This window comes from Brevibacterium sp. UMB1308A (assembly GCF_030230605.1).
Classification (GTDB): Bacteria; Actinomycetota; Actinomycetes; order Actinomycetales; family Brevibacteriaceae; genus Brevibacterium.
The window spans coordinates 1-56343 of the sequence record NZ_JASPDO010000007.1 but is presented as its reverse complement, the minus strand read 5'-3'; the positions used below and the strand labels follow the sequence as shown (position 1 = coordinate 56343).

Genomic DNA, 56343 nt, shown 5'->3' with positions numbered 1-56343 from the left:
CCGAGGTGGGAGTCGCTAACGCGCTAGCAATTCGCGTCTATGACATGTGATTAGTTCAGAGCGCTCAAAGCAGCGTCGTAGTCTGGTTCTTCCCCGATTTCTTCGACTTGCTGTGAGTACACGATTTTGCCGTTCTCATCGATCACAACAACAGCGCGCGAGTACAGACCCTTGAGCGGCCCGTCGGTCATTTCAACGCCATAGTCGTCGCCAAACGGTGAACGGAAACCAGAACCGGACACCACGTTGTCGATTCCTTCTGCACCGCAGAATCGACCCAGAGCAAACGGCAGGTCCTTCGAAGCGCAGATTACGACAGTGTTCTCAAGCTCTGTAGCTTTTTCATTAAAAGTGCGCACAGACTTTGCACACACCCCGGTGTCAACTGACGGGAAGATGTTCAGAACAACACGCTTGCCCTTGTAGTCCGACAGTGCAACTGGTTCGAGATCGGTTCCGGTCAGTTCAAATTCGGGCGCTGAACCGGTAGGCAGGTTTCCGTTGGTTGTAACTGGGTTTCCTTGAAACGTGATAGTAGCCATGCCCCCAGTCTTACGGTGATCCCCGCTCCGCGCAAGGGGGTAAAGTGAACTCGTCACGAACACACTTTACATTCACAGAAGGAGCCCCAATGAGTGGTGGGCTTGTAGCTCTACTCGACGACATCGCAGCAATCGCACGTATGGCGGCAGCTAGCGTCGACGACGTTGCGGTGGGTGCTGCCAAGACCAGCGCTAAAGCGGCAGGTGTGGTGGTCGACGATGCCGCGGTGACTCCTCAGTATGTCTCTGGGGTGGAGCCAGCTCGTGAACTGCCGATCATCCGAAAAATCGCGACGGGTTCGATCGTCAACAAGCTGGTCATTATTTTGCCACTGGCTCTTTTGCTCAGCGCGTTTGCTCCGTTCCTGCTCACCCCGCTTCTCATGATTGGTGGAACGTACCTGTGTTTTGAAGGTGCCGAAAAGATTTGGCACAAACTCACTCATAGAACTGGCCACGACGACAACTCCACTCAGGAAGAATCGAACCAGGAGAAGCAGGATGAACATCCTGTTCGCGCAGACGCTGCCGAAAAACAGCTGGTGCGTTCTGCAATCGTCACCGACTTCATTCTGTCGACTGAGATCATGGTGATCTCACTCAACGAAGTCATCTCCGAACCGCTGCTCATGCGCACGGCCATTCTGATCGCGGTCGCGCTCTTCATTACGATCGCGGTTTACGGAGTGGTGGGATTAATCGTCAAAATGGACGACATCGGTTTACGCCTCGCCCAAAAACCCGCTACCCAAAAGCTAGGAACCTTCCTGGTCAACGCAATGCCTAAGCTGTTAAGCACCCTCACAATCGTGGGAGTTTTCGCGATGCTCTGGGTCGGTGGCCACATCCTCCTCGTGGGTGCAGATGAGCTGGGACTCCACTTACCGCTTCACATCGCTCACGCTGTCGGTCATATTTTTATTGACATCCCCGTAGTGGGCGGTGTCCTTAACTGGTTGGGCGAAACCGTTGTAGCCATGGTGGTGGGACTCGTGTGGGGCCTTCTGGTTATTGCTGTTGTGGCTGCGGTGAAGGCGACTGCACGAACTTTTCGACCGCAATCATGACCACCACAATCACGCCACCCACCAGCATGAGCAAGATGGGGCCGGCGACCGGCGCATACGGCGCTACAAGCTCTCCAGGTGCTGATGGGTCTGGGGACTGTTGCCATGGCCACAGAGCACGCACAGATCCAAGCATGAGCCCGGCCATGGCCATAAGTGTGACCAGGCGGAAGCGTTTCAGCAAGAATTGCAGAAGCTGAACAAAGGACGCTAGACCGATCACCGCACCCAGCATGAAGACACCAAGGTAGCCCCAATCGCGCTGGTGAACGGCATCAAGTGTGGTGGTGTACAAGCCAACGGCCAAAAGGAAGAACGATCCGGAAACTCCCGGCACCACAAGCGCGCAAATCGCAATCGTGGCTGTCACAATAACAATCCACGCAGGCGGATGCGCTACGACTCCACCACCAGCTTGACCCACTAGGACAAATGCAACAATCGTTGCGATCACAAAAGCAACCGCGCCACCTATCCACGTTTTGGCTGTGTTGATGTTACGTTCAACCGCACTGTCATAGGCCATGGATACTGGCACATAGATAGAAACGATCACCAGGCCAAAAAAGAGGCCACGAGCATGTTCCGGGGAGTTCGTCACAAAAGAGCTCATGATTCCGGCGATCGAAAAGACAGCCGTCACCATTCCCAAGAACACCGGAATGAGTAGCCCCCACTGCACATTGCGCAGTTCATGCATAAATCCGTGAACCCGGTCCGGTCCAGTCACGAGTCGCTTACACGCATGAAGAAACGCGACTGCAGAGGCGATGAGCTCATCGTAAATCCCAGTCACCAGGGCAATCGTGCCACCGGAAACGCCGGGCACCAGTTCAACAAGGCCAATGAGAAAGCCGCGCACAAAGTCAAACGGCATGAGCTTGATCGATCGTTTTGGGTGAGTCACAGTTGAGCTTTCTCCTTCACCTGTCGCTGGATACGCGCAAGCATTCCGGTCATACCGTTTAGCCTCAGCGGGCTCACCAGCGAAGTGAGCGATAGTTGTAGTGCAAAATCTTCCGGCACGGCCTGCACTTGACGGGCCGTGGCACCGTCCAACCCTTCCGTTAAAATGCCTGCGAATCCGCGGGTTGTCGGAGCTTCAGCCGGAGCAGAAAAGAACAGTGAAACGCGCGCATCTTCTCCCGTACCATCGACTTCTGCGATAAAGAAGATCGGTGACTGGCATTCGGGAACTGGCTCTAAAAGATCCGGGTTATCTGCGTAGCGTTGCGGGAGTTCGGGGATCTCATCGGAGAACTCAAGCAACAACTCCACGCGTTGTTCCTCTGGTGTCTGTGCAAAATCACGGACAATGTCGTGCAGTTCCGACGGAACATCAGCAGATAGTGTCACTGTCACTCCTCTTCATTTCCGTTCCAACGATATGCCACCAGCCCGTGCGATCAGCGGTTTTCCGCACGTGTCAATCGTCACCCGCAAGAAGAAACGCGCGCACTGCATCGACAAACACCTGCGGTTGTTCCGAATGGATCCAGTGCCCCGCGTCGCGGATCACGAGCCGTACAGCTCGTGGGAAGTACTCACGCACAAGGGGAAGGAACTTAGGGTCACCGTATGCTGAGTTCTCCCCTACCATCCACAGCACTTTGCGGTCGTAAGTGGCGTCAATTGAGGGGAAGTCGCCGATATCTTTGAGGCTGTCGAACAGGAGGTCCAGGTTCGGTTGCCACTCAAATCCGTCACCGCTCCGACGAAGGTTCTGCAACAAGAAGCCACGCACAGACTCCTTAGGAATGTCCTCAGCGATACGCTCATGAGCTTCCGCCCGCGAGGTCAAACTGTCCACATCAAGCTTTTTGAGAGTGCCCAACAAGTGCACGAACTCCCCCATGTCGCCTCCGGCCTGGGGAGAAATGTCCTCAATAATGAGCTTGTCAACGAGTTCAGGCTCTGTGAGCGCAAGCGTCATCGCTACTTTTCCGCCCATGGAGTGCCCCAGAAGATAAACGGGTGCATCAGCCTTGATCTCATCGGCAACCGCCTGGGCCATGTCCGTGTAGCTGAACGTCTCAGTCCAATACGACTCACCGTGGTTCGGCAGGTCAATGAGGACCATTCGGAAGTCTTTACTGAGCTCTTTGGCAACACCGGTGAAGTTCTTCCCACGCCCCATGAGTCCGTGCAGAAACACCAGAGTTGGGCCTTGCTCCCCCATGCGCGTGACGTTCAGTGTGTCCATGTTTCCTCTCCATGTTTCTTTGGCCTCATGACGCTCCTCGTAGAATGACACCGTGACTGCACATCCTGCTTATGACTTGTTGCGCTGCCCTGTGTGTGCCCGCCGAGGTGAACCCGATCAGCGTCTACACGTACACGGTTCGCAGGTGGCGTGCGCTCACCGGCACTCGTTTAACATAGCGCGTCAGGGCTACCTTAGTCTGCTTTCGGGCCCCGCTCCCACAAGTGGGGACAGTACTGACATGGTGTTGGCACGTGACCGGTTTCTCGCCTCCGGCGCGTACGCGCCGTTAAAGGATTCCCTCGCCGAGGTCGTCGCAACCCTGCCTCACACGCACCTTCTGGACGTTGGTTGTGGGACCGGGTACTACCTCGGCGGTCTGATGGAAACCTTGGGGGCACCTACGGTTGGGCTGGGGTTCGACACTGCCACCCGAGCCGTGCGCTTAGCAGCCCGGGCTCACCCGGATATCACTGCCTTTACATGGGACGTGTTCCGGGATTTTCCGCTCATGGACAGCACGATCGATGTGGTGCTCGATGTTTTCTCACCCCGTAACGGGCCGGAGTTTTACCGCGTGCTGGCCCCCGGCGGCCACACAGTGGTGGTGACGCCCGAACCACAACATTTGCAGGAACTCCGCGCAAGCACGGAAATGGTGGGGATCGATCCGCGCAAAGACGAACGGTTAAACCGGGCACTGCACATGTTCGAGTCGGTGGGTGAGTCTGTCATTTCTTATGACTGCAAACTCACCCCGGACTTAGCACGCGACCTCATCTTCATGACACCGTCTGCCCGGCACTTATCAACGGAAACGGTCACGGGTTCCCAATTACCCACCTCGGCGACGGTAGCCGTAAAAATATCCGTATGGCGCAAACCTACAGAGCGGCAATGACCCGTTGAGGTTCGGTGACTGGGAACATGTGGTCGGCACCTTCAGCGATGTGAAGCTCAGCTCCGATAAGGCGCGCGAGCCGGCGCTGTTTTGCCACTGACACCGCGCGAGCGCTGCCGGAGGAACACACAATAATGGGGCGTAGCCTGCGGTCGAGCACATGATTGGACATGAGCAATGAACTTAACCGGTATTCCTGCTCCCAACTCGAAAACCACTGGTCCACAACCGTTTGGAGGCCCGGGCGACTCACAAACCTGTGCGTGGCGTGGGTGCGTGGCAGGTGATCTGCTAGACCGGCGGCGCGGGTGAATAGATGTTTGCGAATCTGCGCGCCCCACGGTGTGAGAGCCCCCGCCACCTTGTCCACGACCGGGGCTGCAAAACGTTCAAAAACAGTCCCCCGCGTCAACCAACCACCCATAAAGGTCAGTGGCGCAGAAGGATCAAGAAGAACCAATCGGGTGATGTCCTTGGGGTATTTCAATGCCCACTCCAAGGCAGTAACGCCACCAACAGAATGGCCAATCAGAGCAAACGGTTCGCTGGTATCAACCGCTTTTCGCACATCTTCGATGTCGCCCGTTGGGTCGTGTTCCCACGCGTCGATCACTTCTACAGGACCAGGAAGAAGTTCGCTCAAGCCTCTGTAGTCTTCCGGTAAGAGGCTCAACCCGGGAACGATTACCCATTTCACAGATCTATTGTAATCCTCACCGCATCTATCGCCGTTTCGCCATCCAGCCTCGTGCTGTTTTCAGTAAAGTTGCCATATGACTCAGCGCACGTCTCCACGCAAAACCGAAACCTTGGCCCGGGTATTTATCTGGCTCTACGTTTTGGCTGCTGTGTGGACCACCTTGACGATCCCGATTCGTTTAAGCAACGTCGCAGACGCGGGATACATTTTCTTCTCCCTTTTCACGGTTCCGGCTGAACCGTCCTTGGTCGCTGTGGTGTTTCTTATCGCCGTAGCGACAACGGCAGCCCGCAGGCTGCGCGTCGCTCACACTGCCATGCTGGTGGTCGCGGTGTTGAGCGTACTCGCAACGTTTCTGAACACGACGGCAGTCGTGTCTCTGGGCCCGGAATACGAGTTGCATATTTCCGTCACCAGCCCGCTCGACGCGCTTTTCTTCAGCTTCCCGTTCATGGTTGCTGCGTTTATCTGCAACCTCGTGTCGTTGGTCCTCATCATCATCATGCGACCTGCATTCCCAGGGCGGATTCGCACCACCAACTTCCTCAAAGCGCTGGGCATTTTGCTCTCTGGTTTGGCGGTGTCTTTTCTGGTCGCCCTACTCGCTTCTGCTCTGACCCCAGTTGGTTCAGGCACGTGGAGTGAGCGTGTAACATTTGCGTTCTCGGCAGCTATTGGATCCACAACAGGACTCAGCTCGATCACGGATGGGCAACACCCCACGTCGTTCATCGTGTTCTATATCTGTGGCGCTATTTCAGCTTTAGCGCTCATCTGGGCGCTCATCGTCATGTTCCGCATTAAGGCCAAACCGGCCCCCATCACGCCTGCTGAAGAACTCGAGATTCGCCGCATGGTTCTCGACTTCGGTGACCAAGATTCCTTGGCGTATTTCGCGACCCGTCGTGACAAGAGCGCAGTGTTTTCTGCCGACCGCAAAGCTGCTGTTCTGTATGGCGCGGTAGGAAATGTCTTTGTCGCAAGTGGCGACCCTGTAGGTGATCCCTCTTCCTGGCCACACGCAATTGAAGCGTGGCATGCCCACTGTCGTTCGGTAGGAGCTCGCCCTGTTGTTTTGGCGTGTTCACAAGAATCAGCACGCCTGTACAGAGGCATAGGGCTGTCAATTGTTGCGATCGGCGACGAAGCAATCATCAACACGGCAGACTTCAACGTTTCTAGCCCTGCCTTGGCCAATATTCGCAAAACCATCAGGCGTATGAACCGTGAAGGAATCACGGCAAAAGTGGCGCGCGCTCGCGACCTTCCCACCGACCTTCTGGCACAGTTAGAAAACTGCCGCAACGCGTGGCGTCACGATCAGGTTGAACGCGGCTTCTCAATGGCATTGGGACGTCTTGGCGACCCGGCCGATTCTAACTCCGTCATCGCATGGGCATGCGACAGTTCCGGCTATCCTATTGGCTTCTTAAGCTTCGTCCCGTGGGGACGCAATGGGCTCTCCCTCGACGTGATGGTGCACTCCCCCACAGCCGTCCCTGGCATCACGGACTTTCTTGTGGCACAAGCCGCCCTTCAGGGCCGCGACATGGGCATTAAGCACATTTCGCTGAACTTTGCCGTGTTCCGTGACGTGTTTGTGGCCACCGACGAACTGCGCGCCGGACCTCTGACCCGGGCAAGCGACCGGCTCCTGAAAGTCGCATCCAGGTCGTTCCAGATCGAATCGCTTTACCGGGCCAATCAAAAATACCAGCCGCAGTGGTCTCCCAGGTGGGTCGCATTCGACGACACCATGGTGGTGTTCCACGCGCTCTATTCGATGGGTGTAGCCGAAGGCTTCATTCCGCCACCCAGCCTGCGCGCCATCCTCGCCTGGGTGTGGGCGAGCCTCACCCAGTCCACGCCTACTCCGCTCTTTGGCACACAACCGACAATCACCTCGGCCGATTTCCTCACCCGTGTAAAAGAACTCGACCACGAATTCATCCGCCCGCCGTCACCCCAACACACCTGGTCATCCCAACAGCGCCACCGGATCGAACACAAACACGCGCTGGAATCTGCGGGCGTCGAAACCTACCCGGTTGAGGGCCCGGCTTCCACCACCTCGGTGCTGGCTTTGAACATGCAGAACCGCCCAGTTCCGGCGCCGGGCACCCTCACCGCCGCCGAGGTGACCGTCCGCGGCCGTGTTCGGTCACGCAGGCGCTTTGGCGGCTTGGTTTTCATGGATATTGAACAAGATGGCGCGTTCGTACAGACCGTGTGGAACCGTTCAGACGTGAGCGACTGGCACGTGAGCCTGTTCGACGTGGGCGATTTTCTGAGTGTCACCGGTCACGTGGGAACCACCGATCACGGTGAGTTGTCAGTGTTCGTTGAACAGTTCACTCTGCTGGCAAAGGCCATCCGCCCCACGCCTGCGTTGGGGCACCCAGTGGGTGAAGAAGAACGCCGCACCAACCGGTCGCTGGACCTGCTCACTGATGTGGGCGCGAGAGACGTTCTGGTGGCAAGGTCTTCTGCAATCCGGTCCTTGCGCGACACTCTGCACGCCCAGTCGTACATGGAGGTTGAGACCCCTATGCTGCACACGGTGCACGGGGGTGCGGCAGCTAGGCCGTTTACTACTCACATCAACGCTTATGACATGGATCTGTCACTGCGCATTGCACCCGAGCTGTACCTCAAACGCCTCATGGTGGGTGGAATGGACAGGATTTTTGAGATCGGCCGAAACTTCCGCAACGAAGGGGTTGACGCCACCCACAACCCGGAGTTCACATCTCTTGAAGCGTACGCTTCCGGGCTGACGTATCACGACATGGAGCGCCTCACCATCGCCCTCATTGAAAACGCGGCCCGGGCCGTCAACAGTGAACCGGTTGCCAAGTACCGGGACGCTACAGGCCAGGTGCAAGAGCTGTATCTGCCGGGTTCGTGGCGGTCCATGACGATCCACGAAGCAGTGTCACGCGCCGTGGGTCAGGAACTCACTTTGGATACCGCCCCCGAGGTGTATCGCGCAGAGTGCGCGCGTGCCGGTATCGAGATTCCCACGGACGCTTCCCAGGCGTATATGCTCATGGAGCTGTACGACGAACTGGTCGAAAAACAGACCGTTGAGCCCACGTTCTACTACGACTTCCCGGCCGAGAAGTCGCCTTTGGCCCGTCCGGGTAGGCGCGACAGTCGCGTATCCGAACAGTGGGACCTGGTGGCGTTTGGGATGGAAGTGGGCACCGCGTATTCGGAACTCATCGACCCCATGATTCAGCGTGAACGTTTGACCGAGCAGTCACTGGCGGCTGCGGCGGGTGACCCCGAAGCCATGGAGGTTGACGAAGCGTTCCTCACCGCCCTTGAAATGGGCGCCCCACCCATGGGTGGTCTTGGCCTGGGGGTGGACCGGGTGGTCATGATGCTCACGGCCACCACGATCCGCCAGACGCTCACGTTCCCGTTTTTGAAACCTACAGGAAACTGACCAAGACTGAAGCAATCACCACTGAGCCCGCGCTCACCGAGGTGAAACCTCCCACCAGCATGGCTGGCAACATCGCTTCCCTCAGGGCATCGCGTTCTTCTTCTGTACGCCCTACCGAACGCACAACTTCGTTGGTGAGGAGGTAGTCGGCGGGGAAACCGTACATGGCGGTAAGCGCCACTGACATCCCCAGTGTCGTTTTCCATTTGAGGAGCTTGGTGGCGATCGCACCACCAATCATGATGCCCACGGCACCCACTGCGAGGATGACGGCTACTGGAATGAGAGCGGCCAAAACATCTGACAGCGAAGCGGCAACCAGGGGCGCCATCACGATTGCGACAACACTGGCCATAGCAATTCCAAACGAGCTGGATTTCTCCATTGAACGTTCTGGAGTCAGACCAATCGCGGTCGAAGCAACACCCAGGACCAGGGCGATGATCGACGACGGAATGTGGGTGGGTATAGCCAGAAGCGTCGCAAGTGAACCACCCACCAGAATGAGGAACAGAATGAACAGTTCGTTGTCGACCAGCATTTGAGGAAGGTTGACTAGCTTCTTGTCACCACCGTTTTCCTTTTGGACTTTCTTGTGGTTGCGAGCAAGTTCTTCCAGGTCACCCGAATCACGGAGATGAATCGCGAACTTGCGCAACAACAGGTTGGTCAAGGGCATTGATGGAAGGGACTGAAGCATCAGCACAAGGGCTGGCAGCACCACAATCGCGGAGTCCACGTTGGCAGCTTTCAACCCATCTGTGGTCAGACCCGTTGACACGATCCCACCCGCCAGGGGACCGGCTCCGGCCACAACGTATTGGAAACCAAAGATGGGGCCAACCACTGCGGCAATCACACCTACGGCGACGATCATTCCGGCAAATGAAATCACCACACTACGCCACTGAGCGAGCATCGTTTTCAACGGGATCAGCGAACCCATGTGGAACAGAAGAGGCGCCACGAGAATCGCGTAGATCTGTGGAAGGTACGAATCGTCGATGATGGTGTCGGGAATGATGTTCAGCTGAACAGCAATGAACGTTCCCAACATGGCAATGAGAAGAGCTGGAACCCGGGCCTTTGACCACAGGGAGATCAGCTCGCCCAATGCGATGAAAGCGAGAAGAATCGTCGCGGCAAAAATAGCGGTCATGAATTGTTACCTCGCTGGTTGTACTCCCACGCGATGTGAGCAAGTGCCGCCGCTTGGTCCGCCACAACAGCGTCATCGAAGAGGACATGTGGCGAGTGGTTATAGGCTGCTGTGGCTGGGTCCACATCGGGCGGACTCGCCTGAAGTATCACGTACGCACCCGGGACTTCTTGCAAAACGAACGAAAAGTCTTCTGAACCCATGACTGGCTTTTCCGGCACTCGGAAGCGTTCCTCGCCGAACACCTCGGTCAACGTTGAACGTACAAGATCAGCTTCTTCGCGTGCATTGACAGTAACGGCGTAGAAGGTCTCCCAGTCAAAGTCGACTGTGCAATTGTGCGCCTGGGCGATGCTCTCAGCCAACTGTTTGGCGTATTGCGGGAACTTCTCGGTTGTTTCATGGGACAGCGTCCTTACTGTCCCTCCCATCGAAGCTGCCGGTGGGATCACGTTTAAGGCTTCTCCACCCTTCAGAGTTGTGATGGAGAGAACGACTGGGTCAAAAACGCTGAAACGTCTGGTGATCATAACCTGAACGGCCTGACAAAACTCCACGAGCGGTGGTACTGGGTCAGTGGCTGCGTCCGGCCTTGAACCGTGTCCACCTTCGCCGTGGAACGTCACACGCAAGTAGTTCGACCCCGCCATCGTTGTTCCCGGACGACATTCGAAGACCCCCTGTTCACCCGGGAGAACGTGCAGGGCAAACGCAGCGTCAACAGGTTCCCCCGCAACACTCAACAGGCCCTCTTCGAGCATCGGCTTTGCTCCTCCAGGTCCTTCTTCCCCCGGTTGGAACATGAAGACAACAGTTCCAGGAAGTTCGTCCTGATGGGCACTCAACAGACGAACCGCGCCAACCAAGCCAGCCGTGTGAAGGTCGTGACCACATGCGTGCATGTTGCCGTTCGTGGCAGCATAAGGCAGGCCGGTTTCTTCAACCACGGGAAGCGCGTCCATATCACCGCGCAACAACACCGTGGGCCCAGGTTTGCCACCCCGCAAAACCGCCGTGATTGAGGACAGTTCCTTACCCAAGGTGATTTCTACAGGAAGCCCTGCCAGAGCGTCGAGCACACGTTTCTGGGTACGTGGAAGATCATTTCCCAACTCCGGATCAGCGTGAAGCTCTCTGCGGAGTGCAATCAGGTCTTGTGCGAGCCCCTTTGCTTCTGCAACAAAATCGATCGTCATGGCACCTCTTAAAACTCGTTCATCGATGTGGCCCACAAATTAGCACCTCCGCTTGTACCTGGCTCTGCGGTATTGCCATATGGAACCACGTAGCGCCACATGAAACCTAGCCCACGGGGTTACCTAGGATGAAGGACTTTCGCCCGGAGTACTGTTGCTTATATGGTCGAACGTTTCACTCCTCCGCAGGGATGGGAGGCTGCTGCTGGTGAGCTACTCGGAATCGACCTTTGGCGCATTCCGTTCGTGATCATTTCGGCAGTCACCATCTACGTAGCTTTTTTGGTTCTCATCAGAATCTTTGGCATCCGCATCCTTGGCACCATGAGTTCCTTTGACGCCGTTGTCATCATCATGTTTGGGGCAGTCGCTGGACGCGTCATCCTGGGACACCCGCCCACAGTGATGGTTGGAATCATTGGCTTGGCCACGCTCATGATCATGGAAGCAATCTTTGGTGCACTCCAGCACACAGTAGGGTTCAGGAGAACGGTGAGCGCTCCCCCGCGGCTCCTCATGGCACACGGCCAAATGATCCCTCGCGCTATGCAGCGCGCCCACATCACCGAAGCCAATCTGTACGTCGCCATCCGCGAAGCCGGCATCGCGTCTCCCGGACTTGTTCAGTGCGTGATACTCGAAGCTAATGGCCGGCTTTCAGTGATCAAAGAAGGTACACCTATTGACCCGTGTCTGCTAGAAAACGTTGAGGGCCGGGAACTCTTACTGCAAGATCCCGGCCATTCAAACTCAACGCAACAATAGTGATACGTGGGACCTAGGCGTTCTCCGCGGCCTGGTCTTTAACCCACTTTCCGTAACTGCCGTCAAGCTCTGCAACATCGAATCCGGCCCTACGAAGAGCAGACGCAGCAACCGAGTTTCGCACCCCAGACTGACAGTAAGACACGATTCGTGTGTCTTGAGGTAAATTCTCAGTACGCCACAGAACACGTCCTCCGTTGATGTTGTGGGCACCCGGAATATGCCCGGCGTCGAATTCACCACGGCCACGAACATCGAGCAGATAGTCGGCATCCGTCACTTCATCAAACGGGATAACAACAGGCACATACACCGGAAGACCTTCTGTACTCGTGACATAACCGGTGACGGTGTCGATCCCCACCCTCACTAAGTGATCACGGATCTCGCCCGCTTCGTCACGGTCACTGGCCAAGATCACCAGTGGAGTCGAATCCTTCTGCGGATCGTACGCCCAGGCGCCAAAACTCGCGGCCTTGTCCGGCCCAGGAATATTGAGCGAACCAGCGACTGTCCCTTCATGTACGGCACTGTTGTGGCGCGGATCCACAACAACGACCTCGGCGCGTTCCACCAACGGCGCCAATTCTTCTGCGCTGTATTCCACCAGGTCTTTGACCTCACCAATGACGGCAGGGCCGTCCCGGTTTTCCGTTTTCATCCGAGCGAAATACGCGTGGGCGTCAGGCTGACCGTCCAACAGCTGGTTGACGAATCCGTCACGGTCACCGTTGGCGATAAACGGAGCCCACCATGCGTTGCGCTTTTCATACCCCACTGTCGATGACGGGACGGCACCCAGGGCTTTTCCGCACGGGCTCCCTGCTCCGTGCGCTGGGAACACCTGCACATAGTCGGGCAAGGTCACGAACTCACGCGCCAGACTGTCGAACTGGTCCTGTGCACCACCAAAGCGAGTGTCCTTACCGCCGGCGGCCTCATCTAAGAGGTCCGGGCGCCCCAGGTCACCGGCAAAAACAAAGTCTCCTGTAAACGCGTAACCGGGTTCGTCAGAAAACGCGCCGTCTGTAAGTAGGAACATCAGGTGTTCTGGAGTATGCCCCGGTGTGTGGCGAGCTTCGAGCGTGAGGTTACCAATGCGAATGGTGTCACCGTGGCCCAGTAGCTCCGCGTCGAATCCGTACGTCCAATCGGCTCCGCCTTCTTTGGATACGTATGCCGTTGCACCTGCGTTCTGAAGCTCGCGGGTTCCCGAAAGGTAGTCCGCGTGGATGTGTGTTTCTGTGGCGGCAACGATCGTCATTCCGTTGCGCTGGGCTAGTTCGGTGTACACGCGAATGTCACGACGCGGGTCAATAACAAGCGCTTCACCAGTGGCCTGGCATCCGATGAAATAGCTTGCTTGCGAGAGATCTTCGTCGTAAAAACGTTCCAGAAGCATGGTGTTACCTTCCAGCTTGACCAAACAGTCGAGCGAAAAAGCTTGGGGATTTAGAGGATTTTTCACGTGAGCACGTACACCACTGTTGCGGTGAGACGGTGGCTTTCACGGAATCGATGTGCTGCCCGCAGCCAGCCCACGTCGTCTTTCCACATTTTTTGCAATTTACAGGTCGGCACATGGCTCGTTCTCCACTCTAATCGATGTGTTTGCACACCACTGTGCCATATACCCCTCGGGGTATGCAAAAGTACCCCCGGGGGTATATAGTTTCGACAGTAGTTCCGTCACGAAAGGACCGCATGGACCTCGAGCCCGAGAGCATGAAGCCTGTCATCAACCGCCTCAAGCGAGCACAAGGACAGATCGCAGGAGTTATCCGTTTACTTGAAGAAGGCGCCGATTGCCGTTCTGCCGTGACACAGCTGGCAGCAGCGTCAAAAGCAGTGGACCGGGCTGGTTTTGCCATCATTGCGACCGGCTTGGAGGAGTGCATGGCCCAAGGCAATGAGCCAGAAGTTCGGAAAGACCTTGAAAAGCTGTTCATGTCGTTGAGCTGAGTGCCCTCAGCCCAACGACACTAACCGCGCTTGCTACTTGCGTGTAGGCAGGAATGAGTGGGGGCTTGCGGCATTCCATGCCGCTTCCCACGCTTGAGGAGCTTGGCTCAAAAGCTCACCGTCGCCGAGGTGGTCGAACAGTTGGTCAAAACCAAGTGTTTGCTTGTGAGAAACGCGCTTGCGCAACATCGAGTAGTCAAGCTCGCTGGGATCCTGTACACCCATGGCGGCCATCAGTCGCACCGCTTGGTTCACTGTTGCTTGGTGGTAGCGGAAGACGCGCATCGACTTATCTTCGACATCCAGTGCACGTGCACGAAGCGGGTTCTGTGTGGCCACACCCACTGGGCATTTGCCGGTGTTACACACTTGGGCCTGGATGCATCCAATCGCCATCATCATGGCGCGTGCCGACATCGTGAAGTCAGCTCCTTGGATCAGGCGTTTCACAATGTCGTTACCTGCGGCGACCTTTCCGGCGGCGCCGAGTTTGACGCGATCGCGCAATCCGGTTCCCACCAGGGCGTTGTGGAAGGTCGCCAAACCTTCAGTCAGCGGCATTCCCATGTGGTCTTCGAATTCCAGAGGCGCAGCTCCTGTTCCACCTTCTGATCCGTCGATGATGATGAAGTCAGGGGTGGTCCCAACTTCTAACATGGCTTTACATACCGCCAGCACCTGCGCACGGGACGTCACACAGAGCTTGAAACCTGCCGGTTTACCACCGGAGAGTTCCCGCATACGCGCGGTGAACTCAATCAGCTCAACTGGTGTTGAGAACACACGGTGGTACGCAGGTGAAATACAGTCCTGTCCTACCGGGATTCCGCGAATTTCGGCGATCTCGGGCGTGACCTTGGGGCCAGGGAGCATCCCTCCCAGTCCAGGTTTTGCACCCTGCGACAGCTTAAGTGACACGCACTTGACTTGTTCATCTGCAGAGCGATCGCGGAAGCGTTGCGGATCAAAGTTGCCGTTCTCGTCGCGCGCACCAAAGTACCCGGTTCCGAGCTCCCACATCAGGTCACCGTTTGCTTCTTGGTGGTAAGGCGAAATCGCACCTTCACCTGTGTCGTGAAGGAAGCCACCCAGTTCAGCACCCTTGTTGAGGGCGCGTACTGCGTTGTCAGACAGCGACCCGAAGCTCATGGCTGAAATATTCATGAGCGACATGTCATACGGTTGCGTGCATTCGTCACCACCGATGTGCACGCGCGGTGGATTTTCTGGCATGGCCACTGGAGCCATCGAGTGAACCAGGTATTCCGCGCCAACGCGCGTCACGTCGAGTTCGGTGCCGAACGCATCGTCGTCGTCTTGACCCTTTGCACGCGCGTAAATCAGGCTTCGCGTATCACGGTCAAACGGCCTACCGTCCCAATTACGTTCAATAAAGTACTGCTGGATTTGAGGTCGGATATCTTCCAGCATGTACCGGGCGTGACCCGCCACCGGGTAGTTGCGCAAAAGGGAGTGTTTCTTCTGCAGGAGGTCTCGCACTGCGAGGCCGGCTGTGGCCGTTGCCGTGACGGCGGCAGCCAGGCTAATGATTTTTGATCGGGAACCCATGAGTGACCTTCCGTGTGTGCACTACTCATTTTCAAAGATAGTCCTGCTCCGTTTTCGCATGCATTCAACACACGCACCAAGGACGCAAATGGTTCAAATTGGAGCTTTCTTTCCCATGTGTAAGGGAAGGAACAACCCCGAGGTCGTTCCACCTCGGGGTTGTCACACCAGCTTTAGTTACGACGGCTTTGGTTACAGGACTTTGGCCAGGAAGTCTTGCGTGCGTTGGTGTTCCGGCTTGTCGAAGACTTCCTCGGGTGGGCCAGACTCGACGAGCTCCCCGTCGGCCAGGAAGAACACCCGGTCGCAGACTTCGCGAGCGAAGCCCATTTCGTGAGTCACCAGGATCATGGTCATGCCCTCTTTTGCGAGGTCCCGGATCACCTGGAGTACTTCGCCGACCATTTCCGGGTCGAGCGCCGAGGTGGCCTCGTCGAAGAGCATGATCTGAGGTTCCATAGCAAGAGCACGCGCGATTGCGACGCGCTGCTTCTGCCCGCCCGACAATTTGTGGGGGCGTTCGTCAGCTTTATCTGCAAGGCCTACTCGTTCCAGGAGTCGCATCGCATAGTCGCGCGCGTCCTTGGAGCTCTTTTTCTTCAACTCAACCGGTGCCAGCATGATGTTCTCAATCACGGTCATGTTGGGAAACAGGTTGAAGTGCTGAAAAACCATGCCAATGTGTTGACGCACGGAGTTGAGGTTGGTTGCGGGGTCCGTGATGTCGGTTCCCTCGATCACAACTTTCCCCGAGGTGGGGTCCTCTAAGCGATTGAGCATCCGAAGAATCGTGGACTTACCTGAGCCAGATGGCCCAATGAGCGAGATGACTTCACCGTGTGCTACCTCGAAATCGATTCCCTTAATCACTTCGTTGTCGCCAAACGACTTACGTAGCCCGCTGACCTTGATTGCAGGTGACGTTTCCTTACTCACTTGTTGAGCCTCCTGTCGACAATGTTGGCAATCCAGGTGAGCACCGTGATGATGACGAAGTAGATCACACCCACGATGATGAGCATTTCCGTGGTGCGGAAGTTTGAGGCGTACACCTGTTGTGCTTGGTAGAGAAGTTCAGCAAATCCGATGGTCAGAAGCAGCGAGGAGTCCTTCAGCGTAATGACCAGCTGGTTGATGATGGACGGGGTAGCGATTTTCACAGCCTGAGGAACCACGACCTTCTGCATCGACTTACCCCATGGCAGACCCAGCGATCGGGCGGCTTCCATCTGTCCTACATCGACGGCTTGGATACCTCCACGCACAATCTCGGTGAGGTATGCGCCAGCGTTCAGTGCCAAGGTAGCGACACCGGCAATGAACACATCACCCTTCGTGCCCATCAACTGTGGAAGACCAAAGTAGAAGAAGAATGCCCAGACCAGTAGTGGGGTTCCACGGAAAATCGCGACGAATACTGACGCAATGCCGGCAAGCACGCGGTTCTGAGACACCTTCATGAATCCGAATACCAGTCCCAGCACCATCGCAATTGCAAAGGACACAACGGTAATCGCCAGTGTGTTCCACAGACCCTTTGCGAGCGCTGGCCATGTCTGTTGTGCAAGCGAAAAGATGTTGCCCGGTTTTGAGTCTTCTTTGCTGGCACCACCTAGGTAGGAGTCGACAATTTTGTCGTACTCCCCTGAGTCCCGCAGGTTTTTAAGTCCTGCGTTGAAAGCCTCAAGAAGCTCGGTGTTCTCGCCTTTCTTAACGGCAAATCCGTACTGAGACCCGGGAACTTTATCGGTGACGATCTTTAGGCCGTTGCCCTGTTCCACACCGTAGGCGAGGACTGGGTAGTCGTCGAAAACGGCAACGGCGGTTCCGTTCTTAACGGACTCGTACATGGTGGCTGACTGGTCGAGCCCTTTGATTTTGAAGTTATGTTCTTCTGCAAGCTCCTTGGCGACTGCTTCGCCTTCTGTCCCCGTTTTTACGACAACGGTTTTACCCTCGAGATCTTCATACCCCTGGATCTCGTCGTCGTTTTGGGAAATGGCCATCTGGATGCCGGAGTCGAAGTACGGTTCGGAGAAGTCGAACTTTTGTTTGCGTTCGTCGGTGATTCCCATTCCGGCAATCACACCATCTGCTTGACCAGCATCGACGGCAGTTACTGCAGCCTGGAAGCCCACGGACTGAATTTCGACGTCGAACCCTTGGTCTTCAGCGATGGCCCTGAGGAGGTCCATGTCGATTCCCGTAAGTTTGCCGGTAGCGGGATCGCGAAACTCAAATGGAGCGAACGTGGTGTCGGTCGCAATGGTGTATTTCTTCCCTTGAACACCGCTGGCTTGGACCGCTGGTTTCGAATTGTCCGATTGAGCGTGTGCCGGTGTGAACCCTGCGACGGTCAGCACCCCAACAAGAAGCGCCATGATGACCCATGAGAGAGCCCTCGTGAAGCGTCGTTGGATTTGAACGTACACTGTAAATCCTTCTCTGTTTACGTTTCATGAAAGATGTCTCAGAACCTCCACCATACCGAGTGTGCTGAAAGTCACTTTCACTACCCCCTGGATTGGAGTCCTCCTGCTCAGTACGGGTTGGGCTGGGTTGGGCTACGGAATGGCAAGCTTCGCAAGCGTGTGCGCGAGTTGAAGAAATAGTGCATATAGGCAGTACCCTCGAACCATGTCTGAAAAATCACACTCGATTTCCGCGACGAGCACGCGAGCGCCACAATCGCTCGGACGCTCAGTCGCGAACACCCTCAAGGGGTCCGCAGGTAACCTCGTTGAGTGGTACGACGTATATGTCTATTCAGTTTTTGCTAAAGCTTTTGAGCACCAGTTCTTTTCAGAAGAAGACTCAAACTCCACCATTTACGTGTGGGCGATTTTTGCTGTCACCTTCGTGATGCGCCCCGTTGGATCCTGGTACTTCGGTCGCTTCGCTGACCGTCACGGACGCAAGGCAGCGCTGACGTTCTCAATTCTGGTAATGGCTGGATGTTCGTTCGTCATCGCGCTGACACCCACCCGTGAGTCTATTGGTGTGTGGGCTGCCGTCATCCTGATCCTGTGCCGTTTGATCCAAGGTTTTGCTACCGGTGGTGAGTACGGAACCTCTGCAACGTACATGTCCGAAGCCGCCGTGGCTAAACACCGTGGTTTCCTTTCATCGTTCCAGTACGTGACCTTGGTAGGTGGTCACGTACTTGCACAGACCGTGTTCTTGGCCATGCTGCTTTTTGCCGACATGGAATGGATCTCAGGAATGGGTTGGCGCATCGCCTTCCTCATTGGTGGTTTGGGCGCTCTTGTTGTTCTGTGGTTGCGCCGCACCATGGATGAGTCGATGACGCAGGAGTCGATTGACGCGGCGCGCTCCGGTGGGTCAAAGCAATCGGGGTCAATGAAGGAACTGCTCACCGCGTACTGGCGTGAACTGCTTGTGTGTTTCTTGGTCACCATGGGTGGAACGCTTGCGTTCTACGGTTACTCAGTTAACGGGCCAAACGTGGTGAAGGCGTCGTTTAGCGAAGACGCCATCACCGGTTCGGTTATTTCACTCATTGCGTTGACCCTCCTCATGATCATGCAGCCCATTGGTGGAGCGATTTCGGACCGTGTGGGACGACGCACACTGTTGGTGTTCTTCGGTGTTGGCGGTGTGCTTTTCACCTGGGTCATGTTCTTGGTACTTCCTGGGGTCACCAACCCGATTTTTGCTTTCCTCATCCTTGCGGTTGGTTTCGTGATTCTCACCGGATACACGTCCATCAATGCGATTGTTAAGGCCGAACTGTTCCCCACTCACGTTCGTGCGCTGGGTGTTGGCCTGGGCTACGCACTTGCTAACTCGATTTTCGGTGGAACAGCGCCCGTGATCTGGTCGGCTGCAAAAGCGAACCATGCAGGCCTATTCGTGGTGTATGCGACCGTCACGATTGGTCTGTCGCTCATGGTGTACCTGTTCATGTTGCGTAATCGAGGCTTGAACTGGTTGGACAACCCTGAAGAGATGACGGAACGGAAGAACGGCCCGGACCACAAACACTTCCCTATGGGAGTTTGATTCGGTCCACTCAGCTGGGGCTCTTCCTGTTTTCGGGAAGGGCCCCAGTTTTGTTTGAAGCTACACAGCACGTTTCAGTTCTGTGTCATGCGCTCGAATTGCATGCGCCCCAAGCTATCTAGACTCTAAGTATGGCCCGGATCAAGCAACGCTACCTCGCCGAGCTCGAACACGAGTTCAACACAACAGGACAAGTGACACTTCGCGTCCGCCCTGTGTCCAAGATGGTTCACGGGATTGTCCTACCCTCAATTATCTTTTTTGTATGGGCCTGGTCCCTCATCGTCGTATGGCGAATCATCTCCGACGGCACTTGGGAGAACCCTCTGGCCTGGGTTCGTGTAGCCGGTTATTCCGTGATCGTCGTAGCAGTACCAGCCGTAACAACGTTTATTATGGTTTCGCTGGTTCGGTCTCGTTCTCGGGACAGATTGCGGACACATTACTGGGTCATCACACGCGAGGGCCTGTACCCACCGGATGCCACCCGCACCTCGGGCGAAATACCGCCCCTTTTCTACACATGGGACGGCATCAATGACATCGAAGTCGGGCGCTTTCCAATTAAGTTGCCGTGGCCACCAGCCACAGCAGTCATTACACCACGCCTTGAAACGATTGAAAGGGTTCAATTCGAACGCCCAGGCATCAAAGACGAGTCATTTTTCTATTATCCGAACGGAAGCGTTCGCTCTACCTACATCACTTGGACCCACACGCCAGATGCCCGCACACTGGCAAGCTTCCTGCAAACGTGTAAAAAACGTTACTCACTGTCCGCACAAGACCTCTAGGAAACCCACGATGGCCCGGATCAAGCAACGCTACCTCGACGAGCTCGAACACGAGTTCAACACAACAGGACAAGTGACGCTTCGCGTCCGTCCCATTGAGAAAATCTTTAACTGGGTTGTGATGCCCCTTGTGTGGCTGGGTTCGGTTGCCGTTTTATGGCTCAGCTACGTGGAAGAAACCTGGAAAGACCCTCGCGCGTGGTTGCTTCTTGCCTGTTTTGTCGCCTTAGCCATCATGGTTCCAGTGGCAGCCGTGAGAATGATAGTTCTGCGTCTTAGGCCTCGTCCCCAAGACAAACTGGCAACTCGGGACTGGGTCATCACACGCGAGGGCCTGTACCCGCCTGACTTCTCCCGCATCTCGGAAGAAATACCGCCCCTTTTCTACTCATGGGACGGCATCCTTCACATCGATGCCCAGCAGTTCCCGAACAGATATCTGATACCTTACACAGCGATCATTGCACCAGACGTTCACACGGTTGAAAGATTTCGAACAGAACGCCCACACATCAAAGGCAAGCTACCGTACTACTACCTCAACGGAAACATACGACCCGCTCACATCACCTGGAGACACACACGGGATGCCCGCACCCTGGCAAAGTTTTTGAACCGTTGCAGGGCGCAGTATTCGTCAAACACCAGACGATAATCACGCCCCTACAGACTCGTTACATCCAGTCGGATTTGCGGAAGAAGTAATACAGCAGAACGCCAACTCCTACCATCATCCCGATTGCCATAGGGTATCCAAACGCCCAATGCAGCTCAGGCATGTGGTCAAAGTTCATTCCATAGATCGCACCAATAAGAGTGGGAGCAAACAGGATCGCTGCCCACCCTGAAATCTTCTTCATGTCCTCGTTTTGGCGTTGCGACACCAGCGTCGCATTCACACTCAGAATCTGCGCAAGAGCATCACGGAGATCGGCCGTTTGCCTAAGCGCATGCAGCAGATCATCTTCGACGTCATCGAGATATGTACGCAAGTCTTCTGGAATTTCATACTTATCGAACCCGTCGCGCAATGAGTCGATCACTTCATTCAGAGACGCAATCGTGTGTTGCATATCGATGACCTCTTGGCTCAGACGGTAAATACGTTCAGCTACCGCCGCGTCACCGGAAAACACTTGCCGTTCGATCTGCTCGCGGTCAATCGCGATACCCCGCAACACTGGGGCATAACCCACCACAATCGCTGCGAGCAGACGATAAATGATAGCTTCTGGTCCGTATGACAACATCCCCTGGTTCGCAAGAACGGTCTTGCCGTGCTTACGAGCAACCAGCGCGTTATACACGTCCATCTGCAAGCCGTCTTCCCCATCGATCCAACGCCCGTCTTGGCACAGGACAACAACCACGCCATCCTTCATCAGGACGTGAAACTCCGAAAACCTCACTTCTTCTTGTTCGTCGATGTAGCTAGCAGCCCGGGCGACCAGGAACATGACGTCACCATAACGTTCTACTTTTGGACGTTGGTGTGCATTGAGCAGGTCATCGGTGAGCAGAGGGTGAAGGTCCCACTCGTTTTCAAGCTCACGAATCTCTTCTTTTGTGGGTGACGGGTACAGCAGAAGCACCATGTTGTCTGGCGATGAATTGGTCAAATCCATGGCCTGTTTGAGCGACATTTCGCCTTCAACACGGCACGGAACACCCTTGTCAATTTCTGTCACCACAGGAGATTTGGTACGGGCGGGAGCAGTAGAGGTCGTTGCAACGACTTTTCTACTTCGCGGAACGCGGAAACCTCTGCTTAAGCGACGACTAGGCATTGCTTCCTCCTCCCAAGTCCATGAGACGCATTGTGCGCGTGAAACACGTGCGATACGTTGCTCAATGAGAATACCAAGAGCCAGCGTATTTCAGCGCTACATGAGTAGGGGCGAACTTGGCTGGTCATGTGGGCTGAGCAAACTGCCATCATGCACGTCGCCGATACATTCCCATAGACTTTCGCATAACCAAGTGCGCAATACGGAAATTCTGCGTACATCTGGCGAAACTGGAGGGAGCACAATGACTACACCCGATTTTGAGGTCGACTTAGACTCCGCCGATTCGATCCTGGAAATTACGGGCTGGTGCCTGCGTGCAGACGAGCGACTCAACGAGGAAAAACCGTGGGACGGCTTTGTGATCCTGACCGGTTTTGAGGAAGCGCACGCGGCGATGCAGGCATGGCGCTTTGTCGGTGCAGAGACCCTGCCCACGGGGGTGGACATTGCCAATCCGGCGTTCAACCTTGACGTGATGGAGCAACTGCGTGAGCTCACTGCCGATCCCAAACGCGGTAAATGGCAGACCTGGGTCATTCTCTATGACCTCGCCAGCGACACCTTTGAACACATATTCCTGTGGCCGGGAGAAGATGCGGGGTACAACGTAATCGGCTACGACACCCCAATGTCGGCAATCGAAGCACTGAATCCCGCCCATCCTGCCGAAGAGCCTCAGTGGCTGACTGCGGCCAGGGGTAAGCCGTCCGTCTGACAAAATTGGAGTGAACGCAGTGACTACACCCGATATCGAGGTTGATTATGACTCTGCCGATTCGATCCTGGAGGCAATCGGCCGGTGCCTGCGGGTGGACAGGAAACTCAATCAGCGCAAACCGTGGGACGGTTTCGTGGTTGTGTCCGGTTACGAACCGGGGCATTCGGCGCACCAGGCGTGGCAGTTTATCGGTGGAGAAACTCGGATCACCACGGTGTCCGGGATGAATCCGGCGTTCAACGAAGCGCTCATCGCGCGGCTACGCGAGCTCACTGCCGATCCCAAGCGCGGCAACTGGCAGACCTGGATCGCCCGATACGACCTCGCCAGCGACAGCTTCGACCACACATTCCTGTGGCCCGGAGAAGACGACGGGTACAACGTGCTTGCCTATGACACCCCAATGTCGGCAATCGAAAGATTAAATCCGGCCCATCAAGCCAAATAATCTCAACCAGCGTGCTCGTTACTGTGCTTGAATACAGACATGACTTCAGCGCTTGATGCCATTCGCGACGGGTACTCCTTTTTTGAACCAGCAATTGAACTCGGCTCCGCCCTCGACGGTGACACCCCAGTCACCGACGCGCGCGTCCGCATTCCTTTAAGCATGCTCAACCGCCACGGCCTGATCGCAGGTGCGACCGGAACGGGAAAGACCGTTACTCTGCAGGTGCTCACAGAAGCGATCACGCGCGCTGGAGTCCCCGTGTTCGCTGCCGATCTCAAGGGCGACCTCTCCGGTATGGCGTCAGAAGGCCAAGCGTCAGAAAAACTCTTAGCCCGCACCAAGGCAAACGGACAGGACTGGGAGCCTGCCGCCTCGGCGGTCAACTTCTACGCGCTGGGTGGCGAGGGCACGGGCATTCCGATGCGCGCGACCGTCAGCTCTTTTGGACCGCTCCTCCTTGCCAAGGTGCTGGGACTCAACGAAACCCAGGAGTCCGTCCTGGGGCTGATCTTCCACTACGCCGACTCCAACGGCCTGGCCCTGCTGGACTTAAGCGACCTCAAAGCCGTGCTCATGTTCCTCACTTCCGATGAAGGAAAAGCGGAACTGAAGAGCATCGGTGGAGTGTCAACGGCCTCGGCGGGGGTGATTCTGCGATCCATTGCCAACCTCGAGGCGCAAGGTGCGGAAGCCTTCTTTGGCGAACCAGAATTCGACATTTCCGACCTGCTACGCACAGAGGGCCCCGCCGGTGTCGTTTCGATGCTGGAACTGCCCGCGGTGCAGAACCGGCCCGCACTGTTTTCGACGTTCCTCATGTGGCTGCTGGCTGAACTGTTCGAACAGCTCCCCGAGGTGGGCGATGCGGACAAACCTAAACTGGTGTTCTTCTTCGACGAAGCGCACTTGTTGTTCCAGGGCGCGTCGAAAGCGTTCATCGAGTCAGTGACACAAACCGTGCGCCTCATTCGTTCCAAGGGCGTAGGAATCTTCTTCGTCACCCAGCGCCCCACCGATGTGCCGGAAGAAATCCTGGCACAGCTGGGCTCGCGCGTGCAGCACCAGTTACGTGCACACACCCCCAAGGAAGCCAAGGCGCTGAAGGACACGGTCGCCACGTTCCCCGTGACGGATTTCGACCTGGGCGAGTTGCTCACCACCCTGGGTACGGGTGAAGCGATTGTCACGGTCATGGACCCTGACGGCTCCCCCACGCCCGTTGCACCCACCAAAGTGTTTGCGCCCACGTCAAAGATGGGCCCCACCCCGCCCGAGGTCGTTGCCCAGATGGTCGCAGATTCTCCCCTAAGTGCCACGTATGGCGAGCGCTTGGACCGCGAATCCGCCCGCGAAATCCTGACGCAGCGCTTGGAGGAAGGCGCTGAAGACGACGCTCAGGCGAAGGGCAAGGCGGCTGGCGCTGACTCTGACACACACGACGGCGACGAACAACCTCAGCGGATTCCGGCACCTCGGAACACGCGTGAGACGTCCCAGTCGTCCAAGCGCCAAGACAAGTCGCTACTCGAGTCAGTACTGTCGTCCTCAGAGGTTCGCACGTTCACGCGCACCGCTGCCCGTGAGATTGCGCGCGGAATCTTTGGGACCGGACGCAGGCGCCGGCGCAAATAAAACAGCACACGTCCTCCCAGCTGCCTCACTAGAAAGGAACTGATGAAACTGAACGAGTTTGGCCAACCAATCGGCCCGGAGCTCCCTCACTGGACTCCAGCACCGCTACCGCAACCGGTCACCTTGGAAGGCCAATCGTGTACGCTGGCCCCACTGGTGGCAGACCGCCACGCCAGCGACCTCTTCGACGCGTACGCACTGGCACCCGACGACAGCGCGTGGACGTACATGAAAGACGGGCCGTTTGCCACCTCGGCGGACTACCTCACCTGGGCACGCACAGCTGAAGCCAGCACCGACCCACGCCACTACGTGGTGCTCCTCACCCCGTCGGCAGACCAGCCAGTCGCAAAGCCCGCGGGCACTATGGCGCTTTTGCGCCAGGACCCCAACAACGGCGTGGTTGAGGTGGGCACTGTGCAGTTTTCGCCCCTGCTCCAGCGCACCCGCGCAGCAACCGAAGCTCAGTTCCTGCTCATGCGCTACGTGTTCGACGACCTGAGCTACCGCAGGTACGAATGGAAGTGCGATGACCTCCACAGCGTGTCACGCAGGGCCGCCGCACGTTTAGGCTTCACTTACGAAGGCACGTTCCGCAACGCTGTTGTGTACAAGGGTCGCAGCCGAGACACTGCCTGGTTCGCCATCACGGACGCGGAGTGGCCCGCAATCCGCGCGGGGTTTGAACGGTGGCTGGACCCCGCAAACTTCAACGCCGATGGCACGCAGATCCGGTCCCTTGCGCAGTGCCGCGAGGAACCTCGCTGGGTGTGAGTAGGCCAGCCCTCATAGACTTAAAATATGATCCGTCGCCTTGTCGCCCGCGTGTTCTGGTTTTTCTCCAGCTGGAAACTCCGCACGGCCCCCGCACCTAAACAGCCCACGATCCTCATTGGTGCTCCGCACACGTCAAACTGGGACTTTGTGCTCATGTTGGGAATCGCGTGGCGCTTGGGTATCCACATGCGCTGGATGGGCAAGCAGGAACTGTTCACCGGCTGGAAGGGCCCGGTGATGCGCAAGCTGGGTGGGATTCCCGTGGACCGGGCTAATTCTGCTGGGATGGTCGCCGAGGTCGTTGACACCTTGCGCAGTGGTGACAACCTGAGCCTGGTGATTACTCCCGACGGGACCCGCAAAGGGCATTCGTACTGGAAGTCGGGTTTTTACCGGATTGCTCGTGAAACTGGTCTGCCGTTGGTGTTGGGGTATGTAGACCGGACCACCATGACCACTGGGCTTGGCCCCACGGTTGTGCTCACTGGTGATGTGAAAACGGACATGGGCCGGATTCGTGAGTTCTACTCAGACAAAGCCGGTTTCTATCCTCAGCACAAAGTGGAGCCCCGGCTCAGGGATGAAGACGCGTTTCAGGGCTGGGTCACGCGTCGCTGTCTGAAGCGACATCAAATGTGACGGGTGTCCCGTGCTCTACGGTGCGAGATACGGTGCAGTACTTGTCGTGAGACAGTTTCACCAGCCGTTCGATCATTGCGGTCGCTCGTTGTCCTGCTTCGTCATTCGGGAAAGTGATGTCGAAGTTTAAACTGATGGGGCCCAAACGCGAGGCGTCACCGTCCTCAGTGACTTTCTCCGAACGCGCGGTGACCGTGAAGTCTTGAGGTTCGGTTCGACGTGAGGTCACTGTATCCACGTCAATCGATGAACACCCAGCGATCGCGGCGAGCAGAAGTTCAACCGGTGACATGAGGTCTTCGCCCCGCCCAAATTCAATGTGTCCGCCTTTTCCGTTGGTGGCGACGTAGCGGTTTTCAGCAGTCCGAGTCAGTTCGATTGCAAAAGGTTTGGGTGCTTCACTGTTCGTCATGTTCACCACTTTAGATCGTTAACATGGGTGCATGAGCCCTGAGCCTGACACAAATTCTCCGAGTACTACCACCTCGGCGCGCGCAAACACCCCGTATCACGTGGTTGACGACACTGCCCTCATTTTTGAAGGCGGCGGCATGCGGGCGGCTTTGACGTCAGCGGTGGTTGTCACTCTCATCAAACAGGGCATCCACTTCAATTGGGTAGCAGGAGTTAGTGCGGGAGCCACCAACACGGCCAACTATGTATCCCAGGACACTGTTCGCGCCCGGCGCTGTTTTGTGGACTTTGCCGCCGACCCTCAGTTTGGCAATCTGCGCACCATACTCGCAGGCAAGGGTCTGTTCAACGCTGAGTACATTTATGAGAACACAAGCCTGCCGCACCAAGCACTCCCCTTTGATTGGGACACGTTTTCCAACTCAGGTACGCGCATCAGAATCCCCGCTTTCGATGCCGAATCGGGTGACCTCAAAGTGTGGACTGAAGACGACTTCCCAACCATGCGAGACCTCATGGTGCGCGTACGCGCGTCCTCAACCATGCCCGTCATCATGCCACCCACTCACATTGACGGGCGGATCTACGTGGATGGCGCGTTGGGGCCAGACGGTGGAATCGCTCTGTCCCAAGCGCGTGCAGACGGGTTTGAGCGTTTCTTTGTAGTGCTCACACAGGAACGTTCGTACAAGAAGACCCCGCAACGGTTCAGTGAGTTCTACCGCCGTTACTTCCGGCGTCACCCAGCCATTGCAGAAGCTCTTCTGACCCGGTGGAAACGCTACAACGAAACGCGGGAAGAACTGTTTGAGCTGGAAAAACAAGGCAAGGCCCATCTGTTTGTGCCGGAACGCATGCCCATCGGAAACGGAGAACGGAGCCTTTCAAGACTGGCGGCGGCACACCGAGCTGGGATGACGCAGTCGCGCCAAGAACTACCCGCATGGCTGGACTTCCTGGGCTTGCCTGCTGAGCTCTAGCTGAACACAAAACGGTAGCTTCGCACTGCCCATCAAACTTATGTGACAGTACTCATACGCCAACTGTGTCGACCACCACGTTTACACAAACGCGTGTCTCATGTGAGTCACTCCTCAAGACAACACATTTCGGTTATAAAGATGGGCCTGGCATGGCTTCATCCACCTCGACCTGCACCACTACACTCACAAGTGAACAGCAATATAACCCCTGTTCATCACCGCAAGCCGGACTCATTCATCGTTAGGAAGTGACCATGAAGGCCGCACGCTATTACGACCAAAAAGACATTCGCATCGAAGACATCCCCGAACCAGAACTGAAGCCTGGCACCGTTGCAATTGACGTTGCTTGGTGTGGAATCTGCGGAACAGACCTTCACGAATACCTCGAAGGCCCTATTTTCGTACCACCTAAGGGCCACCCACACCCTATTTCTGGTGAAGAAGCGCCTGTCACTTTGGGCCACGAATTCTCCGGAACCATCACGGCGCTCGGTGAGGGCGTCACCGGGCTGGAAGTCGGCCAGAACGTCATCGTTGAGCCCTACATCATCAGCGAAGACGTCGACACGAGCGAAGGCCAGAACTACCACCTCTCCGAGAACATGAACTTCATCGGCCTGGGTGGCCGTGGCGGTGGTCTGTCCGAAAAGATCGTCGTCGAACAGCGCTGGGTTCACCCCATCGGCGACATCCCGCTGGACGAAGCCGCTCTCATTGAGCCACTGTCCGTTGGTCACCACGCATTCGTCCGTTCCGGCGCCAAGGCCGGCGACGTCGCAATCGTCGGCGGTGCGGGCCCCATCGGCCTGCTGACCGCAGCCGTGCTTAAGGCCGAGGGTCTGACCGTCTACATTTCGGAACTGTCCGAAGCCCGCAAGGAGATGGCCCGCACCACCGGTGTGGCAGATGAAGTCTTCGACCCCCGCGAAGTCGACGTCGCAGCCAAGGTGAAGGAACTCACCGGCGGCAAGGGCGCAGACGTGGGCTTTGAGTGCTCGTCCGTCCCGGTTGTCCTCGACATGCTCATGGATGCTGTTCGCCCTGCTGGCGTCATCGTCAACGTGTCGATCTGGGGTTACAAGCCCGAGGTCGATCTGCCAAAGCTGGTTCTCAAGGAAATCGACCTGCGCGGAACCATCGGCTACGCCAGCGACCACCCGGCCACCATCAAGCTGGTGCAGGAAGGCAAGCTCGACCTGTCGAAGTTCATCACCGCCCGCATCAAGCTTGACGAACTGGTCGACAAGGGCTTCGAGCAGCTCATCAACAACAACGAGCACCACGTGAAGATCCTCGTGAACCCCAACGCCTAATCGCCTTGGGCCCATAAACAAAAATGGCCTGGTTCAGATTCAGTTCTGAACCAGGCCATTTTCATAGAGCCTGTTCTGGCTCAATGTGTCGACACGACCATTCCCGTCGAGTAGGTAAACGCCCTTACCGCAGCACGTACTGCAGGGTTTTCACGACTTGTTCTGTCGTTTCGCACCATGCGAGCGCAGCTGCATCAACTTCTTTCAGCGGGTGAACAATGTCAGCTGAGTGCAACGTGATGTACGGCGTGCCCAGTGCAGCCGCATACCCGGCGTCAAACGCCGCGTTCCACTGCTTGTACTTGTCACCAAAACGCACCACCACGAGGTCCGCTTTGTCAATGAGGGTGCGCGTACGGATGGCATTGACTTTGGCCGACTGGTTGTCTCGCCAGAAGGATGTCTGGGTCTCTGCCAAGTGGTCACCGGCTGCGTCACTCGCGTCGTGATCTGTCACAGGGGCGCTAAAAACGACGTCGAGGCCAGCAGCAGTTGCGCCGCGCTCGATTTCTTCGCGCCATTCTGTGTGGATTTCGCCAGAGAGGTACACGTTAAAGCTCATGATGCTCCTTTGTTGTTCTTGCCTGTGCGTCCATTATGCGTGAGTTCTGTGTGTAACATGTGGGTCATGAACGATTCGCCGCTTGACCTCACCAGCATCCCTATTGGGGAGTACGCATTTCCTGGCCCTCTCAGAGATGCGCTGGTCAGCGCAATTCTTTCGGGGGAAAAGACCTCAACAGCCACGCTTGTCGAGGAATACACGCGCTCAGGTGAGCCGCTTCCCTCCCCCACTGGTGGCGAACTCGAGGCAGTGATCGACTCTAAAGGAAAGATCGTGTGCGTAACGCGCACGACCCGCAATTACGTCACCACGCTGGCTCAGGTTTCTGATGAGCACGCACGCAAAGAGGGCGAAGGTTACGCAAATGCTCACGAGTGGCGCGTTGGACATGAACGCTTCTGGACCTCGGACGAATTAGTTACCGCATTAGGCGACCCGCCGTTTACCCTCACCGATGACACGCAGGTGCTGTGTTCAGAGTTCGAGGTCATCGAGAAGTACGTGTAACTGGCGTAAAACTGCCTGTTAGTCCTCCGGTTCTGGCCCAGCCAGATGTGTGTAGTGGCGAGTTGCAGGTCGCCAGTACGCGGCCCTGAGCGCCGTCAGTTCCTTAAACCTGGTAGGAGTGACTTCTTCGAGTCCCCGCATGTAATCTGGCACCAACGCGCGCGGTATGCGCAACCCCACGGTCAGGTGCGGTATCCACTCAGTCCCCCGCCCGTCAGGGTTGAGCGCACAAATTTCACGTGCAGCCTCGGTAACGGCACTGTCCGTTTCTAACAGCCACGCGATTGTCTGTTTACTCCGCGTCCCAAAAATCACGGTTCCCACACGAGTGAACGTCGCTGGCACCACGGGAGGCAGGATCTCAGCGGCACGGGAGACCACCTCGGCGGACATGCGGGGCGCGAACGTCACCGTAATGTGCGGGCGCTGGTTTTGTTGCGGAAGGCCGAGGTCGTTCAGGGCAGAGAAAATGTCCCGCACCTGTTGCTCCTGGTCAGGTGGCAGATAGAAAAGAATGTTGTCCGGTGAACGCACGCTCATATGGTGTGCAGTCTAGTGGTTTTTGGACTGAAGAACAGTGGAACTGAGCCAGGTCACATGCTCCTTGGCTTCATCGAGAGACAGCTTCTTCGCCCCCAGTTGAAACATGAGGCCATCGCAGGAAGCCGACAGCAAAGAAACTGCGCGCGGAATGTCCGCTTCGTCGATGTGCCCTTCATCAGCCAAGACCTGAAGCCATCCTGTAATTCGGCCCAAACCTACCTCGTACAAGCGCGACAACATCTGAGCGGGCCCCTCACCAGACTGAGGGTCAAGCAAACGCGCCATCTGCGCGACCCACGCGCTCACCACCGCATCAACGCTTTGATCAGAGGGAGGCAAGAACTGAATCATGCATTCGGCTAATCGCTCATGGGGTGGCTGGGAGGAGTCACGAATGTTGAGGTCCGGAGTTGCGGACGAAATGAGACGCTCCGCCACTGCCCGCCCGAGATCGCTTTGAGTGGGAAAGTAGTAACGCAGAGTGCTTGCACCAATTCCCACGTGTTGTGCAACCGCTCGCACAGTCGCGGCTTTGGGACCTTCTTTCTGCGCTAGCTCGATTGCCGCCTGGATAATTTCTTCTCGCCTATCCGTCACCGGCACGACACCTTTCATTTTTCTGAAGCTTCCTCTTGACAGTGTAGTACATCGTACTAGTACACTGAGCTAGCACGCCGTACTAACAAGGAGAAACAATGCTAGAGACACTTCAGGACTTCACACTTTCACTCCCCGAATGGGCGCGCTGGGCCGGAGTCATCCTCATTTCAGCAATCCCATTCGTCGAGTCTTATCTTGGGTCAGCAATTGGAATCATGGCCGGCATCCATCCGGCAGTCGCAATCCCCGCCGCAGTGGTTGGCAACACCGCCTCGATGCTGCTCTTGGTTTTTGGAGCACACAAGTTGCGCAAACGCGTGAGCAAAGACGATGAGTCTTCCATGGGCCCCAAGAAAGCGAAGCTCAAGAGGCTGTTCGACAAATGGGGTGTTCCCGGCGTCAGCTTGCTGGGTCAGACGGTCCTACCCAGCCAGATCACCTCTATGGCCATGGTGTCCTTTGGAGCTTCACGCAACGCGGTAGCCAGCTGGCAGTTCGTGTCGATCGTACTGTGGGGTGTGTTGTGTGGATCGCTCGCGGCCGCTGGGATCATGGTCTTTGGGTAGGCAAGGAACGTCCCGAGGCCGTTCACAGTTGCGAGTCCAACCCCCGAGTAGCTCTCACTCCGAGTCCAACCTCCGAGTGGCTCTTACCCGCCGCGCAGTATGGAACACCTGGTGGGCAAGGATAACCACAACTCCCCACGCAGCCCCTACTCCGAATCCCGCAATGACGTCTGTGAGCCAGTGGTGACCTAAGTACACGCGACTCAAACCCATTGTCACCGCATAGGTGCCGCACAGAAGAACAGCCAGGATCCGCGCATGCGTATGCGAAAGCCACAGCACCAGGAGGTACGCAGTGACAATCATGATCGCGGTTGCCGAAAGCGTATGCCCCGACGGAAACGACGGCGACACTTCATACGGAGGAATCGCGTCAACACGGGGTGGACGCTCCCGCCCCACAATTTCTTTCCCCGCAATCGAAATGCACACAGACCCAAGCGCGCCTGCCGCTAGAAGAACTGCGGGTCGCGCCGAGCGCATGAGAAATGTCAGAACAACAATGAGCACAAGGCACACAATCACACCGCCCACTTTTCCACCGACGTGAGTGTATGCGTTGACCACAGAGGTCAGCCATGCCGCCCGCATGGACAGCATGAAATCAAGTACTGGCCGGTCAATGTGAACAGTGCCGTTTTCATAAGCAACTTCTTCATAAACCTCACCCGTGAGTTTTGCCAATGCAGCAAGAACCGCCATACCAACAGCTAGAACAATGGTCATAACAGTCCACGGACCAAGCCTGCGAGCTATCCACACAAGGATGGACTCGAGGGCTTTCCGACCACGGACAACGAATGAGCGCATCAAGAAAGCCTATCCGAACAACCGAATAGATTTTATCGATACATGGCGATATCATCGGTCTATGGCGATGATTATTCACGAGGAAGCTTCCCACGAAAATTCCCACACGGAGCTCGAAAGCTGGGCGACACTCTTTAAGAGCCTCGGCGACCCGCACCGCCTTCAGATCATCCAACATTTGCAGTTAGGCGAACACCGGGTTGCCGACCTTGTCGACCACCTCGGCCTTGCCCAGTCAACCGTGTCAACGCACGTGGCCTCGCTTCGCAACGCCAGCCACACTCACGGCAGAGCCACCTACTACACCTTGGCCCACCCACAGGAAACTACACACCTGCTTAAGGCCGCCACAGCTGTCCTGACTACTGCAGACACATGCATTGACCACTCACAGCAGAAGGACACTAACCATGTCTGACTTGGTTAAGCAGTCCGCACACGACCACGAAGGGCACAACCACAGCATCTCTGCCGACGCTGACCGCCGGTATCTGTGGCTGGCTTTGATCACTCTTGGCGCGTTTATGATCGCCGAGGTCGTTGTAAGTTTCGTGACCGGCTCCCTTGCGTTGCTTTCGGATGCCGGGCACATGCTGTCCGATGTGGGCGCAATTGCGCTAGCGCTGTGGACGATTCGCTTGGTTGCCCGTCCCCCAAAAGGAGCGCTGACGTGGGGGTTGAAGCGCGTTGAGATCATCTCTGCTGCGGTCAATGGCATCACGCTACTGGTTGTTGCCGGCATTATTGCTGTTGAAGCGATCCGCCGTCTGTTTGAACCGCCCGAGGTCGATGGCGGCCCGGTGCTGATCGTTGCCGCGGTCGGGGTGGCAGTCAATATCGTGGTCGCATGGTTGGTTGCGCGTGCCAACCGGTCGAGTCTTAACGTGGAGGGTGCGTATCAGCACATTCTGACTGATCTCTACAGTTTCATCGGAACGATGATCGCCGCCCTGATCATCATGTTCACTGGGTGGGTGATGGCAGATGTCATTGCGTCGTTGCTGGTGTGCGGACTCATGGTGTACGCGGCATGGAACCTGCTCCGCGACGCCGGCCGAGTTCTACTTGAAGCAGCGCCAAAAGGTATTGACCTGGAAGAAATCACGGAACATATTCTTGAACTCCCCCACGTGCAGCGCGTGCACGATTTGCACGTGTGGAGCGTCTCGACTGACTTGCCGGCCCTTTCGGCACACGTTGTTGTCGACGACGAGTGTTTTGAGGACGGGCACATCCCCCAGTTACTCGATCAAGTGCAGGATTGTGTTGCGGGACATTTCGACGTTGAGCACTCCACGTTTCAGTTCGAGCCACTCAAACATGGGGCTCACGAGTACCACACGCACCCCTAACCTTGAACTGACCCTTCAAGGCTCATTTTGTCTGGTTTCAGGGCATCGCTCACACCCCGCAGATGCGAAGAACCGTTTACCCAACACAGCTCAATCCAGTGTGGTGACTACACACCCTTTTTGTTCGTTTTGTTCACGTTTTTGGCCATAAATCGGCCAGTTACCCAACACAGCAAGTCCAAAACCAGGTCACTTGTGGTGAGTAACTGGGAGTTGTATACCCAAAAGCCCTCATGTCCACTCAAGGAACCGGGACCCGGTTACCCAATAGGATGGAAGCGTGCACATAAATGTGCAGTGTCAAACTCGAAGGAGGTGCGCGATGAGCGCAGAAGACAAGTTTGAAAACACCGCTGACAAAGTGGGCGGAAAGATTCAGGAAGGCGCCGGAAAACTCACCGGCGACAAAGAAACCGAAGCCCGCGGCAAGGCAGAAGCCACTAAAGCTGACTTGAAAGACAAGCTCGACGACGCTAAGAACTCGGCCAAAAACACGTTTGACGACGTCAAAGACTCCGTAAAGGGTGCGGTCGACGGCCTGCTTGGAAACGACAAATAGTAAGACTCACTCAAGCTCCGGGTTCCCGCTGGGCATTCTCAGCGGGAACCCCGCTTTCCCATTACAGTCCCAGCAACGAAAAACACCACATGCCACACGATTTGGTCGACCTTGTTTTTGACGGACAGTGCGGTTATTGCACGCGTGCCGCATACGCAATCAAGCGCTTTGATAGAAAAGCGCGCATCCGGTTGCACCCCGCTCAACGGCCCGGCGTTCACGAACGGTTCAACCTCACGGAAACCGACACACAGCAAGCGGCCTGGGCCTTCACTCACGACCGCAGCGCCTCTGGAGCCGAATCCATCAACCTAGTCCTCGACGTGACCTTTGGAACTCGCCTGTTCACACGGCTTTACAAGCTCCCTGGAATTCGCAACCTACAAGACCGTGCATATACCTGGGTGGCCCAACACCGCTACCTTCTTCGCGGAACAACACCTTGGTGCCAGTCACACCCAAATGACTGCCACCTCGGGACGCAAACAGCACATTGCTCACTGCGTTAGAAAGGTAAGCCATGGGAAGCTCTCGGAAGGGTTTAAACTTCTACAAAAAACTCTAGAATTGCAGAACGATCACTCTTAGGGAAACGGAACATGACGACTATCGACATCAACTCAGACCTGGGAGAATCTGTCGCGGGAGTCGCACTAAGCGACGATGACGCGATTCTTGATGTCGTTTCTTCTGCCAACGTGGCCTGTGGCTACCATGCCGGAACACCCCACGGAATCGCAGCGACAGTGAAGTCAGCTGCAAGCCGAAACGTCACAATTGGCGCCCACCCGTCATATAACGATCCCGCCGGGTTTGGTCGCCGCTTCATTGACTACGATCCCCATCAGCTTGCCGACGAGGTTCTCTATCAGATTGGCGCACTCGACGCGATAGCCCGCTCCCACGGAACTCACGTGCGATACGTCAAACCCCACGGTGCGCTCTACAACGAGATCGTGCACAACGCAGCCCATGCCCAGGCAGTCGTCGACGCAGTGAGCGCGTTCTCACGAAACATTCCTCTGCTTCTTTTGCCCGGTTCAGTGGCCGCAAAGATTGCCCAAAAAGCCGGCATTGACGTCGTTACGGAAGCATTCGCAGACCGAAACTACAACCCGGACGGCACGCTCGTGTCCCGCAAAGAAGCCGATGCCGTTGTCACCGACGTGGAGCACGTGTGTGCACGAGTCCTCGACATGGCTACAAAAGGAACCGTGACCGCCCGCGACGGGTCCACCATCCACATCGATGCCCAGTCAATCTGTGTGCACGGCGATTCCCCCGGCGCAGTAGAGATGTCTCGCGCTATTCGTCAGGCGCTCACCCAGGCTGGCGTGACGGTGGAAAGCTTCGTATGAACCCCGAAATTCGTTTCATGGGGACCCGTTCGATCCTCATCGATCTCCCTGACACAAAAACCGTCATGAAGTGGCACGCCCACTTAAGCGCGCACCCGTTAGATGGCCAAATCGAAGTCATCGCTGCATTTAACACGCTACTGTTCAAAGCCGACACACGCCGAGCGTTGGACGCCGCTTTCAAAACCCTGAACTCATTCCAGCCGCCGGAAGTGCGGGAGGAAAGAAACAAGACCGTTGACATCGACGTGGTGTATTCCGGGGAAGACCTCGAAGAAGTAGCACGCTGGTATGGCATGTCAGCTCAGGCCCTTATCGACTACCACACGAATGAAGAGTGGACAGCCGCCTTTGGGGGATTTGCCCCCGGATTCGTCTATTGCACCTCGGCAACGCAGTCATGGGACACACCCCGAAGAGACTCTCCACGAACACAAGTTCCCGCTGGTTCCATTGCCATAGCAGGGCGGTACTCCGCGGTGTACCCAATCGACTCACCCGGTGGCTGGCAGCTCATCGGGACCACTCCTAAAGCGGTGTGGGATGAAACCCAGAACCCGCCTAACCTCATCCGCCCTGGTGACACCGTGCGCTACCGCGCTGTCACAGAACACATCGACGTGAAGCCACCTACCACCTCGGCGGTCTCCCCTGACCATGGGAAGCCCGTAGCAACCGTGACCGAGGTGGGATTACAGGCCCTCTTTCAGGACTTAGGGCGTGTGGGACACGGCGATGTGGGCGTATCCACATCGGGAGCATTAGACCGCGGGGCTGCCAGGCAAGCCAACCGCATTGTGGGCAACGCCTCGAGTGCAACCGTGATTGAGTGCCTGTTCGGTGGGTTCGGTTTCCGCGCGGACACCGACCTCACGTGTACTGTCACTGGCGCAGAAGCTCCGCTGACGGTTAACGGCCAACCGGCACCTCTGCGTACCCCGGTTGTGGTCCCAGAAGGTGCGGAACTGTCTGTAGGTACGCCTACGTGCGGGACGCGCAACTACGTAGCAGTCCGAGGTGGTTTCGCCGCTCCCGCTGTCATGGGATCGACTGCCACTGATACGCTTTCGAAGCTGGGCCCTGAGCCCATTGTTGCTGGTCAAAGGCTCAAGGTAGACATGGATGCTGTTCCTGTAGCCGTGGGCGAAGCCGAACCCAGCACTTTGCCTGACCAGCTTGATTCGGTCACGTTACGCGCGGTTCCTGGCCCGCGTGCACACTGGTGCGCGCCCGGCGAGCTGGACACTCTTACCACGCAAACCTGGACGGTGAGCCCCACGTCAAACCGAATCGCCTTACGACTGAGCCCTGAAGGGGACGGCCGGGCGCTGAAGAGAGCAGAAGATAAGGGGGAGCTCGCCAGCGAAGGTATGGTGTCGGGAGCCATTCAGGTGCCACCTGAAGGGCATCCGGTGTTGTTCCTCGCAGACCACCCGGTAACCGGCGGATACCCTGTCATTGCTACTGTCGTGGCGGAAGACCTCGACGTTGCTGCCCAGCTTCCTCCGGGCGCACGCATACACTTTGACCTCGTCGATATTCCAGGAGAAACAGGATGCCGTTGAAATCTGTTCTTATCGCTAATCGCGGGGAAATTGCGGTGCGAATCGCCCGCGCTGCGGCCGATCACGGCCTACGTTCTGTAGCCGTGTATTCCGACGCTGACGCGAACGCGTTGCACACCCGCGTCGCTAGCGAGGCCTACCGCCTTCCTGGAACCACACCAGCCGATACGTACATGAACATTCCTGCGATCATCGAGATTGCCCTTCGCGCGAAGGTCGACGCGGTCCACCCCGGATATGGATTTCTAGCTGAAAATGCCCAGTTCGCTAGTGCGGTCACCGCAGCTGGTTTGACGTGGATTGGCCCGTCTGCTGACGTGATCGAAACCCTTGGCAACAAGGTGACGGCACGCGATATTGCGGTAAGCGTCGGCGCTCCATTGGCTCCTGGTTCTGACGGGCCTGTGGAGCACTGGGAAGATGCCCACGCGTTTGCTCAAGAGCACGGGTTACCGATCGCCATTAAAGCCGCATACGGCGGAGGTGGTCGCGGTCTCAAGGTTGTTCACGAACTCAGCGACATTGAAGACGCTTTCGCTGCCGCTGGGCGCGAGTCCCGGGCTGCGTTTGGTCGTGATGAGTGTTTTGTTGAGAAGTTTTTGGTTAAACCCCGCCACGTTGAAGCCCAGGTTTTGGCTGATACTCACGGCAACACGGTTGTTGTTGGTTTGCGCGACTGTTCCTTGCAACGGCGCAATCAGAAGCTCGTTGAAGAGGCACCCGCACCGTTTCTCACTGACGATCAAGAGGAGATGATCCGCCGGGCGTCCGTTGCCATCTGCGAATCGGTTGGCTACACGGGAGCAGGCACGGCTGAGTTCTTAGTTGCAGACGACGGAACCATCAGCTTCCTTGAGGTCAACACGCGCTTGCAGGTGGAACACCCTGTCACGGAAATGACCACGGGCGTGGACCTGGTTGGCGAACAGTTCCGAATTGCAGATGGTTTGCCTCTGTCCTTTGCAGATGATGTGCAAGGCGGGGCGCTGCCCCAGAACGGGCATGCTATTGAGTTCCGCCTCAACGCCGAGGACGTTGCAGCTGGCTATGTTCCTTGCCCTGGCACTGTCACACGTTTTGAGGCTCCTACAGGACCAGGCATCCGAGTAGACTCCGGGGTGACATCTGGGTCCACTGTTCCAGGTGTGTACGACTCAATGATGGCTAAACTCATTGTTCATGGATCCACCAGGGAGCAGGCGATCAGCCGTGCCCGCCAAGCTTTCAAGGAGCTGGTTATCGAAGGTGTTGCGACTGTGGTGCCGTTCCACCAAGCAGTCCTCGAACACCCAGACTTCGTCGACGATTTCGCAGTACACACAACGTGGATCGAGCAGGACTTTGCGAGCGACTTCGAACGTAGTCAGATTTATGCCGATCACAGTGCAGAACAACCGCTCACACGATTTGGCATCGAACTGGACGGGAAACGCGTAGAACTGGGCATCCCTGCTCAACTACTCTCACAGGTGGCCGCTGCCACCCCGAAGGCTGACGGGGCACGCGAACGTGGTGACACCTCGGCGGACGCTGCTGATTCAGACAACACTGTCACCAGCCCTTACGCTGGAAAGCTCGTGACGTGGAAGGTCGCGGACGGGGAAAAGGTCGACAAAGGTCAGACGATCGCTGTGATTGAAGCCATGAAAATGGAGTCCAACATTGTGGCTCCAGCAGCAGGGACGGTGGAATGCGAAGCCTTGTCTGCAGGAGACGAGATCGCAGCGGGCGCGACGATTGCACGAATCGCATAGATTGTTTCCTGTTCTTGTCTCATAGGCGCGCCGCGTCTGAACGAGTGGTCCAATACCTCGTAACATGGACGGGTGACTCCCACATTTGTATCTGCGCACCAACGCGCCACCCGCACCCTCCTGAACGAAATTTCCACAGGGCGCCTGCGTCCTGGTGAGAAGCTCAACGAAGTGAACTTGGCGGAGCGGCTCGAAGTGTCTCGAAACACTTTGCGTGAGGCTTTTGTCTCGCTAGAGGATTACGGAGTCGTTGTCAGGCTACCGCACCGAGGAGTTTGGGTAACTCTGCCGGACGAAGAGCTCATTGACGAGATCTTCAGACTGCGCTCACTTCTTGAACCCGCAGTTTTACAGTGGTCACGTGGCCTCGATATTGACGCGCTTCACGAATGCGTGCAGGACGGTCAGCTAGCCAGAGAAGCCCACGACCACGACGCCGTGGGGGATGCGAATCAACGTTTCCACGCGGTCATCGTTGAGGCTGCAGGGTCCACATTCGCTGATGAAATAATGACGCGGGTCTTAGCCATGATGCGTCTGTTGTTCGTTCACGCATCGGATGAGCACCAAGAATTCCATTACCCATATGTGGAACGCAATGAGGAGATTTTGAAGCTTGTTGAGTCGGGGCAACGTGAACAAGCTGCCGAAACAATGCGGGAGTACCTGGAAAAATCGCGCAGTCAACTGCAAGAGCTTCTCAACGGCCCGGCTATCCCTGAAGACTCACCGTCAGCTGAGACTGAGGTGGCTGTAGACGGTGCGGATGAGGTTGAGGAAGCGTCTTCGTAAACCGGTTTAACTGGCACTTTAGCCCTGCCACAGTGCCGCGATACCGGTGAGCGATTTCCATCCCAGCCAAATGGTAAGGACCCACGTCAGGGTTCCCACGACTGCGAGCCACTTGGGGTACACGTATCCCTGCAGGAGGTCACGACGGACCCACGCTACCCACAGAACAACAGCGAAACCAATGGGCAGAATCAGGCCGTTGAATGCACCCGCAAAAATGAGCAGAGTCTGCGGTGCTTGGTTGAGTGCCAAGTAAGCCACAGCACATACCACGATGAAGCCCACAGTGAGCAGGCTGCGAACCCGCGCACTGGTCTTTTGTGTAGTGACGAAGCTGATTGACGTGTATGACGCACCGATTACCGAAGTCAGACCCGCAGCCCACAGAACAACACCAAAGAATCGCAGGCCAATTTCGCCCGCGGCTGCGTAGAAGGCGTCTGCAGCGGTGTTGTCTTTTGACAGAGCAACTCCCCCGGCAACAACACCCAAGATTGCCAGGAACAGCAAAACACGCATGATTCCTGTAACAATCACCGACATGACTGAAACTCCGGTAATGTGACCGACGTTTTCCGCGCCCGTGATCTTGGAGTCGATAAGGCGGTGAGCACCCGCAAAGGTAATGTAGCCACCAACAGTTCCACCGATCAGCGTGGTGATCACCAGAAAGTCCACCTGTTCGGGGAACACAGTGTTCTTCAGTGCCTCACCAACGGGAGGCTGGGAGACAATGGCTACGTACAGCATGAGCAAGATCATGATGGCGCCCAGAGCCACAACGATCCGGTCAAGCGCAGCGCCGGCACGCTTGAAGACGAAGATCACAATGGCGATGAGCGCAGATACGGCTCCCCCGACCTTCGCATCGATACCCAGCATGGCGTTCATGCCAAGGCCCGCGCCGCCGATGTTTCCGATGTTGAAGATGAGTCCGCCCACGAATACAAAGGCGGCCATAACCCAGCCGATTCCCGGTAGAACACGGTTTCCGAGTTCATTTGCACGTAGCCCGGTAACTCCCAACACGCGCCATACGTTCAGCTGGATTGCAATGTCAACCAGCACTGACACAACGATCGCGAAGGCAAATGCCACACCCAGTTGAACGGTGAATACCGAGGTCTGCGTAATGAACCCCGGACCGATGGATGATGTTGCCATGAGGAACATCGCACCAAGGATGGCCGTGCGGCTTGTTCGTGACAGCTTCGCAGATTTCTGAGCGTCTTTACTGACAGCTGAGGAGCCACTGTCAGGTGTAGGCGTAGGCGATGGTGTACTCATGGTTGATCCTCATTGTTACGTGAGTGTGCCGGAGCTGCGGGAGGAATCCACAACTGTGATCTACCCCACCTTATAGTTGTTGAACATTTTTTGCGAATGTCTGAACATTCGGTTCGAACGCGTCAGCGCTACCACTCAGTGTGCTTTTTGGACGAGAATTGAATGCCGTGTGAGTTGTTCCGGCAAATGACCCCCAGTTCCTTGTTCGCGGTGCATTCGAAGCCCTTCACGGCAAGCACTTTGCCGTACTCAAGAACTGTGGTCGGACCCTGGTGGTTGTAATATGCAACATCGCTGACGGCAAACATCTCACCTTTTTTGCCTGCTGGCAGGCGAACTGCATTCGCTGGCTGCTGTTCGTTACTTCCATCTGCGGCACGAACCATAGGCACGTCCGCTGGGAAGCGGTGAGACATGCATCCAACTTCTTCAGACGTGATCATGCAGTAATGCACTTCTGAAGGTGTCTGAAAGTAGTAGGCCTCTTTGTTTGAGTACAGCAACGTTTCGTGAAAATCTGCTTTGTTGACCTTAGGCCCACCGAAGTGTTCAGCAAACGGAGTTTTCGGCTTTGACTCTTTCTTTTTGGTGGATTTGCTGTCCACAATGTCGCTGTTCTTAGTGGGAGCAGCCGTGGAAGGAGCGGCGTCACTCTTTTCTGTTGACTGGCTTTGGCTCTCAACGGTCGACTCGCCACCGGACTGTTGCGCAGATCCGCATCCAGCCAGGGTGATGATGGCAGCAACGGCAAGGCACGCACGGAGAAGGTTCATAGTCCTATCGTAGGTCATTCGCAATCCGAAAGACGTCCGAGGTCGCACAGGCTCGAGCGGTAACCGCCCACACTATAAGTAAGACTGCAAAAGTTTCAGTCTTACTTATAGTCTGTAGCCATGGAATGGACCCCTGAAACTCTCAACAGCACGCTTGCGCAGCTACGTGATCGACGCGGTGACAGCACCACGATCGAAGTCAAACGCAGCACAGGTGGAGTTCCCAGCATGGCCGAGACTCTCTGCGCTTTTGCAAACATGCCAAACGGCGGAACTGTAATACTCGGGGTAGATGAGGGCGATGCGGAGTTCACAATCGTTGGCGTACAGGACATCGCTCAGTTAGAAGCTGGTCTGGTCAGTTCCGCCAGACACCGAGTGCGCCCTGAACCGCATATCGGATTCAAAACTATTGAGGTCGGAAAGAAACGTGTTCTGATTGCGACAGTATCTCCTCTTCCATTAGCTGATAGGCCCGCAAGGGTCGGCGACAGAGCATACCTTCGACAAGCTGATGGCGACTATCCGATGCACGCACATGAGGAAAGGATGATCGAGGTTGCGCGACTTCATAGTGACGAGCAAGTCAACTACGACCTCGAGCCAGCCAAAGGTCGCGATCGTAATGACCTGAACAAGAGTCTCACGGAGTGGTACGTGAGTGAGGTGCGATCTCGAGATCGCAGGCTAGCAAACGAGTCCGACGAGCAGATCCTACGCCTCACTAACGTATTAACCGCGTCTGGCGAACCCACACTTGCAGGGTTATATGCACTCGGTGATTACCCTCAAGGGCAATATCCGGCCCTGACAGTAACCGCAGCCGTGCAGCTCGCCGGCGGAGAAGGACAGGCTCGCAACCGCAATCTGCAAGATTTCACAGGCCCACTCCCTGTGCTGCTTGATGAGCTACTTCAATGGGTTGAACACAACCTGCACACCGACCATGTTTACCGCGACGACGGACATTTGGAAACTGTTCCAGAGTTACCGTTGAACGCTGTACGAGAACTGCTCGCAAACGCTTTAGTTCACCGTGACCTTGGGCCGAACACGCTGGGCACTGGAAAAGGGATACAAATAAGAATGACTGATAAGAGCCTATTCATCCAAAGCCCTGGTGGCCTCAGGGGCGTTTCTTTAGCACAGCTGGAGAGTATTGAACACGCCCAAGCCGCTGTCAACCAGCGCCTTTACCACATCGCAAAACGCCTAACGACCCGCGATGGCGCATCGATAATTGAAGGGGAAGGCGGGGGTATCCGCGAGGTGTTTCGATCCACAAAACAGCGTGGGCTGAGGGACCCTCAGCTTATTGATACCGGCGTCCAATTCAAGGCCCTCCTGTGGCGTCCAGTCAATACCCTCCACTCCCAGACGCGAAACAACCAGCAACGCTCGCTCGATCATTCTCGCGGCCGAGAAACTATAGCTTCTAGCTCATCGCCAACCAAAAATGAGGCCACCGTTCTAGGCGCGCTAGCTATGGGGCCTCTTGACATTCACGCGCTTGCTGAAGCAGCGAATCTGACAATAGGTCAAGTCCGTTACGCACTGCGCAGACCGCTCCAGGAGAACATCGTGGCTATGGAAGGTCGCCAAGGCATCAAGTCCACTCGCTACAGCCTCACTTAAGCTCTAGAAGACTCAACACTGCAAATCACACTTGAAATCTTTTACAGTGTGACTTTCAGTTTAAGTTAGACTCAATCTTCCAAAACAACGAATACAGCATGTTCTGAATGTTGGCTGGACCCCACAGTCGATCCCACTAGGCAAGTGTTGACAGTTCCAGCAGCCTACCTGGACTGCATTCGCACAAAAGCGAGTAGCTAGCTCAACGCGGCGATATCCTTTGAGGCGTCGCCGCTCTCTTAGTCCTGACGATGACATTTCAGCTAGTCATGCTTCTTCGCCAGCTAGCACTTACCCCACACCGCGCAACCGAGTACAGACTGCAGAAACATCCTTCGTTTCTGGTGCACCCAAATCTAAAGTACGGTTTCTGCGAATCCAGCTCAAAGACACATGACGACTCAGAACCCGTGGTCATTTTGGCAACTAGTCGATCACGAGGGCGCGCTCTTCTGCAACGACGAGCACCTCTGCTCCCTTGAGAGCCTCTCCGAGGACGTCGTTGACTGCCCATTCGAGAGAATCAAGTGCGTCTTCTCCCCCGCTGATGGCTTCGGCTTCCCGGTGGTTTACCCGGATGAGTGCAGCGCCACCGATCGGAACAACACCGTCTTCGTCAGCACCGTGTTCCTCAACGATTCGTGCCCATGCGGAGTCCAAAGCGCCTGGTGTCAAGACTCGCACCCGAACTCGATAGGTGAGATCTTGAGTGGTGTGTCGATCGAACCAGTCATTGGATAACGTCCAAATTGTCATGTCTTAAGTATCAGGCCGGGCACCTGGCGTCGCAAACAGTGCGCCCCATTATTGAGTTGCTGGGATAAGGCCTGCTCGGCATGAGGTGCGCGAAACCGTTTAAGCAACTTCGAGGGGTTTGATCTCGGCAACCTGATGACGTAGCGCAAGACGACCAAGTCTCAGTTCATAGTTCGACTGTAGGTTCATCCAGAATTCGTCTGACGTACCGAAGTATCGCGCCAAACGAATTGCAGTATCAGCAGTGATACCTCGTTTTCCATGCACAATCTCATTGATTCGGCGAGGCGGAACGCCAATAGACACCGCGAGCTTATGCTGGGTAATTCCGAATCCCTCAATAAAGTCCACCATCAAGATTTCTCCGGGATGAATCGGCTCGATTGCGTCGGTATCAGTGGTAGTCGACGAGCTCGACATTCTCCACACCCCCTTCTCTCCAGATAAAACACAGCCGCCATTGCGCATTGACACGAATGCTGTACTGCCCAAGCCGATCCCCAACCAACCGCTCCAGGCGGTTTCCCGGTGGGATCCGGAGATCTGCAAGATTCTTTGCTGCGTGAATCAACTCAAGCTTCCGCAAAACCGCCCTTTGAACGGAGCGATTGATGCGCTTCACATACTGACCATGCCAGATTCGTTCAGTGTCCTTGTTGCCGAACGATCTAATCACAAGATAATCATATAACGGAATGCGCTAATAACGCCAGGCGTCAAACGAAACTCGACCGGACTGCGAGCGCTTTGGATGCCAGTTAATGGCGACTTCGATGGAGCGCTAGCTAGTCACCAGTCGAGCTCCTCCGAACCGGCACGTATACCTTCCGTACGTGCCGCACGGACCGATTCAGTCATTCCGGGGATCGAAGCCAGAAAGAGGCTTTCCTGCACAGCGCGCCAGTCGTCCTCACCCACCAAGACAGCATTGCCTCGTTGCCCTGTAATGATCATAGGCTCGGACTCTTCATTTACCTGATCGATTAGGCGGTACAAGTTCGCCCGCGCCGACGTTGCACTTACAGCAGTCACGTAATCGCCACCTCCAAATTAAACGTACGCCTTACGTACTTAAAGGCAAGTTGTGGCATCCGCTCAAATCTTTGGCGCATGCGTTCAAGCAGAACACAAGTTGTTCAGGGTCACGAAAACGAGCTGGAGCAGATGTAGAGCGGGCACACCCAAGAGGTGCGAGCTCAGCGGACGTAGTTTAAGAGCTGGTCGCCACGGATACACTGGAAACCATGAGTGAAGCAGCATTCACAGTTCGCCAGATCACCTTCGACTGCCACGACCCTTCTAAGCTAGCCCAGTTCTGGTCAACTGCAACGGGATGCGAGACCGTCGCCAACTACGGCGATTTCATAATGGTCAATTCCACACCAGCTCTGGGGTTTCAGCGAGTTGAGCGCCCCACACCCGGGAAAAACCGCATGCATATCGACGTTGGCGGGGTTGAACGCAACGCTCTGGTGGAGCTTCTAACATCCTTGGGCGCTACCGCACTCAGTGACCACGAGGCACCGGGACTTGTATGGACCGTTATGCAGGACCCGGAAGGCAATGAGTTTTGTGTGGGCAATCCAGATTTCTAGGTTCGGAGCAGACCGTTCGGACCCCAATTTAGATCCCCCGCGAAGCCCTCGGGAAGCGGATGGGCTCGTTTGATGGCCATGCGAATAACGTCTGCGCGATGGTTGTGGAAAGCCTGGTAGTCAGGCGAGTGTCACTCGTAGAAAATAAGCTCGATCGGCTCCGTTTCCCGCAGTTCGTGATCCCAGACGTAAAAGCGGTCGTCGCCGGGCAACAAAACGATCGCGTTGCCCTCCTGGTCCTCGGCGACGGGGACGGCGTCCTGCGGGAAACCGTCGGCTTCAGAGCGCCACGTTTCGGTTACTTTCACTACGTGATCTGCTGAGCGGGCGAGACGGCGACGGTCGGAATCGTCATACACCGGGTAGAGGAACCAGTATCCCTCATCGGTGTCGTCGATTTCGCCACCGTTCTCCGACATCAGACGCTCGCGCAAAACGTCTGGGAAGGTGCGCCCCAACGCTTCTTCGGCGGCGCGGATTCGTGATTCATCAACGGGGAATGCCATACAAGAAGTATATCGGACACCCTCAGCCCTTGGCTACGGATATCAATGCTCTAATGTGGGCCCTAATCTCCCGGATTCACAGCGTCATTGACTGGGATCACCGGACTGTTATTCAGGCAACTTCGACGGTCTCAATCTGCTCAATTTCAGGGAGGATCTTATCTTCTGCCACATCAATGTCGTACTGAGTCTGCAGCCCAAGCCAGAACTGCGGAGTCATACCAAAGAATTTCGCCAACCGAAGCGCAGTGTCCGCAGTGATCGCACGTTTACCATGGACGATCTCGTTGATCCTGCGAGGGGAAACTCCAATGGAGACGGCGAGCTTGTGCTGGGTAATACCCATGTCTTTAAGAAAGTCCTCCATGAGGACTTCTCCCGGGTGAACGGGAGGGAGCTTGTCAGTGGTAGTCAACGATCTCAACCTCCTCTGCCCCAGCAGCGGTCCACCGAAAGCAAACCCGCCACTGGTCATTGATACGGACACTATGCTGACCCCTGCGATCGCCCTTAAGCGCTTCGAGACGGTTCCCCGGCGGAATCCGCAATTCTTCGAGGTTCTGCGCGTAACCGAGCTGGCGCAGTTTCCTCAACGCCACTGAGTGGATTCGGGAATCGATTGAACGCACCCGCTCTCGATTCCAAAGCCGCTCGGTGTCCTTGTCGGCGAATGACTGGATCACAACTTAACCTTATCCACCCATAGCGATGCGCGTCAATAACGCTACACGTTAAACCGGCACTTAACAGAGCGTCAGCGCAAAGTCATTTGCCACATTGCCGCCAGTCAACTGCAAACCTGCAATAGCGGCTCTGCGTGGAGCGCACTAGGGGTACTGTTGAAGCATTAAGTTCCACGAACACATCAATGGTATTCGCCCAACACTAAACAATCCGGATCGGCAAGGCACAAAAACACCCAGGACAACACACAATGAGACTTTGGAATTCCGCTGAAGCTGAGCACACTGTCGGACACGCGTATAGCAATATTGCGAATGAAATTGAGAAATTAGTTAATTCATATATTGAGGACAAACAATTTTCTGATGCATATAAAGATTGGTGCTGGGCATACATTGCGATACTAGAAGGGCCGATCATGAAGAAAATGAAGCTTCCCGAGATTGTACGACGCAACAATAAAGAACGGGATTTAGAGTTTCGGCTGAAAATCGATTATCAGTCTTTCCTTGATGGTGATTACAATCGACAACTCGAGCTGATTGTCGATTCATTAAATCGCTGCTTAGATCACCCAAAAATGACGAAAACGTGGAAAGTTCCTGAAAGTGACATAGCCATTCTAAAGCAAGCTTTGCAGGCAGCAGAGCAACAAATGAAGAATAATTGAAGGTTGCGCATTTATAACGCGACACGATGCACACAGCGAACTTGTTCTACATGACGCCGAATCCTTCGAGGAAGGGACGCAACCAATACCGAGGCCCACTCGAGTAAACGTCGAGTCTGGATAGCAGTTCTAAGCCCACCCACACGTTAAACCGGAACTCCACCACGTGCCCGACCGCAGGGTGGCCTCTTTGAAAACTCACGGTAGCCTCGCGCGAGTTAATGTAATCTGAGTCATAGAGTATCCGTAGTCCAAACCGCATCTATCCGATGCCAGATAGCGCCAGAATGAGCCACCGACGAAAGGCACTGACTTGGAGGTGTAGATGGAAAGGACCTTCTCCAGAGAAACCACACTCGTGGACAACCGGCTCACGCTCGCACTTGCACCCGGGCTGGAGCCTGATGGACTCAACGCATCCCCCAGTTTCTTCCACGGCTTCGCAACCCACCCGCAAGTGCTCGCACGCGGGCTCGTGACGCTCGCCGACATCACGGCCACCCGCTATTACAATTACACCCCGGTGTCGGAGCGCGACCCGATCCTTTCCGCACACGGCGATCGCCTGCGAGTTGAGTGTTTTTCAGGGTGCAACGCCGTCTACGCGTGCTTCGAGTTGATGGGTTCGGGCCTTGATGGTGGTGACATCGGACGTGGCACCACCAACGTCGACATCGGCCCAAAGTCTAGAGCGATGCTGTCCAATCTGCCGCGCCATGAACTCCTGCATCTCGACGTCGGCGCAGAGGGTCTGCGGGCGGCGACGCCGACGGCGTCCATGATTGAGCGTCCCGTGACGATGCCGTCACGCTGGGTGCGCGCGCTAGGCAACGCAGCACAGTCGCAACAAGGTTTCGTAGAGGCGTTCCGGGTGACGGCCTCGGGGGCGCGCCGGTTCCTTGCCGGATTACCGCCTGCGAGCTCGTCCGGGCGTTCGGCCTGGCTGTCCTCGTCCCGCGGCACAGTAAAGGCCAGTGTGGCGGCGACCTCGGGAGCGGTGCTGGTCAGCGGTCTGCAGCGGCTCAGCGCGTTGAAACGGCTGTTGCCTCACGTGCAAGGACTCATCGTCCACGGCCCCGCCGACGAGCACACCGTTGGCGCGATGATCACCCTGCTGCTCCCGGACGCCCGGCTTACCCTCGGGCTGACTGACAAAGAATGGCGCGGCTACTCCGGCGAAGGCTCCTTGCTGGCCTCACTGGCAGAACCGAACGTCATGGAAGACGCTGACCTGGTGAGCGCCGTGTTGGCCTTTGAACCGATCATCGACGTGCACCGCCTTGCCAAGGACACCGCGCTTCCTGAGTCTCGAGTGAAAGCCGCTCTGGCAGTGCTCGCGGCCTCTGGCCGCGTGGGGTGGGACGTCAACGACCAAGCCTATTTCCACCGCGAACTGCCCGACACTCCCGAACGGGTGGAAAAGGACAATCCGCGGTTGATCGCAGCGCAAAAGCTCGTGTCCGCCGGTGCCGTGCGCAGCTCCGGTTCGGATGCCTGGATCGTCAATTCGGGCGACGCCGAATACGGAGTGCGACTCGGCCTAGATGCTGGCGCCCCCGAGAAGGGCGCCACTTGCAGTTGCACCTGGTACCTCTCCCATGCTGGCGACCGTGGTCCGTGCAAGCACGTTCTAGCCGTAATACTCACGCAATCTACCAGCCCCACCGAACGTCAGGAACCCGAATGAAACTGAACCCGAGGCTCGATGAAGCCATTGAGATCTTTCGTGAATTAGGTTGGGACGAAGCCGATCTTGCCGACGCGCCAACACTGCCGCTCGGCACGAAGGAACAACAGAAGGTGGCCCTATCTGGGCTGAGAACCGGCGACTGGGGCGAGTACGGGAAGGTCGGGCCGGACACTTACGGCTGGATCAGCGCGGTGGACGTCGATGAAACCATGCTGGCGCTGTTTGAGTTGCGGCTCGGTGTGATCCCGCACAGGGCATTGTGGCTGCTGCAGCATGCCGACGATGTTGTTTTGGCCAGGTGTGTCGCCCAACGCGGCGAGGCTTACGCCGCCGAGTTCATTGATGAAGTGTGCCTGCCGCTCCTGAGGGCGTCTGAGCACTCCCTGTCCGCCCATGGGGAGGCGGCCGTCCGGTTGGTGTGCGACCTCGGGCTAGCCGTCCCGGAAAAAATCGACTACCTCAAAGACTGGGCAGTGGTGGCGCTTGCGGCGCTTACCGGTGACGTCGCCGAAATCCCATGGCCTGAAAAACATGCGCTCCCGACCTTTGAAGAACTGCGCCCTTCATTTGACGAGCACTGGCGGGCAGCACTGCATTCAGGTGTACCCATGACGGGGCCTTTGGGCAAGCTTCTTTCCGCTGCGGTCAAAGCAGGGCTAATCGAGCGCAGCGCGGGGATGGAGCAGCTCTTTGCGTCTTTGGATGCGGCGGTGCGTCCTGGTGATCGTAAAGCACTCACGTCGTTGATCGTGAACGACATCGCGGTGACCGACGATGAACTGGTGACCCGCGTCGATGCGCTGATCCCCGTCCTGAGTCACGGCGAAGGGCCGATCGTCGAGAGCTTCGGCCCTCGACTGATCGCGAACGTAGCCGACGACCTGGTGGGAGAAGTGGCTCTGGCTTGCCTGTACGTGAAGACACAGAAGGCAGTGCGACAAGTGTTGACTGCTTTGAAGCAGCGCGACTTTCCGGGGCAGGCGAGTGCAGAACTGCTATACGACAGACTGAGTGAACTTGCCCAGTCTCGCGACAAAGCCACGGCGAAGCTGACCGAGGCGGTGCTGGCGAATTGGAACGTGACCCCCGCGGTCGCAAGCGAAGAGCCCGAGGTCACCGGGCTGTGGCAGCCAACTCCACAGCTGTGGAACGTCCCACGATTTGAAGTGGATGAGGTCACCCCGGAGGCGTTGACCGAAGCGCTTCGAGTGTTGACCTCTCGCGGTGACATTGCTGTGCTCGACTTGGACGCAGAACGATTCCTGGCGCTGGCGGTCGCACTGGCTAACCACAGCCTGGACGACACCCGAAGGGCGCTCAGTGGGATCTCGTCGGCGCTCTGGGCACAGGTCGTCCGTAACTGGTTGGCGGGGGGACCCGGCGCGTCCCGTTGGCAAGCGGGAAGTTTCTTGTGGTACATGCGTGTTGAAAGCACGTTTGACCACCTCGGGCAGATCCCCTGTCTGTTATCGCAACCATCGCGGGTTGATCTGAGTGTCGAGTTCGACGATCTGGTTGCGTCCTTGGAAAAGTACGCGGCCGCGGGCGTCCCGGTGCTGCAGGCTGACCTGGTTATGGCGCTGGCTCGCCTCGACGTGACGAAGGCGGACGCTAAAGCCAGCCTGCCCGAGGTCCCGGTGAAGCTGGTAGACGGCAGGCTGCTACTTCGAAACACAGCCCAAGTGATCATGTCCTACCTGAAGAGACCATTCGTCGATATGGAGGCGCCTTTTGCCTTGTCAGACCGCAATGGCAACTTGGCCTGGCCCAAGTCGTTGGTTGGGTTGGACTGCAATATGATCGTCAATAACCGGATCAAGAACTGCTTCGGGGTATTCCCCAACTGGGGTGATGCCCTGAATATCGACCTTGATCGACGACTCTACCCGGACTATGCATCGGTCATGGCTCGGCAGTTAGCTCGCAGCGCCAAGCCGCTTGGGCCGGGCGGGGCGGTGAATTTGCTGGCCGTGCAACGTCACGGACGCCCGCAATATGCCACCGAGTCAGCGTTAGCGCTACAAGAAGCCTGGGAGCGCGGGCTTTTAGTGCCCGGCGTGGCCGATATCGACTACCTCGACTGGGATGCTCAGCTGAGCAACATCGCATCATTTGTTGAGTCGTTGCGTCACGCAGCGGATCGCGGCATGTTGTCGGTTGTCTGGCCGGTGTTGGACGACGTGCTCGTCGCCTCTCTCAAAGCCCCGCGGATGTTGGCAGGCACCGCCGAGGCAGCTCAGGCGATGCAAGACTATGTTGGCGAGGTGCTGGCTGCGGTCACCTCGGGTGTTGCACCGGCGTCAGCGTTGGAGGTGCCGGGGGTACGCGCGTTGGCGGCTCGGAAAGGTTCTTCAAAGGCGGTTGACGCGGCCAGGGGCGTCGTCAAGCAACTGCCCGACGAGCAGGCGGAACCCTAGTATCCCGCTGCGCCTTCCCTCGACACGGCGCTTTTTGAAAAGATCTGGCCGGCAGCGGCCGGGACCAAGCCGAACATCCCGGATGGGGTGACGTACTCGCTGCGCGAGGCAGGTTCGAACACAAAGCAGCACCACCTGCAATTCGACATGGTTGTTCCCAGCTACCCGGCGTCCGTATTCGAGATTAAAAGCCTGACCAGAGAGTTCCTTGAAATCCGGGAATTGGGGCAGGCCATTTCCAAGCGCTTGAGCCAGGACGAGCCGGAAGGCAAGGAAAGCTGGCTCTATTGGGACGGCGACGCCCTGGTTGCAGACGATTCCAGAAACCGGAGCGAGGCTACACCTGAGCTTTCCGACGCGCTTATTGCGGTATTGATCGCTTACGCAGGGGTTCGCGCCGACGACGCACACCAGAAGCGGGAATGGGCAGCGGAACGACTACAAGAATTGGCGGAGAAAGAAGCGTACGGCTCCGCAGCTGTGAAGGCCGCCACGATCGGGTTGCTGCCGTACCACGAGGTGTGGAGCCCGGCGCGGGTGGTATACACCCTGGAGAAGCAGCCTGAGCTGCTGCCGTTCCTGTGGCCAACGTTGAGCGAGCCCCTGCGGTTCGCCGGAAATCAGGACACTGTACCGAAGTGGGTGAACCGTGTCCTCGACGTTGTGAGGGTTCACGCCGAAGTCCTGCTCGAAGCCACCCGCCGGGGCTACGTCCCGGCTGACGCGTGGGACGGCATCGGCGCGTTGGCTGCGAAGAAAGGTTCGTCAGCAGCACTGAAGAAAGCCCGAGTGCTGGCCAAGTCCTTCGGAACAGTCACGACCCTGGGGTGACTGGAAACGTCCTTCCCCTAACCCTCTAGTGGCAAAGGAAAGGATGTGACCTGCCCATAACGCTAAACGTTAAATTTGAACCCGCCCCAGGGAAAAGAACGCCGCCCCTAACAGACTCAGAACAAGCACCACGACGGGGTTGAAGTAGACATTCCTGTAGTTCATGCACAACGTCCTACTTATAACCCTGCATACTTATTGCAGGATGCTTTCCCTTGAACGATAATCCCTAATTAAACACCTTGTTTTCCGAGAGGAAGAACCACCCGCCATGTCAGAGTTCTCAGCACAGGTTCAAGCGCTACGTTCGATGATCGAGTCCGAAGAGTTCATTTCCGAAGACACTGATGGCCTAATCCAACTTGCGAAACCAGCCGTAACCCTTCCCTACTCCAGCTGCACTCCCACCGAACATGGTTCGTACTTCGGTGGCAGGCCGTATCTTCCGGAAGGTGCGACATGGCCCATCGCAAAAAGCGGTCAGCCACTGCTCCATATCGTTCAGCTAAATTTTGCCGATATTGTCCGTCATGTGCGTGCGGAGGGAGCGTCGGAAAGCGAAGCAACTCTCGACGGATTGATTCCGGATTCAGGGATTTTTCAACTCTTTGTCGGTGCTGATCCACTCTACGGCGGATTTACTTCGGATTCACCAGGCGACGGCATGGAAATTCGCTATATCCCTGAGCCTGCGGAAGGCTTTGGCAACCACAGCTTTCCTGGACCTCATACCGCGGAGCCTGCTGCCTTCGATGAACAGGACGAGGATTATTGCTCCCCGTTCAGCAAGGATATTGGGACGATTATGAACGCGCCGATTTCTTTGTCGAGCGCAGCTGCAATGATCCCTCCCACTGAGCAAGCAGTCTACGAGGCTTGGGAGTCCGAAAAGGACGATGACTTTCTTGATAACGATGAGTACTTTGACGAGCTGGTTGAATTGCGGAGTGCAGCCAGAAACCAAAGCTACATCATGATTGGCGGTTTCCCAGCGTTCGCGCAAGACCCTTCGGAGCCTGATGGGTACGTTCACTTCCTAGAAATCGATTCCACATATCTGGAAGAAGAGGAAGAGCTCCCCTTCGAGGCCATGTGGGGTGATTTAGGTGTCGCCCACGTATTCCTACACCCAGCCGCATTGAAGAAAATGCACGCCGGCGAGGCCGTGGTGTACCGCTCCGAGAATACTGGCACAACCGATGGTGCTGTTTTTTACTGGGATCAGGGCTGATTTCCAGTGGGTGACCTGTAAGAACGTCAAAAGTGCATGTGGAATGCATCGCTGAGGGTTCTCGCTTTCTTGAGTGCAGCACTCGAGCCTTTCTGAGAGGCAAAGGCGTGCAAACCATCCCACGCATCCGAAGGGATATAACCGCGGCGGGTGGCTTCAGCAAGGATTTGTTGGTGCAGAGTTATCACGTCGAGCACCCGGTTGACCCATCTGGGCACCGGTGTGTGTTCGGCAGCAAAAACCAGTGGTTCGGTGAGCATGGGCCACAGCGCGGGAAGAAGTTCCGGTTTCGTCTCAAGATCGTGAATGGCACGGGCCGGACTCCACGCCCCACCCAGCAACAGTTGGGGTACCACGGTTCGAACGGTCGCCCATCCGAGCTTTCCCGAGGCGACCAACTGTTCTACTTCGTGACGTGGGATAGTCACGTCATCGTCGGTCGCTAGACCGGTCAAGCACACACCGAACAGTGAATCTGAACGCGTTTTTTGGTCGGTGATTCGCTTGCTCTTCCGACGTTGCCACGCATTACGTTCCTTATTGCCGAACGGTTCAGCAACCACCTGTTTACCGTCAAAGAACACTCGCTCGTTCTCGGTAGACAGAACCCATCCTTCACTCAGGAAATCGCCCTTGAAGGTGCGGAGTTTCACTGTCTGGCCAGTGGGGAGTGTGAGGTGGCACATCAACGTGCGGTGACTTGCATCAGGATCTTCCCAGTGCGCACTGATACGACCGCCATCGTCGACACGGGAGGCGGTTCCCGCCTCAGCTGGCCACACTCGATCAAATTCCTTGGCGTCAAGCTCTTTGGCCTTGACATCAGGAGTCCTGCGCGTGGGGAGTTCTTCCACAGCGGGTTCGGGGGCCGCTACGCCCCAGGCGTCTAGTACCCGTTGTGCCCGCTTCGCTAGCGCCGCATTCTTCTCCACGGCTAGCTCGCCCACCCGGTCTGAAAGCAGGTGAACCTGTTCAGACTCCAAGTCTTTCCTGCCTGCCAGTGCCTCAACCACCGCGCGCTTTGCCTTCACTGTTTTGGCATACAGAGCAGGCAGCGCCACTTCAGCAACCACCTCGGGCGGGGCGAATGAAATGAGCCGAGGTGCAAGCGCCTCCACCACCGGCCCCTCACCCGTGCTGATCGCAGGAACCAACGCAACCACCCGGTCTAACAGCTCGGAATCGCTGACGCTCAACTCCTCCGTGATAATCCGCACCAGTTCCTTGCGGTCCCCGGGCCTGGGGGCGGTGTCCAGTCCGGTGATGGCGAGTTGCAGGGCGTCATCACGGCTGATGAGGCCCTGTTGAACCCCCATGAGGAGCACTGCGCCCGACGGGCCATCCACGGAGTCGCCCAGCTCCAGTGCGGCGCGCAGGTGAGTGGCAAATGACGGGCGCAAATCGTCAAGCGACGGAATCCATGCGCCACGTATGGGCGTTTTACCAGCGAATCCATCACACGCCGTCACGGTCCACGCTTCCAGGCACGGAAGCGTGTAGGGCATCTCCAAACCGTGTTTGAGGATGAGTCCCACCGCCACGTTTTCGCTCTTTGAGCCCACGTTCGCCCAGAGCCAGCACGCGCGTTCAGCGAATGCGAGCGCAAAGTTCTCGTCGCGTTGCAGAAGGCAGTCCAAGAGCGCTTGGTCTGAGCCCTTAGCGAGTTCGGCCGCCCGACGTCCGTTCACCCCCAACCGAATGGCGAACATGCCGAGCATTCCGGGATCAACGTCCACGCTGGGGTTCCCCTTTTGCAGGCCCGCGAGCGCGGTACGCTGTTGCTCATTTGTCCCAAGCGGGAGGGTGGGGGCGTCTTCGCGGGCGGCTGTGTCCCAGCCGAGGTCTTTAAAAATCTGTACCGAGCGATCGATGGGCCTCATGTGTGCTCCTCAGGTCCGGGCCGTCACCTAATCATGGCACGCGGTTTGGCCACCCGGTTTGCCCGGTCGATCGTGGCTTGTCCCAGCACCCACAGTGCGCAGAATCTTCATGGCACAGTTTTTCCTTTCATAATTCAAAATTCTTCGTTCTCACACGCCATGAGACCGCACATACCCCGTTACATTCTTTTGTAGGTCCTCATCAGAGGATCTGGTCGCTGGTCCTGGTATGGCTTTTTTGCCCTGTCATCGATGATCCGGGGGGTGTTGCCGCCAGGAGTCCAGGATGCGCGTTGACTGCTGATAGGGACGTGGCCCGGCTTTGTTCGAGGTCTCTTCGTAACGTGGGTGCCAGCATCGGGTGT

Annotated in this window: 60 protein-coding genes (1 of these 60 only partly in view); 33 read left to right on the top strand and 27 right to left on the bottom strand. The window is 56.6% G+C overall.

The window, feature by feature from the left end; all coding sequences use genetic code 11:
• Positions 1-50 carry the 3' end of a PIG-L deacetylase family protein gene (locus tag QP868_RS05050; protein WP_284925519.1) on the top strand. 655 nt of this gene lie to the left of the window's left edge, so the window shows 50 of its 705 coding nt (coding positions 656-705); the start codon falls outside the window, past its left edge; its stop codon occupies positions 48-50.
• Here QP868_RS05050 and tpx read toward each other — a convergent pair whose 3' ends face one another.
• Positions 51-542: a thiol peroxidase gene (tpx, locus tag QP868_RS05045; RefSeq protein ID WP_284925518.1), complete on the bottom strand. Its 492-nt coding sequence runs from the start codon at positions 540-542 to the stop codon at positions 51-53.
• Between the two features lie 89 nt (positions 543-631).
• On the opposite strand from tpx, the gene QP868_RS05040 reads away from it, so the two are divergent.
• A complete protein-coding gene (locus tag QP868_RS05040) occupies positions 632-1609 on the top strand; it encodes a DUF808 domain-containing protein (RefSeq protein WP_284925517.1) in 978 nt (325 codons plus the stop codon).
• Here the strand turns inward: QP868_RS05040 and QP868_RS05035 are convergent.
• From QP868_RS05035 to QP868_RS05025, 3 genes are all read right to left on the bottom strand, one after another.
• A complete protein-coding gene (locus QP868_RS05035; protein ID WP_284925516.1) occupies positions 1551-2516 on the bottom strand; it encodes a DUF368 domain-containing protein in 966 nt (321 codons plus the stop codon). The genes QP868_RS05040 and QP868_RS05035 overlap by 59 nt on opposite strands.
• Entirely contained in the window at positions 2513-2965 is a 453-nt protein-coding gene (locus tag QP868_RS05030) for a SufE family protein (protein WP_284925515.1), read from the bottom strand. Before QP868_RS05030 ends, QP868_RS05035 begins: the two co-directional genes overlap by 4 nt.
• Before the next feature lie 70 nt (positions 2966-3035).
• Positions 3036-3812 (bottom strand): alpha/beta fold hydrolase, encoded by a 777-nt coding sequence (locus tag QP868_RS05025; RefSeq protein ID WP_284925514.1) that lies wholly within the window; start codon positions 3810-3812, stop codon positions 3036-3038.
• Positions 3813-3864: 52 nt separating this feature from the next.
• Here QP868_RS05025 and QP868_RS05020 point away from each other — a divergent pair, with 52 nt between their 5' ends.
• Positions 3865-4713 (top strand): putative RNA methyltransferase, encoded by an 849-nt coding sequence (locus tag QP868_RS05020; RefSeq protein ID WP_284925513.1) that lies wholly within the window; start codon positions 3865-3867, stop codon positions 4711-4713.
• Here QP868_RS05020 and QP868_RS05015 read toward each other — a convergent pair.
• Positions 4697-5410 carry an alpha/beta fold hydrolase gene (locus QP868_RS05015; RefSeq protein WP_284925512.1) on the bottom strand — a complete coding sequence of 238 codons (714 nt, stop codon included), beginning with the start codon at positions 5408-5410 and terminating at the stop codon, positions 4697-4699. The genes QP868_RS05020 and QP868_RS05015 overlap by 17 nt on opposite strands.
• 76 nt (positions 5411-5486) lie before the next feature.
• On the opposite strand from QP868_RS05015, the gene lysX reads away from it, so the two are divergent.
• Positions 5487-8864: a bifunctional lysylphosphatidylglycerol synthetase/lysine--tRNA ligase LysX gene (gene lysX, locus QP868_RS05010; RefSeq protein ID WP_284925511.1), complete on the top strand. Its 3378-nt coding sequence runs from the start codon at positions 5487-5489 to the stop codon at positions 8862-8864.
• On the opposite strand, the gene QP868_RS05005 is transcribed toward lysX, so the two are convergent.
• Positions 8851-10023 carry a hypothetical protein gene (locus tag QP868_RS05005; protein WP_284925510.1) on the bottom strand — a complete coding sequence of 391 codons (1173 nt, stop codon included), beginning with the start codon at positions 10021-10023 and terminating at the stop codon, positions 8851-8853. The two genes, lysX and QP868_RS05005, sit on opposite strands and share 14 nt — an antisense overlap.
• Positions 10020-11219: a M20 metallopeptidase family protein gene (locus QP868_RS05000; RefSeq protein ID WP_284925509.1), complete on the bottom strand. Its 1200-nt coding sequence runs from the start codon at positions 11217-11219 to the stop codon at positions 10020-10022. Before QP868_RS05000 ends, QP868_RS05005 begins: the two co-directional genes overlap by 4 nt.
• Before the next feature lie 162 nt (positions 11220-11381).
• On the opposite strand from QP868_RS05000, the gene QP868_RS04995 reads away from it, so the two are divergent.
• A complete protein-coding gene (locus tag QP868_RS04995) occupies positions 11382-11984 on the top strand; it encodes a DUF421 domain-containing protein (protein WP_284925508.1) in 603 nt (200 codons plus the stop codon).
• 13 nt (positions 11985-11997) lie between these two features.
• Here QP868_RS04995 and QP868_RS04990 read toward each other — a convergent pair whose 3' ends face one another.
• Positions 11998-13386, bottom strand: a complete 1389-nt coding sequence (locus tag QP868_RS04990; protein ID WP_284925507.1) for an MBL fold metallo-hydrolase — start codon at positions 13384-13386, stop codon at positions 11998-12000.
• Between the two features lie 302 nt (positions 13387-13688).
• On the opposite strand from QP868_RS04990, the gene QP868_RS04985 reads away from it, so the two are divergent.
• Positions 13689-13946 carry a metal-sensitive transcriptional regulator gene (locus tag QP868_RS04985; RefSeq protein ID WP_284925506.1) on the top strand — a complete coding sequence of 86 codons (258 nt, stop codon included), beginning with the start codon at positions 13689-13691 and terminating at the stop codon, positions 13944-13946.
• Between the two features lie 33 nt (positions 13947-13979).
• Here the strand turns inward: QP868_RS04985 and QP868_RS04980 are convergent, their stop codons facing one another.
• The 3 genes from QP868_RS04980 to QP868_RS04970 form a co-directional block, all read right to left on the bottom strand.
• Positions 13980-15515, bottom strand: coding sequence for an FMN-binding glutamate synthase family protein (locus tag QP868_RS04980; RefSeq protein WP_284925505.1), 1536 nt, complete (start codon positions 15513-15515; stop codon positions 13980-13982).
• Positions 15516-15707: 192 nt separating this feature from the next.
• A complete protein-coding gene (locus QP868_RS04975) occupies positions 15708-16451 on the bottom strand; it encodes an amino acid ABC transporter ATP-binding protein (protein WP_284925504.1) in 744 nt (247 codons plus the stop codon).
• On the bottom strand, positions 16448-17947 hold the full coding sequence (locus QP868_RS04970) for an amino acid ABC transporter substrate-binding protein/permease (protein ID WP_350309975.1): 1500 nt from the start codon (positions 17945-17947) through the stop codon (positions 16448-16450). Before QP868_RS04970 ends, QP868_RS04975 begins: the two co-directional genes overlap by 4 nt.
• A gap of 205 nt (positions 17948-18152) precedes the next feature.
• Between QP868_RS04970 and QP868_RS04965 the strand changes: the two genes are divergently transcribed.
• The 3 genes from QP868_RS04965 (at position 18153) to QP868_RS04955 (ending at position 20987) form a co-directional block, all read left to right on the top strand.
• Positions 18153-19538 carry an MFS transporter gene (locus QP868_RS04965; protein ID WP_284925503.1) on the top strand — a complete coding sequence of 462 codons (1386 nt, stop codon included), beginning with the start codon at positions 18153-18155 and terminating at the stop codon, positions 19536-19538.
• A 131-nt stretch (positions 19539-19669) separates the two neighbouring features.
• Positions 19670-20332, top strand: a complete 663-nt coding sequence (locus tag QP868_RS04960; protein ID WP_284925502.1) for a hypothetical protein — start codon at positions 19670-19672, stop codon at positions 20330-20332.
• Between the two features lie 10 nt (positions 20333-20342).
• Positions 20343-20987, top strand: a complete 645-nt coding sequence (locus tag QP868_RS04955) for a hypothetical protein (RefSeq protein WP_284925501.1) — start codon at positions 20343-20345, stop codon at positions 20985-20987.
• Between the two features lie 19 nt (positions 20988-21006).
• On the opposite strand, the gene QP868_RS04950 is transcribed toward QP868_RS04955, so the two are convergent.
• On the bottom strand, positions 21007-22020 hold the full coding sequence (locus QP868_RS04950; RefSeq protein WP_350309974.1) for a magnesium and cobalt transport protein CorA: 1014 nt from the start codon (positions 22018-22020) through the stop codon (positions 21007-21009).
• 343 nt (positions 22021-22363) lie between these two features.
• Between QP868_RS04950 and QP868_RS04945 the strand changes: the two genes are divergently transcribed.
• From QP868_RS04945 to QP868_RS04925, 5 genes are read left to right on the top strand one after another with little or no spacing between them, the layout of a single operon-like run.
• Complete coding sequence (locus QP868_RS04945) at positions 22364-22837, top strand: hypothetical protein (RefSeq protein WP_284925500.1); 474 nt, start codon at positions 22364-22366, stop codon at positions 22835-22837.
• 19 nt (positions 22838-22856) lie between these two features.
• Positions 22857-23288, top strand: a complete 432-nt coding sequence (locus tag QP868_RS04940) for a hypothetical protein (protein ID WP_284925499.1) — start codon at positions 22857-22859, stop codon at positions 23286-23288.
• A 39-nt stretch (positions 23289-23327) separates the two neighbouring features.
• Entirely contained in the window at positions 23328-24923 is a 1596-nt protein-coding gene (locus QP868_RS04935; RefSeq protein ID WP_284925498.1) for a helicase HerA-like domain-containing protein, read from the top strand.
• 42 nt (positions 24924-24965) lie between these two features.
• Positions 24966-25697, top strand: a complete 732-nt coding sequence (locus tag QP868_RS04930; protein ID WP_284925497.1) for a GNAT family N-acetyltransferase — start codon at positions 24966-24968, stop codon at positions 25695-25697.
• Between the two features lie 27 nt (positions 25698-25724).
• On the top strand, positions 25725-26339 hold the full coding sequence (locus QP868_RS04925; protein WP_284925496.1) for a 1-acyl-sn-glycerol-3-phosphate acyltransferase: 615 nt from the start codon (positions 25725-25727) through the stop codon (positions 26337-26339).
• Here QP868_RS04925 and QP868_RS04920 read toward each other — a convergent pair.
• Positions 26305-26751, bottom strand: coding sequence for an OsmC family protein (locus QP868_RS04920; RefSeq protein ID WP_005882862.1), 447 nt, complete (start codon positions 26749-26751; stop codon positions 26305-26307). The genes QP868_RS04925 and QP868_RS04920 overlap by 35 nt on opposite strands.
• A gap of 31 nt (positions 26752-26782) precedes the next feature.
• On the opposite strand from QP868_RS04920, the gene QP868_RS04915 reads away from it, so the two are divergent.
• Together QP868_RS04915 and QP868_RS04910 are read left to right on the top strand one after the other, a co-directional pair.
• Positions 26783-27733, top strand: a complete 951-nt coding sequence (locus tag QP868_RS04915; RefSeq protein WP_284925495.1) for a patatin-like phospholipase family protein — start codon at positions 26783-26785, stop codon at positions 27731-27733.
• A 257-nt stretch (positions 27734-27990) separates the two neighbouring features.
• Positions 27991-29052: a 2,3-butanediol dehydrogenase gene (locus QP868_RS04910; RefSeq protein WP_284925494.1), complete on the top strand. Its 1062-nt coding sequence runs from the start codon at positions 27991-27993 to the stop codon at positions 29050-29052.
• A gap of 124 nt (positions 29053-29176) precedes the next feature.
• Here QP868_RS04910 and QP868_RS04905 read toward each other — a convergent pair whose 3' ends face one another.
• Positions 29177-29614: a YtoQ family protein gene (locus QP868_RS04905; protein WP_284925493.1), complete on the bottom strand. Its 438-nt coding sequence runs from the start codon at positions 29612-29614 to the stop codon at positions 29177-29179.
• Positions 29615-29680: 66 nt separating this feature from the next.
• On the opposite strand from QP868_RS04905, the gene QP868_RS04900 reads away from it, so the two are divergent.
• Positions 29681-30124, top strand: a complete 444-nt coding sequence (locus QP868_RS04900) for an ASCH domain-containing protein (RefSeq protein ID WP_040347921.1) — start codon at positions 29681-29683, stop codon at positions 30122-30124.
• An 18-nt stretch (positions 30125-30142) separates the two neighbouring features.
• Here QP868_RS04900 and QP868_RS04895 read toward each other — a convergent pair whose 3' ends face one another.
• Together QP868_RS04895 and QP868_RS04890 are read right to left on the bottom strand one after the other, a co-directional pair.
• Complete coding sequence (locus QP868_RS04895; RefSeq protein WP_284925492.1) at positions 30143-30664, bottom strand: 2'-5' RNA ligase; 522 nt, start codon at positions 30662-30664, stop codon at positions 30143-30145.
• A gap of 12 nt (positions 30665-30676) precedes the next feature.
• Positions 30677-31270 carry a TetR/AcrR family transcriptional regulator gene (locus tag QP868_RS04890; RefSeq protein WP_284925491.1) on the bottom strand — a complete coding sequence of 198 codons (594 nt, stop codon included), beginning with the start codon at positions 31268-31270 and terminating at the stop codon, positions 30677-30679.
• A 92-nt stretch (positions 31271-31362) separates the two neighbouring features.
• Between QP868_RS04890 and QP868_RS04885 the strand changes: the two genes are divergently transcribed.
• Positions 31363-31833, top strand: coding sequence for a hypothetical protein (locus QP868_RS04885; RefSeq protein ID WP_284925490.1), 471 nt, complete (start codon positions 31363-31365; stop codon positions 31831-31833).
• Between the two features lie 54 nt (positions 31834-31887).
• On the opposite strand, the gene QP868_RS04880 is transcribed toward QP868_RS04885, so the two are convergent.
• On the bottom strand, positions 31888-32643 hold the full coding sequence (locus tag QP868_RS04880) for a phosphatase PAP2 family protein (RefSeq protein ID WP_284925489.1): 756 nt from the start codon (positions 32641-32643) through the stop codon (positions 31888-31890).
• A gap of 61 nt (positions 32644-32704) precedes the next feature.
• Between QP868_RS04880 and QP868_RS04875 the strand changes: the two genes are divergently transcribed.
• From QP868_RS04875 to QP868_RS04840, 8 genes are all read left to right on the top strand, one after another.
• The gene (locus QP868_RS04875; RefSeq protein WP_350309973.1) at positions 32705-33061 is read left to right on the top strand and encodes an ArsR/SmtB family transcription factor; all 357 of its coding nucleotides are present in this window, start codon (positions 32705-32707) and stop codon (positions 33059-33061) included.
• A complete protein-coding gene (locus tag QP868_RS04870; RefSeq protein WP_284925488.1) occupies positions 33054-33995 on the top strand; it encodes a cation diffusion facilitator family transporter in 942 nt (313 codons plus the stop codon). The genes QP868_RS04875 and QP868_RS04870 overlap by 8 nt, the downstream gene beginning before the upstream one ends.
• A 322-nt stretch (positions 33996-34317) precedes the next feature.
• A complete protein-coding gene (locus tag QP868_RS04865; protein ID WP_284925487.1) occupies positions 34318-34554 on the top strand; it encodes a CsbD family protein in 237 nt (78 codons plus the stop codon).
• Positions 34555-34643: 89 nt separating this feature from the next.
• Positions 34644-35063 (top strand): thiol-disulfide oxidoreductase DCC family protein, encoded by a 420-nt coding sequence (locus QP868_RS12085; protein WP_350309972.1) that lies wholly within the window; start codon positions 34644-34646, stop codon positions 35061-35063.
• A gap of 90 nt (positions 35064-35153) precedes the next feature.
• Entirely contained in the window at positions 35154-35912 is a 759-nt protein-coding gene (locus QP868_RS04855) for a LamB/YcsF family protein (protein WP_284925485.1), read from the top strand.
• The gene (gene pxpB / locus QP868_RS04850) at positions 35909-37477 is read left to right on the top strand and encodes a 5-oxoprolinase subunit PxpB (RefSeq protein WP_284925484.1); all 1569 of its coding nucleotides are present in this window, start codon (positions 35909-35911) and stop codon (positions 37475-37477) included. Before QP868_RS04855 ends, pxpB begins: the two co-directional genes overlap by 4 nt.
• Complete coding sequence (locus tag QP868_RS04845) at positions 37468-39231, top strand: acetyl/propionyl/methylcrotonyl-CoA carboxylase subunit alpha (RefSeq protein ID WP_284925483.1); 1764 nt, start codon at positions 37468-37470, stop codon at positions 39229-39231. Before pxpB ends, QP868_RS04845 begins: the two co-directional genes overlap by 10 nt.
• A gap of 72 nt (positions 39232-39303) precedes the next feature.
• Positions 39304-40023 carry a GntR family transcriptional regulator gene (locus QP868_RS04840; protein WP_284925482.1) on the top strand — a complete coding sequence of 240 codons (720 nt, stop codon included), beginning with the start codon at positions 39304-39306 and terminating at the stop codon, positions 40021-40023.
• A gap of 18 nt (positions 40024-40041) precedes the next feature.
• On the opposite strand, the gene QP868_RS04835 is transcribed toward QP868_RS04840, so the two are convergent.
• Complete coding sequence (locus tag QP868_RS04835) at positions 40042-41310, bottom strand: NRAMP family divalent metal transporter (RefSeq protein WP_473964627.1); 1269 nt, start codon at positions 41308-41310, stop codon at positions 40042-40044.
• A 128-nt stretch (positions 41311-41438) separates the two neighbouring features.
• Positions 41439-42083, bottom strand: coding sequence for a hypothetical protein (locus QP868_RS04830; protein ID WP_284925481.1), 645 nt, complete (start codon positions 42081-42083; stop codon positions 41439-41441).
• Positions 42084-42203: 120 nt separating this feature from the next.
• Here QP868_RS04830 and QP868_RS04825 point away from each other — a divergent pair, with 120 nt between their 5' ends.
• Entirely contained in the window at positions 42204-43718 is a 1515-nt protein-coding gene (locus QP868_RS04825; protein ID WP_284925480.1) for an ATP-binding protein, read from the top strand.
• Positions 43719-44144: 426 nt separating this feature from the next.
• On the opposite strand, the gene QP868_RS04820 is transcribed toward QP868_RS04825, so the two are convergent.
• The 4 genes from QP868_RS04820 to QP868_RS04805 all read right to left on the bottom strand — a co-directional run bounded on the left by QP868_RS04820 (position 44145) and on the right by QP868_RS04805 (position 45506).
• On the bottom strand, positions 44145-44474 hold the full coding sequence (locus tag QP868_RS04820; RefSeq protein WP_284925479.1) for an XRE family transcriptional regulator: 330 nt from the start codon (positions 44472-44474) through the stop codon (positions 44145-44147).
• Between the two features lie 99 nt (positions 44475-44573).
• Positions 44574-44894, bottom strand: a complete 321-nt coding sequence (locus QP868_RS04815; RefSeq protein WP_102237641.1) for a HigA family addiction module antitoxin — start codon at positions 44892-44894, stop codon at positions 44574-44576.
• The gene (locus tag QP868_RS04810; protein WP_284925478.1) at positions 44869-45096 is read right to left on the bottom strand and encodes a type II toxin-antitoxin system RelE/ParE family toxin; all 228 of its coding nucleotides are present in this window, start codon (positions 45094-45096) and stop codon (positions 44869-44871) included. Before QP868_RS04810 ends, QP868_RS04815 begins: the two co-directional genes overlap by 26 nt.
• A 167-nt stretch (positions 45097-45263) precedes the next feature.
• The gene (locus tag QP868_RS04805; RefSeq protein WP_102237639.1) at positions 45264-45506 is read right to left on the bottom strand and encodes a type II toxin-antitoxin system Phd/YefM family antitoxin; all 243 of its coding nucleotides are present in this window, start codon (positions 45504-45506) and stop codon (positions 45264-45266) included.
• 212 nt (positions 45507-45718) lie between these two features.
• Here QP868_RS04805 and QP868_RS04800 point away from each other — a divergent pair, with 212 nt between their 5' ends.
• Positions 45719-46069: a VOC family protein gene (locus QP868_RS04800; protein ID WP_284925477.1), complete on the top strand. Its 351-nt coding sequence runs from the start codon at positions 45719-45721 to the stop codon at positions 46067-46069.
• Positions 46070-46200: 131 nt separating this feature from the next.
• On the opposite strand, the gene QP868_RS04795 is transcribed toward QP868_RS04800, so the two are convergent.
• From QP868_RS04795 to QP868_RS04785, 3 genes are all read right to left on the bottom strand, one after another.
• On the bottom strand, positions 46201-46575 hold the full coding sequence (locus tag QP868_RS04795; RefSeq protein WP_284925476.1) for an SMI1/KNR4 family protein: 375 nt from the start codon (positions 46573-46575) through the stop codon (positions 46201-46203).
• 112 nt (positions 46576-46687) lie between these two features.
• On the bottom strand, positions 46688-46990 hold the full coding sequence (locus QP868_RS04790) for a HigA family addiction module antitoxin (RefSeq protein ID WP_284925475.1): 303 nt from the start codon (positions 46988-46990) through the stop codon (positions 46688-46690).
• Positions 46977-47258, bottom strand: coding sequence for a type II toxin-antitoxin system RelE/ParE family toxin (locus tag QP868_RS04785; protein WP_284925474.1), 282 nt, complete (start codon positions 47256-47258; stop codon positions 46977-46979). The genes QP868_RS04790 and QP868_RS04785 overlap by 14 nt, the downstream gene beginning before the upstream one ends.
• A 251-nt stretch (positions 47259-47509) precedes the next feature.
• Between QP868_RS04785 and QP868_RS04780 the strand changes: the two genes are divergently transcribed.
• The 5 genes from QP868_RS04780 to QP868_RS04760 all read left to right on the top strand — a co-directional run bounded on the left by QP868_RS04780 (position 47510) and on the right by QP868_RS04760 (position 54098).
• Positions 47510-47929, top strand: coding sequence for an Imm44 family immunity protein (locus QP868_RS04780; RefSeq protein ID WP_284925473.1), 420 nt, complete (start codon positions 47510-47512; stop codon positions 47927-47929).
• Between the two features lie 325 nt (positions 47930-48254).
• Positions 48255-49616, top strand: coding sequence for an SWIM zinc finger family protein (locus tag QP868_RS04775; protein ID WP_284925472.1), 1362 nt, complete (start codon positions 48255-48257; stop codon positions 49614-49616).
• Positions 49613-52036 carry a hypothetical protein gene (locus tag QP868_RS04770; protein WP_284925471.1) on the top strand — a complete coding sequence of 808 codons (2424 nt, stop codon included), beginning with the start codon at positions 49613-49615 and terminating at the stop codon, positions 52034-52036. Before QP868_RS04775 ends, QP868_RS04770 begins: the two co-directional genes overlap by 4 nt.
• A gap of 147 nt (positions 52037-52183) precedes the next feature.
• Complete coding sequence (locus tag QP868_RS04765; protein ID WP_284925470.1) at positions 52184-52867, top strand: hypothetical protein; 684 nt, start codon at positions 52184-52186, stop codon at positions 52865-52867.
• A gap of 271 nt (positions 52868-53138) precedes the next feature.
• Positions 53139-54098, top strand: coding sequence for a DUF1963 domain-containing protein (locus tag QP868_RS04760; protein WP_284925469.1), 960 nt, complete (start codon positions 53139-53141; stop codon positions 54096-54098).
• Between the two features lie 26 nt (positions 54099-54124).
• Here the strand turns inward: QP868_RS04760 and QP868_RS04755 are convergent, their stop codons facing one another.
• Entirely contained in the window at positions 54125-55978 is a 1854-nt protein-coding gene (locus tag QP868_RS04755; protein ID WP_284925468.1) for a hypothetical protein, read from the bottom strand.
• Between the last annotated feature and the right edge of the window lie 365 nt (positions 55979-56343).

What these genes read in the sequence shown, in the direction of transcription:
- tpx (WP_284925518.1), bottom strand. Translation starts at nt 542, where the DNA reads ATGGCTACTATCACGTTTCAAGGAAACCCAGTTACAACCAACGGAAAC.
- QP868_RS05040 (WP_284925517.1), top strand. Translation starts at nt 632, where the DNA reads ATGAGTGGTGGGCTTGTAGCTCTACTCGACGACATCGCAGCAATCGCA.
- QP868_RS05025 (WP_284925514.1), bottom strand. Translation starts at nt 3,812, where the DNA reads ATGGACACACTGAACGTCACGCGCATGGGGGAGCAAGGCCCAACTCTG.
- lysX (WP_284925511.1), top strand. Translation starts at nt 5,487, where the DNA reads ATGACTCAGCGCACGTCTCCACGCAAAACCGAAACCTTGGCCCGGGTA.
- QP868_RS05005 (WP_284925510.1), bottom strand. Translation starts at nt 10,023, where the DNA reads ATGACCGCTATTTTTGCCGCGACGATTCTTCTCGCTTTCATCGCATTG.
- QP868_RS05000 (WP_284925509.1), bottom strand. Translation starts at nt 11,219, where the DNA reads ATGACGATCGATTTTGTTGCAGAAGCAAAGGGGCTCGCACAAGACCTG.
- QP868_RS04995 (WP_284925508.1), top strand. Translation starts at nt 11,382, where the DNA reads ATGGTCGAACGTTTCACTCCTCCGCAGGGATGGGAGGCTGCTGCTGGT.
- QP868_RS04990 (WP_284925507.1), bottom strand. Translation starts at nt 13,386, where the DNA reads ATGCTTCTGGAACGTTTTTACGACGAAGATCTCTCGCAAGCAAGCTAT.
- QP868_RS04985 (WP_284925506.1), top strand. Translation starts at nt 13,689, where the DNA reads ATGGACCTCGAGCCCGAGAGCATGAAGCCTGTCATCAACCGCCTCAAG.
- QP868_RS04980 (WP_284925505.1), bottom strand. Translation starts at nt 15,515, where the DNA reads ATGGGTTCCCGATCAAAAATCATTAGCCTGGCTGCCGCCGTCACGGCA.
- QP868_RS04965 (WP_284925503.1), top strand. Translation starts at nt 18,153, where the DNA reads ATGTCTGAAAAATCACACTCGATTTCCGCGACGAGCACGCGAGCGCCA.
- QP868_RS04960 (WP_284925502.1), top strand. Translation starts at nt 19,670, where the DNA reads ATGGCCCGGATCAAGCAACGCTACCTCGCCGAGCTCGAACACGAGTTC.
- QP868_RS04955 (WP_284925501.1), top strand. Translation starts at nt 20,343, where the DNA reads ATGGCCCGGATCAAGCAACGCTACCTCGACGAGCTCGAACACGAGTTC.
- QP868_RS04945 (WP_284925500.1), top strand. Translation starts at nt 22,364, where the DNA reads ATGACTACACCCGATTTTGAGGTCGACTTAGACTCCGCCGATTCGATC.
- QP868_RS04935 (WP_284925498.1), top strand. Translation starts at nt 23,328, where the DNA reads ATGACTTCAGCGCTTGATGCCATTCGCGACGGGTACTCCTTTTTTGAA.
- QP868_RS04930 (WP_284925497.1), top strand. Translation starts at nt 24,966, where the DNA reads ATGAAACTGAACGAGTTTGGCCAACCAATCGGCCCGGAGCTCCCTCAC.
- QP868_RS04925 (WP_284925496.1), top strand. Translation starts at nt 25,725, where the DNA reads ATGATCCGTCGCCTTGTCGCCCGCGTGTTCTGGTTTTTCTCCAGCTGG.
- QP868_RS04920 (WP_005882862.1), bottom strand. Translation starts at nt 26,751, where the DNA reads ATGACGAACAGTGAAGCACCCAAACCTTTTGCAATCGAACTGACTCGG.
- QP868_RS04915 (WP_284925495.1), top strand. Translation starts at nt 26,783, where the DNA reads ATGAGCCCTGAGCCTGACACAAATTCTCCGAGTACTACCACCTCGGCG.
- QP868_RS04910 (WP_284925494.1), top strand. Translation starts at nt 27,991, where the DNA reads ATGAAGGCCGCACGCTATTACGACCAAAAAGACATTCGCATCGAAGAC.
- QP868_RS04905 (WP_284925493.1), bottom strand. Translation starts at nt 29,614, where the DNA reads ATGAGCTTTAACGTGTACCTCTCTGGCGAAATCCACACAGAATGGCGC.
- QP868_RS04900 (WP_040347921.1), top strand. Translation starts at nt 29,681, where the DNA reads ATGAACGATTCGCCGCTTGACCTCACCAGCATCCCTATTGGGGAGTAC.
- QP868_RS04895 (WP_284925492.1), bottom strand. Translation starts at nt 30,664, where the DNA reads ATGAGCGTGCGTTCACCGGACAACATTCTTTTCTATCTGCCACCTGAC.
- QP868_RS04885 (WP_284925490.1), top strand. Translation starts at nt 31,363, where the DNA reads ATGCTAGAGACACTTCAGGACTTCACACTTTCACTCCCCGAATGGGCG.
- QP868_RS04880 (WP_284925489.1), bottom strand. Translation starts at nt 32,643, where the DNA reads ATGCGCTCATTCGTTGTCCGTGGTCGGAAAGCCCTCGAGTCCATCCTT.
- QP868_RS04875 (WP_350309973.1), top strand. Translation starts at nt 32,705, where the DNA reads ATGGCGATGATTATTCACGAGGAAGCTTCCCACGAAAATTCCCACACG.
- QP868_RS04870 (WP_284925488.1), top strand. Translation starts at nt 33,054, where the DNA reads ATGTCTGACTTGGTTAAGCAGTCCGCACACGACCACGAAGGGCACAAC.
- QP868_RS04865 (WP_284925487.1), top strand. Translation starts at nt 34,318, where the DNA reads ATGAGCGCAGAAGACAAGTTTGAAAACACCGCTGACAAAGTGGGCGGA.
- QP868_RS12085 (WP_350309972.1), top strand. Translation starts at nt 34,644, where the DNA reads ATGCCACACGATTTGGTCGACCTTGTTTTTGACGGACAGTGCGGTTAT.
- QP868_RS04855 (WP_284925485.1), top strand. Translation starts at nt 35,154, where the DNA reads ATGACGACTATCGACATCAACTCAGACCTGGGAGAATCTGTCGCGGGA.
- pxpB (WP_284925484.1), top strand. Translation starts at nt 35,909, where the DNA reads ATGAACCCCGAAATTCGTTTCATGGGGACCCGTTCGATCCTCATCGAT.
- QP868_RS04845 (WP_284925483.1), top strand. Translation starts at nt 37,468, where the DNA reads ATGCCGTTGAAATCTGTTCTTATCGCTAATCGCGGGGAAATTGCGGTG.
- QP868_RS04835 (WP_473964627.1), bottom strand. Translation starts at nt 41,310, where the DNA reads ATGAGTACACCATCGCCTACGCCTACACCTGACAGTGGCTCCTCAGCT.
- QP868_RS04830 (WP_284925481.1), bottom strand. Translation starts at nt 42,083, where the DNA reads ATGAACCTTCTCCGTGCGTGCCTTGCCGTTGCTGCCATCATCACCCTG.
- QP868_RS04825 (WP_284925480.1), top strand. Translation starts at nt 42,204, where the DNA reads ATGGAATGGACCCCTGAAACTCTCAACAGCACGCTTGCGCAGCTACGT.
- QP868_RS04820 (WP_284925479.1), bottom strand. Translation starts at nt 44,474, where the DNA reads ATGACAATTTGGACGTTATCCAATGACTGGTTCGATCGACACACCACT.
- QP868_RS04815 (WP_102237641.1), bottom strand. Translation starts at nt 44,894, where the DNA reads ATGTCGAGCTCGTCGACTACCACTGATACCGACGCAATCGAGCCGATT.
- QP868_RS04800 (WP_284925477.1), top strand. Translation starts at nt 45,719, where the DNA reads ATGAGTGAAGCAGCATTCACAGTTCGCCAGATCACCTTCGACTGCCAC.
- QP868_RS04795 (WP_284925476.1), bottom strand. Translation starts at nt 46,575, where the DNA reads ATGGCATTCCCCGTTGATGAATCACGAATCCGCGCCGCCGAAGAAGCG.
- QP868_RS04780 (WP_284925473.1), top strand. Translation starts at nt 47,510, where the DNA reads ATGAGACTTTGGAATTCCGCTGAAGCTGAGCACACTGTCGGACACGCG.
- QP868_RS04775 (WP_284925472.1), top strand. Translation starts at nt 48,255, where the DNA reads ATGGAAAGGACCTTCTCCAGAGAAACCACACTCGTGGACAACCGGCTC.
- QP868_RS04770 (WP_284925471.1), top strand. Translation starts at nt 49,613, where the DNA reads ATGAAACTGAACCCGAGGCTCGATGAAGCCATTGAGATCTTTCGTGAA.
- QP868_RS04765 (WP_284925470.1), top strand. Translation starts at nt 52,184, where the DNA reads ATGGTTGTTCCCAGCTACCCGGCGTCCGTATTCGAGATTAAAAGCCTG.
- QP868_RS04760 (WP_284925469.1), top strand. Translation starts at nt 53,139, where the DNA reads ATGTCAGAGTTCTCAGCACAGGTTCAAGCGCTACGTTCGATGATCGAG.
- QP868_RS04755 (WP_284925468.1), bottom strand. Translation starts at nt 55,978, where the DNA reads ATGAGGCCCATCGATCGCTCGGTACAGATTTTTAAAGACCTCGGCTGG.